The 56,298-nt window shown below is 62.9% G+C and carries 54 protein-coding genes and 1 tRNA gene (2 of these 55 only partly in view); 25 read left to right on the top strand and 30 right to left on the bottom strand.

Annotated features, from left to right (window positions below; genetic code table 11):
* On the bottom strand, positions 1–2,012 hold the 5' portion of the coding sequence (locus BM045_RS11710) for a membrane-bound PQQ-dependent dehydrogenase, glucose/quinate/shikimate family (RefSeq protein ID WP_244522972.1). The gene continues 397 nt to the left of window position 1, outside the view; 2,012 of the gene's 2,409 nt are visible here — the first part of the coding sequence; the start codon lies at positions 2,010–2,012; the stop codon falls past the left edge of the window.
* A gap of 513 nt (positions 2,013–2,525) precedes the next feature.
* Here BM045_RS11710 and typA point away from each other — a divergent pair.
* From typA to BM045_RS11735, 5 genes are all read left to right on the top strand, one after another.
* Entirely contained in the window at positions 2,526–4,340 is a 1,815-nt protein-coding gene (gene typA, locus BM045_RS11715; protein ID WP_092183485.1) for a translational GTPase TypA, read from the top strand.
* Positions 4,341–4,428: 88 nt separating this feature from the next.
* Positions 4,429–5,037 carry a DedA family protein gene (locus BM045_RS11720; RefSeq protein WP_092183487.1) on the top strand — a complete coding sequence of 203 codons (609 nt, stop codon included), beginning with the start codon at positions 4,429–4,431 and terminating at the stop codon, positions 5,035–5,037.
* Between the two features lie 361 nt (positions 5,038–5,398).
* Entirely contained in the window at positions 5,399–5,701 is a 303-nt protein-coding gene (locus tag BM045_RS11725; RefSeq protein WP_092183489.1) for a YggT family protein, read from the top strand.
* Positions 5,702–5,704: 3 nt separating this feature from the next.
* Positions 5,705–6,145 (top strand): GNAT family N-acetyltransferase, encoded by a 441-nt coding sequence (locus BM045_RS11730; protein ID WP_092183491.1) that lies wholly within the window; start codon positions 5,705–5,707, stop codon positions 6,143–6,145.
* 390 nt (positions 6,146–6,535) lie between these two features.
* A complete protein-coding gene (locus BM045_RS11735; protein ID WP_092183493.1) occupies positions 6,536–8,680 on the top strand; it encodes a sodium-translocating pyrophosphatase in 2,145 nt (714 codons plus the stop codon).
* 55 nt (positions 8,681–8,735) lie between these two features.
* Here BM045_RS11735 and BM045_RS11740 read toward each other — a convergent pair whose 3' ends face one another.
* Positions 8,736–9,080, bottom strand: a complete 345-nt coding sequence (locus BM045_RS11740; RefSeq protein ID WP_092183495.1) for a DUF6968 family protein — start codon at positions 9,078–9,080, stop codon at positions 8,736–8,738.
* A gap of 75 nt (positions 9,081–9,155) precedes the next feature.
* Complete coding sequence (locus tag BM045_RS11745; protein WP_092183497.1) at positions 9,156–9,605, bottom strand: MarR family winged helix-turn-helix transcriptional regulator; 450 nt, start codon at positions 9,603–9,605, stop codon at positions 9,156–9,158.
* Positions 9,606–9,678: 73 nt separating this feature from the next.
* Here BM045_RS11745 and BM045_RS11750 point away from each other — a divergent pair, with 73 nt between their 5' ends.
* Positions 9,679–10,215 carry a cytochrome b gene (locus BM045_RS11750; RefSeq protein ID WP_092183499.1) on the top strand — a complete coding sequence of 179 codons (537 nt, stop codon included), beginning with the start codon at positions 9,679–9,681 and terminating at the stop codon, positions 10,213–10,215.
* On the opposite strand, the gene BM045_RS11755 is transcribed toward BM045_RS11750, so the two are convergent.
* From BM045_RS11755 to ppa, 4 genes are all read right to left on the bottom strand, one after another.
* Positions 10,212–10,391, bottom strand: coding sequence for a hypothetical protein (locus BM045_RS11755; protein WP_092183501.1), 180 nt, complete (start codon positions 10,389–10,391; stop codon positions 10,212–10,214). The genes BM045_RS11750 and BM045_RS11755 overlap by 4 nt on opposite strands.
* 51 nt (positions 10,392–10,442) lie before the next feature.
* On the bottom strand, positions 10,443–11,045 hold the full coding sequence (locus tag BM045_RS11760) for a chloramphenicol phosphotransferase CPT family protein (protein ID WP_092183503.1): 603 nt from the start codon (positions 11,043–11,045) through the stop codon (positions 10,443–10,445).
* Positions 11,042–12,415, bottom strand: coding sequence for a serine hydrolase (locus BM045_RS11765; protein WP_092183505.1), 1,374 nt, complete (start codon positions 12,413–12,415; stop codon positions 11,042–11,044). Before BM045_RS11765 ends, BM045_RS11760 begins: the two co-directional genes overlap by 4 nt.
* Positions 12,416–12,484: 69 nt before the next feature.
* Positions 12,485–13,018, bottom strand: coding sequence for an inorganic diphosphatase (ppa, locus tag BM045_RS11770; RefSeq protein WP_092183507.1), 534 nt, complete (start codon positions 13,016–13,018; stop codon positions 12,485–12,487).
* A 106-nt stretch (positions 13,019–13,124) separates the two neighbouring features.
* Between ppa and BM045_RS11775 the strand changes: the two genes are divergently transcribed.
* Entirely contained in the window at positions 13,125–13,673 is a 549-nt protein-coding gene (locus BM045_RS11775) for a hypothetical protein (protein WP_092183509.1), read from the top strand.
* Here the strand turns inward: BM045_RS11775 and BM045_RS11780 are convergent.
* A complete protein-coding gene (locus BM045_RS11780) occupies positions 13,660–14,106 on the bottom strand; it encodes a tellurite resistance TerB family protein (protein WP_092183511.1) in 447 nt (148 codons plus the stop codon). The genes BM045_RS11775 and BM045_RS11780 overlap by 14 nt on opposite strands.
* Before the next feature lie 250 nt (positions 14,107–14,356).
* On the opposite strand from BM045_RS11780, the gene BM045_RS11785 reads away from it, so the two are divergent.
* From BM045_RS11785 to BM045_RS11795, 3 genes are read left to right on the top strand one after another with little or no spacing between them, the layout of a single operon-like run.
* Positions 14,357–15,157, top strand: a complete 801-nt coding sequence (locus tag BM045_RS11785; protein ID WP_092183513.1) for an ImuA family protein — start codon at positions 14,357–14,359, stop codon at positions 15,155–15,157.
* Entirely contained in the window at positions 15,048–16,712 is a 1,665-nt protein-coding gene (locus BM045_RS11790) for a Y-family DNA polymerase (RefSeq protein WP_139198778.1), read from the top strand. Before BM045_RS11785 ends, BM045_RS11790 begins: the two co-directional genes overlap by 110 nt.
* A complete protein-coding gene (locus BM045_RS11795) occupies positions 16,709–20,164 on the top strand; it encodes an error-prone DNA polymerase (protein ID WP_092183516.1) in 3,456 nt (1,151 codons plus the stop codon). The genes BM045_RS11790 and BM045_RS11795 overlap by 4 nt, the downstream gene beginning before the upstream one ends.
* Here BM045_RS11795 and BM045_RS11800 read toward each other — a convergent pair.
* A complete protein-coding gene (locus tag BM045_RS11800; RefSeq protein ID WP_092183518.1) occupies positions 20,161–20,451 on the bottom strand; it encodes a 4a-hydroxytetrahydrobiopterin dehydratase in 291 nt (96 codons plus the stop codon). The two genes, BM045_RS11795 and BM045_RS11800, sit on opposite strands and share 4 nt — an antisense overlap.
* Before the next feature lie 231 nt (positions 20,452–20,682).
* Here BM045_RS11800 and BM045_RS11805 point away from each other — a divergent pair, with 231 nt between their 5' ends.
* Complete coding sequence (locus BM045_RS11805) at positions 20,683–22,989, top strand: putative bifunctional diguanylate cyclase/phosphodiesterase (protein ID WP_139198779.1); 2,307 nt, start codon at positions 20,683–20,685, stop codon at positions 22,987–22,989.
* Between the two features lie 131 nt (positions 22,990–23,120).
* Positions 23,121–23,873 carry an N-acyl amino acid synthase FeeM domain-containing protein gene (locus BM045_RS11810; RefSeq protein ID WP_139198780.1) on the top strand — a complete coding sequence of 251 codons (753 nt, stop codon included), beginning with the start codon at positions 23,121–23,123 and terminating at the stop codon, positions 23,871–23,873.
* 4 nt (positions 23,874–23,877) lie between these two features.
* Here the strand turns inward: BM045_RS11810 and BM045_RS11815 are convergent.
* From BM045_RS11815 to hemC, 5 genes are all read right to left on the bottom strand, one after another.
* A tRNA-Thr gene (locus tag BM045_RS11815) sits at positions 23,878–23,953 on the bottom strand.
* Positions 23,954–23,966: 13 nt separating this feature from the next.
* Positions 23,967–25,334 (bottom strand): heme biosynthesis protein HemY, encoded by a 1,368-nt coding sequence (locus tag BM045_RS11820; RefSeq protein ID WP_092183524.1) that lies wholly within the window; start codon positions 25,332–25,334, stop codon positions 23,967–23,969.
* The gene (locus BM045_RS11825; RefSeq protein ID WP_092183526.1) at positions 25,331–26,575 is read right to left on the bottom strand and encodes a COG4223 family protein; all 1,245 of its coding nucleotides are present in this window, start codon (positions 26,573–26,575) and stop codon (positions 25,331–25,333) included. Before BM045_RS11825 ends, BM045_RS11820 begins: the two co-directional genes overlap by 4 nt.
* 27 nt (positions 26,576–26,602) lie before the next feature.
* A complete protein-coding gene (locus BM045_RS11830; protein ID WP_170848482.1) occupies positions 26,603–27,331 on the bottom strand; it encodes a uroporphyrinogen-III synthase in 729 nt (242 codons plus the stop codon).
* Positions 27,328–28,272, bottom strand: coding sequence for a hydroxymethylbilane synthase (gene hemC / locus BM045_RS11835; protein ID WP_092183530.1), 945 nt, complete (start codon positions 28,270–28,272; stop codon positions 27,328–27,330). Before hemC ends, BM045_RS11830 begins: the two co-directional genes overlap by 4 nt.
* 58 nt (positions 28,273–28,330) lie before the next feature.
* Here hemC and tsaD point away from each other — a divergent pair, with 58 nt between their 5' ends.
* Genes tsaD through BM045_RS11860 form a run of 5 tightly spaced genes read left to right on the top strand, consistent with a single transcriptional unit; the run spans position 28,331 to position 31,573 of the window.
* A complete protein-coding gene (tsaD, locus tag BM045_RS11840) occupies positions 28,331–29,410 on the top strand; it encodes a tRNA (adenosine(37)-N6)-threonylcarbamoyltransferase complex transferase subunit TsaD (protein ID WP_244522974.1) in 1,080 nt (359 codons plus the stop codon).
* Positions 29,400–30,386, top strand: a complete 987-nt coding sequence (locus BM045_RS11845; RefSeq protein WP_092183534.1) for an NAD(P)H-dependent glycerol-3-phosphate dehydrogenase — start codon at positions 29,400–29,402, stop codon at positions 30,384–30,386. The genes tsaD and BM045_RS11845 overlap by 11 nt, the downstream gene beginning before the upstream one ends.
* The gene (locus BM045_RS11850) at positions 30,387–30,680 is read left to right on the top strand and encodes a YciI family protein (RefSeq protein ID WP_092183536.1); all 294 of its coding nucleotides are present in this window, start codon (positions 30,387–30,389) and stop codon (positions 30,678–30,680) included.
* 5 nt (positions 30,681–30,685) lie between these two features.
* Entirely contained in the window at positions 30,686–31,120 is a 435-nt protein-coding gene (locus BM045_RS11855) for an EVE domain-containing protein (RefSeq protein WP_092183538.1), read from the top strand.
* A gap of 48 nt (positions 31,121–31,168) precedes the next feature.
* Complete coding sequence (locus BM045_RS11860; protein WP_244522975.1) at positions 31,169–31,573, top strand: DUF1761 domain-containing protein; 405 nt, start codon at positions 31,169–31,171, stop codon at positions 31,571–31,573.
* A gap of 4 nt (positions 31,574–31,577) precedes the next feature.
* On the opposite strand, the gene BM045_RS11865 is transcribed toward BM045_RS11860, so the two are convergent.
* From BM045_RS11865 to dapF, 4 genes are all read right to left on the bottom strand, one after another.
* Complete coding sequence (locus BM045_RS11865; RefSeq protein ID WP_092183540.1) at positions 31,578–32,249, bottom strand: septation protein A; 672 nt, start codon at positions 32,247–32,249, stop codon at positions 31,578–31,580.
* 95 nt (positions 32,250–32,344) lie between these two features.
* Positions 32,345–33,553: a signal recognition particle-docking protein FtsY gene (gene ftsY, locus BM045_RS11870; protein ID WP_092183542.1), complete on the bottom strand. Its 1,209-nt coding sequence runs from the start codon at positions 33,551–33,553 to the stop codon at positions 32,345–32,347.
* Between the two features lie 27 nt (positions 33,554–33,580).
* The gene (gene mtaB / locus BM045_RS11875) at positions 33,581–34,846 is read right to left on the bottom strand and encodes a tRNA (N(6)-L-threonylcarbamoyladenosine(37)-C(2))-methylthiotransferase MtaB (protein ID WP_092183544.1); all 1,266 of its coding nucleotides are present in this window, start codon (positions 34,844–34,846) and stop codon (positions 33,581–33,583) included.
* Positions 34,846–35,697 carry a diaminopimelate epimerase gene (gene dapF / locus BM045_RS11880; protein ID WP_092183545.1) on the bottom strand — a complete coding sequence of 284 codons (852 nt, stop codon included), beginning with the start codon at positions 35,695–35,697 and terminating at the stop codon, positions 34,846–34,848. The genes mtaB and dapF overlap by 1 nt, the downstream gene beginning before the upstream one ends.
* A 263-nt stretch (positions 35,698–35,960) precedes the next feature.
* Between dapF and BM045_RS11885 the strand changes: the two genes are divergently transcribed.
* Positions 35,961–37,121 (top strand): GNAT family N-acetyltransferase, encoded by a 1,161-nt coding sequence (locus tag BM045_RS11885; RefSeq protein WP_170848483.1) that lies wholly within the window; start codon positions 35,961–35,963, stop codon positions 37,119–37,121.
* Entirely contained in the window at positions 37,118–38,071 is a 954-nt protein-coding gene (locus BM045_RS11890; protein WP_092183549.1) for a cupin-like domain-containing protein, read from the top strand. The genes BM045_RS11885 and BM045_RS11890 overlap by 4 nt, the downstream gene beginning before the upstream one ends.
* 63 nt (positions 38,072–38,134) lie before the next feature.
* Here BM045_RS11890 and BM045_RS11895 read toward each other — a convergent pair whose 3' ends face one another.
* Positions 38,135–39,337: a GNAT family N-acetyltransferase gene (locus BM045_RS11895; protein ID WP_139198781.1), complete on the bottom strand. Its 1,203-nt coding sequence runs from the start codon at positions 39,335–39,337 to the stop codon at positions 38,135–38,137.
* A gap of 331 nt (positions 39,338–39,668) precedes the next feature.
* Between BM045_RS11895 and ffh the strand changes: the two genes are divergently transcribed.
* Both ffh and rpsP read left to right on the top strand, forming a co-directional pair.
* On the top strand, positions 39,669–41,258 hold the full coding sequence (gene ffh, locus BM045_RS11900) for a signal recognition particle protein (protein ID WP_092184164.1): 1,590 nt from the start codon (positions 39,669–39,671) through the stop codon (positions 41,256–41,258).
* Between the two features lie 28 nt (positions 41,259–41,286).
* Positions 41,287–41,691, top strand: a complete 405-nt coding sequence (rpsP, locus tag BM045_RS11905; RefSeq protein WP_092183552.1) for a 30S ribosomal protein S16 — start codon at positions 41,287–41,289, stop codon at positions 41,689–41,691.
* Between the two features lie 235 nt (positions 41,692–41,926).
* Here the strand turns inward: rpsP and leuB are convergent, their stop codons facing one another.
* The 7 genes from leuB to deoD form a co-directional block, all read right to left on the bottom strand.
* Positions 41,927–43,027 (bottom strand): 3-isopropylmalate dehydrogenase, encoded by a 1,101-nt coding sequence (gene leuB / locus BM045_RS11910; RefSeq protein WP_092183555.1) that lies wholly within the window; start codon positions 43,025–43,027, stop codon positions 41,927–41,929.
* Positions 43,028–43,102: 75 nt separating this feature from the next.
* Positions 43,103–43,753: a CPBP family glutamic-type intramembrane protease gene (locus BM045_RS11915; protein WP_092183557.1), complete on the bottom strand. Its 651-nt coding sequence runs from the start codon at positions 43,751–43,753 to the stop codon at positions 43,103–43,105.
* A 229-nt stretch (positions 43,754–43,982) separates the two neighbouring features.
* Positions 43,983–44,270, bottom strand: a complete 288-nt coding sequence (locus tag BM045_RS11920; RefSeq protein WP_092183559.1) for a hypothetical protein — start codon at positions 44,268–44,270, stop codon at positions 43,983–43,985.
* A 78-nt stretch (positions 44,271–44,348) separates the two neighbouring features.
* Positions 44,349–45,167, bottom strand: a complete 819-nt coding sequence (locus BM045_RS11925) for a COG3904 family protein (protein WP_244522976.1) — start codon at positions 45,165–45,167, stop codon at positions 44,349–44,351.
* Positions 45,164–46,501 carry a hypothetical protein gene (locus tag BM045_RS11930; RefSeq protein WP_092183561.1) on the bottom strand — a complete coding sequence of 446 codons (1,338 nt, stop codon included), beginning with the start codon at positions 46,499–46,501 and terminating at the stop codon, positions 45,164–45,166. Before BM045_RS11930 ends, BM045_RS11925 begins: the two co-directional genes overlap by 4 nt.
* Positions 46,502–46,727: 226 nt before the next feature.
* Entirely contained in the window at positions 46,728–47,351 is a 624-nt protein-coding gene (locus BM045_RS11935; RefSeq protein ID WP_092183563.1) for a hypothetical protein, read from the bottom strand.
* 4 nt (positions 47,352–47,355) lie between these two features.
* Entirely contained in the window at positions 47,356–48,066 is a 711-nt protein-coding gene (deoD, locus tag BM045_RS11940; RefSeq protein WP_092183564.1) for a purine-nucleoside phosphorylase, read from the bottom strand.
* Between the two features lie 132 nt (positions 48,067–48,198).
* Here deoD and argC point away from each other — a divergent pair, with 132 nt between their 5' ends.
* The 3 genes from argC (at position 48,199) to BM045_RS11955 (ending at position 50,266) form a co-directional block, all read left to right on the top strand.
* A complete protein-coding gene (gene argC / locus BM045_RS11945) occupies positions 48,199–49,149 on the top strand; it encodes an N-acetyl-gamma-glutamyl-phosphate reductase (RefSeq protein ID WP_092183566.1) in 951 nt (316 codons plus the stop codon).
* A 111-nt stretch (positions 49,150–49,260) separates the two neighbouring features.
* Entirely contained in the window at positions 49,261–49,866 is a 606-nt protein-coding gene (gene leuD, locus BM045_RS11950; protein ID WP_092183568.1) for a 3-isopropylmalate dehydratase small subunit, read from the top strand.
* 13 nt (positions 49,867–49,879) lie between these two features.
* Complete coding sequence (locus BM045_RS11955) at positions 49,880–50,266, top strand: RidA family protein (protein WP_092183570.1); 387 nt, start codon at positions 49,880–49,882, stop codon at positions 50,264–50,266.
* Position 50,267: 1 nt separating this feature from the next.
* Here the strand turns inward: BM045_RS11955 and BM045_RS11960 are convergent, their stop codons facing one another.
* The 4 genes from BM045_RS11960 to BM045_RS11975 form a co-directional block, all read right to left on the bottom strand.
* Positions 50,268–51,458 (bottom strand): GGDEF domain-containing protein, encoded by a 1,191-nt coding sequence (locus BM045_RS11960; RefSeq protein ID WP_092183572.1) that lies wholly within the window; start codon positions 51,456–51,458, stop codon positions 50,268–50,270.
* 156 nt (positions 51,459–51,614) lie between these two features.
* Positions 51,615–52,625, bottom strand: coding sequence for an LLM class flavin-dependent oxidoreductase (locus BM045_RS11965; protein WP_092183574.1), 1,011 nt, complete (start codon positions 52,623–52,625; stop codon positions 51,615–51,617).
* A gap of 54 nt (positions 52,626–52,679) precedes the next feature.
* Complete coding sequence (locus tag BM045_RS11970; protein ID WP_092183576.1) at positions 52,680–53,876, bottom strand: BaiN/RdsA family NAD(P)/FAD-dependent oxidoreductase; 1,197 nt, start codon at positions 53,874–53,876, stop codon at positions 52,680–52,682.
* Positions 53,877–53,912: 36 nt separating this feature from the next.
* On the bottom strand, positions 53,913–54,989 hold the full coding sequence (locus BM045_RS11975; RefSeq protein WP_170848484.1) for an outer membrane beta-barrel protein: 1,077 nt from the start codon (positions 54,987–54,989) through the stop codon (positions 53,913–53,915).
* Positions 54,990–55,394: 405 nt separating this feature from the next.
* Between BM045_RS11975 and BM045_RS11980 the strand changes: the two genes are divergently transcribed.
* Positions 55,395–56,298, top strand: the 5' portion of a protein-coding gene (locus BM045_RS11980; protein WP_092183580.1) for an aspartate-semialdehyde dehydrogenase. 140 nt of this gene lie beyond the right edge of the window; 904 of the gene's 1,044 nt are visible here — the first part of the coding sequence; its start codon is at positions 55,395–55,397; its stop codon lies off the right edge, out of view.

Below are 56,298 nucleotides of genomic sequence, written 5' to 3' on the forward strand. Positions count from 1 at the left end.
GGGACGCCGAGGACGGAGAAGAAATTGTCCTTGAGCGCGGCGAAGGGCGTGCCGGCCTGAGCCGACAGACCCGCATGCATGTCAGCGCCCGAGGAGGCCTGGCTGTCATAGTCTTCGCGCGGCACCAGCTGGAGATACTGGGCGATGCGCATGTCGTTGAGCACCAGCATGCCGGTCTCTTCGTTCAGCGCGGCGCTGCCCCAGTTGAAGCCACCGTAATAGCCGGGCCACTGGATCGAGCGCTCGGTGCCCGGTGGGGTGAAGTCACCCTCGTAGCGGAGCTTCTTGAACTCGATGCGGCAGAGCAGCTGGTCATAGAGGGTGGCGCCCCACATGCGGGCCTCGGTCAGCGGCTCGACGCCGATGGCGGGCATGCCCACGGAATAGGGCTGGGTCGGGGAGAGCGGAAGATCGCCTTCCTGCACGTCCTGCGGCACGGCACGCTCTTCGACATCGGCGATCGGCTCGCCGGTGCGACGGTCCAGCATGAAGATCTGGCCACGCTTGGTGATCTGGATCAGCGCCGGAATGGTGCCGCCCGAGCCATCTGGAACGTCATAGAGGGCCGGCTGGCTGGCGACGTCATAGTCCCAGACGTCGTGGTGCGTGGTCTGGAAGACCCAGCGCTCGGCGCCGGTTTCGATGTCCACGGCGACGACCGAGGCGCTGACGCGCAGCATGTCTTCGGTACGGTGGGCCGCCCAGAAATCCGGGGTGGCATTGCCGGTGGGCAGGTAGACGAGGCCCAGCGCATCATCATAGGCCGGGGTCGACCAGACGTTGGGCGTGCCGCGGGTATAGAGTTCGCCTTCGGCGGGCAGGCCGCCTTCTGGACGATCGGCATTCCAGGCCCAGAGTAGTTCGCCCGAGCGCGCGTCGAAGGCACGCACCACGCCGGAGGGTTCGCCGGTCGAGATATTGTCGAGCACGAAGCCGCCGACCACGACGCGATTGCGCGCGACGGTGGGAGCCGAGGTCAGGATGTAATTGGGCAGGGCATCATCGCCCATGCCGGCCTTGAGATCGACAATGCCGCCGGTGCCGAAATCGGCGCAGAGTTCGCCGGTTGTGGCATCGAGCTCGATCATGCGAGCGTCGCTGGTGGTCAGCACGATACGGCCGGTGCCGCAGATCGCCGGCGCCTCGGCAACAGCCGGGGTTACGGGTGCCACTGGAGCGGCGGGCGCTGTAGGAACGGTCGCGTCGGTTGCCGGCGTGGTGACCACGGCAGCGGCCGGTTCGACTTCGGGCGCTTCATATTCATAATAGCTCACGCCGCGGCAGCGGGCGAAAGCGGAGTTTTCGGTCTCGGAGTCGTAGACCCAGCGCGCGGTACCGGTATTGACGTCGATGGCGTGCACATTGCTTTCGGGCGTGCAGATATAGGCGGTGTCGTTGAGCAGGATCGGGGTGATCTGGTCTTCCTGACCGGCCCGACGCTCTTCGCCATACTGATAGGTCCAGGCGACTGCCAGGTCCTTGACGTTTTCGGTGTTGATCTGGTCGGCGGGCGAGAAGCGGGTGCCGGAGGGGGTCGCGCCATAGGCCGACCAATTGCCATTGCTGTCGGCAACGGCTTCGCCCGGCGTAGCGGTGATCTCATTGCGGATCACGCCCTGCGGCTGGAAGGCGGTGTAGCCGGCGCCAGCAAGAAGGAGGACTATGACGGCAGCCAGGCCAAAGGGCAGCGCCTTGCCGGCGCGCCACTGCGGGAACAGCGGCAGGCAGAGCGCAATGATCAGCGCGATGACCAGCGGGCCGCCAAGGCGCGGCACCAGCGGCCAGAAGGCAAAGCCGGATTCGACCAGCGCCCAGAGGACGGTGGCGACAAATAGCGCCGCAAACAGCCAGAAGCCGACGAGGCTGCGGCGGAAGGTGAACACACCCGAGGCAACCAGCACCAGGCCGGCGATGCCGTAATACCAGGAGCCGCCGAGAGTGATGAGCTGGCCGCCCAGCACGATGAGAGGGAGGCCGATAAGGGCCAGCACCACGCCCAGGATGCGAAGCACCCAGGCAGAGGGTCCCGTTGAACGGGGACCTGCGTCTGCAGACATATTAAGTTCCAGTCTTGGATTTAGCTCGAAGGGAGCAGACGCCTTGCGTCGCTACTGCTCTTCGAAAAAGCGCCGATGCCGAAGATACCGGCGTGGATTCAGAGAGTGATAGCGACACTCGCCGTCCAGTTGACGGGCTCGTTCTAAAGGGGGATGCGACAAAACGTACCCCTCAGTACGGCATGGGGGCATGTCGAAATGTGTCGGCTCTGTGGCGGAATGGGTCTGATGCCGACGGTTTGATCGCCGCCGGAGGTAACCATTTCGGCCGGCTTCCGAGTGTCGCAACCCCCCTCTGCGTCGCTCGCGCTTGTGAAAATGCGCTTTGTCCTGTATGGCAGCCCCAAATGCGCCAATCCCCGTTGTTTAGGGGTTTGGCGCTTGTTGTTTCCTGCATGGTTCAGCCGTTTGTTGCCGCCCCTTTTGCGGCCCGAGGTTTTGGGATCATGCCAAAGAGGCCTATCCCATATGTCATTGCGCAATATCGCCATCATCGCCCACGTTGACCACGGCAAGACCACGCTGATCGACGTCCTGCTCAAGCAGTCCGGTTCGTTCCGCGAAAACGAGCGCGTCGAAGAACGCGCCATGGATTCCAACGATATCGAGCGCGAGCGCGGCATCACCATTCTGGCCAAGGTCACTTCGCTCCTCTGGAACGATACCCGCATCAACATCGTCGACACCCCCGGCCACGCCGACTTCGGCGGCGAAGTCGAGCGCATCCTGTCGATGGTCGATGGCGTGGTGATCCTGGTCGACGCGGCCGAAGGCCCGATGCCCCAGACCAAGTTCGTGCTCGGCAAGGCGCTGGCCCAGGGTCTGCGTCCGATCGTGGCGATCAACAAGATCGACAAGTCCGACGAACGCCACATGGAAGTGCTCGAGGAAATCTTCGACCTGTTCATCGCGCTCGACGCTTCGCCCGAGCAGCTCGATTTCCCGGTGCTCTATGGTTCGGCCAAGCAGGGCTGGATGGCCATGGAGCCGGAAGGCCCCAAGGAAAACCTCGGGCCGCTGCTCGACAAGGTTGTGGAACATGTTCCCGAGCCCAAGGTCGAAGAAGGCGCCTTCCGCATGCTGGTCACCACCATCGAGCGCAACCCGTTCCTCGGTCGTATCCTGACCGGTCGCATCACCTCGGGCACCGTCAAGGCGAATGATCCGATCCACACGCTCAACCGTGAAGGCAAGGAAGTCGAAAAGGGCCGCATCTCCAAGGTCCTGGCTTTCCGTGGCCTCGAGCGCACTCCGGTCGATGTCGGCGAAGCCGGCGATATCGTCGCTATTGCCGGTCTCGTGACCTCCACCGTGGCTGATACGCTCTGCGCCACCTCGGTTACCAAGCCGATCGAATCCAAGCCGATCGATCCCCCGACCCTGTCGGTGACCTTCCGCATCAACGATGGCCCGCTGGCCGGTCGTGAAGGCGACAAGGTGCAGTCGCGCGTCATCCGTGAACGCCTGATGCGCGAAGCCGAAGGCAACGTGGCCATCAAGGTGACGCCCGGCGACGACAATGACAGCTATGACGTGGCTGGCCGCGGCGAATTGCAGCTGGCCGTGCTGATCGAAAACATGCGCCGTGAAGGCTTCGAGCTGACCATCGGTCGCCCGAAGGTCTTGATGCGCGACATTGACGGCGTCCGTCACGAGCCGATCGAAGAAGTCATCATCGACGTCGATGACGAGCACACCGGCACGGTCGTGCAGAAGCTGACCGAGCGCAAGGGCGAGCTGACCGACATGCGTCCGTCGGGCGTGGGCCGTACCCGCATCCAGCTGCTGGTCCCGACCCGCTCGCTTATCGGATACCAGCCGGAACTGCTATCGGACACCCGCGGCACCGCCATCTTCAACCGCCTGTTCCACTCCTTCGTGCCGTTCAAGGGCGACCTGCCCGGCCGCCGCACCGGTGTGCTGATATCCAACGGCACCGGCCAGTCCGTGGCCTTTGCGCTGTGGAACCTCGAAGATCGTGGCCCGATCATGATCGACTCCGGCGTCGACATCTATGAAGGCATGATCATCGGCGAGCACAGCCGCGAAAACGACCTTGAAGTGAACGCGCTCAAGGGCAAGCAGCTGACCAATATCCGCACCACGTCCAAGGACGAAGCGGTCCGCCTGACCACGCCCAAGAAGCTGACGCTGGAACAGTCGCTCGGCTACATCGCCGAAGACGAATATGTCGAGGTCACGCCCAAGTCGATCCGCCTTCGCAAGATCTGGCTCGATCCGAACGATCGCAAGCGCATGAGCCGCGCTTCCAAGTCGGCATAAGTTCAAAGGGCCCCACGGAAACGTCGGGGCCCTTACCTTTTATTGGGGTTTGATGGCCATCTTGCCGGCCAAACAAGGAGACTGCCGCATGACCGACTGGATCATCCAGACCATTTCCGAACTTGGATATCTGGGGATTTTCCTCGTCATGCTGGCCGAATCGATCTTCCCGCCCATTCCGTCCGAGCTGATTATTCCCTTTGCCGGCTTTGCCGCTGCCAATGGCGATCTCAACCTGTTCGGCGTGCTCGCCGCAGCCACGATCGGCGCGGTGGTCGGCATGCTGCCCTGGTATTATGCCGGCCGGCTATTTGGTCTCGAGCGCGTGCGCTATCTCGCCGACCGCTTCGGCCGCGTCATGGCCTTCAATGCCGACGAGATCGACATGGCCGTCGGCTGGTTCAAGCGCTTCGGCCCGATCATCGTGCTGTTCGGCCGGCTGATCCCGCTGATCCGTACGCTGATCTCCATCCCCGCCGGTCTCTCCCGCATGAGCCTGCCGGTGTTCCTCGCCGCCTCGACCACGGGCGCTCTGGTGTGGAACACATTCCTCACCATGGCCGGTTTTATCCTGCATGAGCACTACGAGCAGATCGAAGTCGTGCTCGACCCGCTGAGCTATATCGTGCTTGCTCTGGTGGTCGTGCTCTATCTCCTCAAGGTCGCCACCTGGAAGCCGAGCAAGGCGCAGGCCTGAGCCATTCGGGCATAGCCCTCATGGCCTTCTCGCCTCAAATCGCGCCACTGGCGCGATTTGCCCTGCGGGACGGGTCGAAGTCGCATTCTGCAACGGCCCTCGCAAATTGCGAGGCATCCCACCCCGCAAAACGCGAATATTCACAGCGCCTTAATCTCTGCCGCCCGGTTTCCGGCACCCCCTGACTTGGCACGCTTCGTGCAATGAAGTCCCCGTCCGGAGAGTGTTGTTTTGCGTACCGGACCCAAAGTCATTGGAGCCTCGTTCCGTGCGACCGGAGCGGGGCTCTCATGCTTTTGGGGGCGGGCCTTGCCGCAAGCCCTCCTATTGCATAGATAATCCCCGACACTGGAGACCCCCGATGCAAGCTGTGCTGGCCGTCATTCTCTATATTCTCGAGATCTACCGCTGGGTGCTGATCGCCATGATCATCATGAGCTGGCTGATCTCGTTCAATGTGATCAATACCCGCAATGGCTTCGTTGAAGGCCTGTGGCGCGTGCTCAACCAGCTCACCGAGCCGGTGCTGCGCCCGATCCGCCGCATCATGCCGAATTTTTCCGGCCTCGATATTTCCCCGATCATTGCCTTCATCCTGATCTTCTTCATCGACCAGGTGATCCGCATCTATCTCTTCCCGATGGCCATTCGGGCGGGGATCTAGCCCATGCCGCTCGCGTCCGGATTTGAAATCTCCACCGATCGCGAGCGGATCGATCTCGACTATGTGCATCATTACCTCAGCACGCTGAGCTATTGGGCGCAGGGCATTCCCCGCGATGTGGTGGCCCGTTCGATCGACAATTCCATCGCCTTTGGCCTCTATGGTCCGGATGGCAAGCAGGCCGGCTTTGCCCGCGTCATCACCGATAGGGCTACCTTTGCCTGGCTGGCCGATGTGTTCATCGACCCTGCCATGCAGGGCAAGGGTCTCGGCAAGGGCCTGATGGAAGCGATCTTCGGCCACTCCGAGTTGCAGGACCTGCGCCGCTTCATGCTGGTCACGCTCGATGCGCATAGCCTCTACCAGCAATATGGCTTCGGTCCGCCGCCTAATCCCGAACGTCTGATGGCCGTGGTGCGGACCGACCTTTACGGCAAGAGCTGAGGGTAAGGAAGAATACCCACACCTAGCCTCCCCCTGAAAAGGGGGAGGAATCCGGCTGGCGGTTGTCGTCGATAGTGCCCCAAACTCGATCTGTTCCTCCCCCTATCAGGGGGAGGCTAGGTGTGGGTATCCGACAAGGATTCTTCAAGCTGCTCCCGCCATTCGGCCATAGGCCTCATGGCCTTCTCGCCTCCAGTCGGGCCACTGGCGCGACTGGCCCTGCCGGGACGGCTCGAAGCGCGACAAAACATCGCAATAACCAATTGCTTACGCCCTCAATCCCGCTAATCTCGGCCCTTGGAAGGGGCTCGTAGGAGGCGTGTCTTTGCTGGTTGGAGGACCGGCGCTGCCACGGTTGAGTCCCTGGAGGAAAATCTAGAGGGACTTTCTATGACTTTGGCACTCTGGCTGATCGTCGTGTGTGGCGCTCTGTCCATCGTCTATGGGGTGATCACCACCCGGCAATTGCTCGCGGCTGACGCGGGTTCGGCCCGTATGCAGGAAATCTCGGCTGCCGTCCGGGAGGGCGCATCGGCCTATCTCAAGCGTCAATACACCACGATCGCTATCGTCGGCGTCATTATCCTGATCGCCGCCTATTTCCTGCTTGGCATCTATGCCGCCGTGGGCTTCCTGCTCGGCGCGGTGCTTTCCGGCGCGGCCGGCTTCATCGGCATGAATATTTCCGTCCGTGCCAATGTCCGCGTCGCCCAGGCGGCCATCGGCTCGCTCGGCCGCGGCCTCGATCTCGCCTTCAAGTCCGGGGCGGTCACCGGCATGCTGGTGGCGGGGCTAGGCCTCCTCGGCGTCACCCTCTATTTCATCATCCTCACCCAGGTGATGGGCTTTGCCTTCAATGACCGCGTGGTCATCGATGCCCTGGTGGCGCTGAGCTTTGGCGCCTCGCTGATTTCCATCTTCGCCCGTCTCGGCGGCGGTATCTTCACCAAGGGTGCCGATGTCGGCGGCGACATGGTGGGCAAGGTCGAAGCCGGCATTCCGGAAGACGATCCGCGCAACCCGGCGACCATTGCCGATAACGTCGGCGACAATGTCGGCGACTGCGCCGGCATGGCGGCCGACCTGTTCGAAACCTATGTGGTGACCATTGTTGCCACCATGGTGCTGGCCGCGATCATCCTGCCGGATGCCTTCAAGCTGGCTGGCATGGTGTTGCCGCTGGCCATCGGTGGCGCCTGCGTCGTGACGTCGATTATCGGCACCTATTTCGTCAAGCTGGGCGCCGACAACAATATCATGGGCGCGCTCTATAAGGGCATTATCGCCACCGGCGTGCTGTCGCTGGTGGTGCTGCTGCCCGTGCTCTGGTTTGTCTTCGGCGACCTCAACGTGGCAATCGAAGCCTCGGACAAGACCTTCACCCCATGGGCGCTGTTCTGGTGCGGCGTGGCGGGCCTGGTCATTACAGGGCTGATCATCGTCATCACCGAATATTATACCGGCACCAACCGGCGCCCGGTCAACTCCATCGCCGAAGCCTCGGTCACCGGCCATGGCACCAATGTCATCCAGGGTCTCGCCGTCTCGCTCGAATCCACCGCCCTGCCGGCCCTGGTGATCATCGCCGGCATTATCGTCACCTATAATCTGGCCGGCCTGTTCGGCATCGCCTTTGCCGTGGCGACCATGCTGGCGCTGGCCGGCATCGTCGTGGCGCTCGACGCTTTCGGCCCGGTCACCGACAATGCCGGCGGCATTGCCGAAATGGCCGGCCTCGACAAGGAAGTGCGCCACAATACCGATGCGCTGGATGCCGTGGGCAATACCACCAAGGCCGTCACGAAGGGCTATGCCATTGGCTCGGCGGGCCTGGGCGCGCTGGTGCTGTTCGCCGCCTATACGCAGGACCTGATCTATTTCTCGTCCCTGCCGGACGCTCCGGCGATCTTCCAGGGCGTGGGTCAGCTCACCTTCTCACTCGCTGACCCCTATGTCGTCGTCGGCCTGCTGTTCGGCGGGTTGCTGCCTTTCCTCTTCGGCGGCATGTCGATGACCGCCGTCGGCCGCGCCGCACAATCGGTGGTGGTGGAAGTGCGCCGCCAGTTCAAGGAACGGCCGGGCATCATGGCCGGCACCGAAAAGCCCGACTATGGCCGGGCCGTCGACATGCTGACCAAGGCGGCGATCAAGGAAATGATCGTGCCATCGCTCTTGCCGGTGCTGTCACCGATCCTGGTCTTCTTCCTGATCAACTGGATCGCCGGCCCCGCCGCAGGCTTCTCGGCGCTCGGCGCCATGCTGATGGGCGTCATCGTCACCGGTCTCTTCGTTGCCATCTCAATGACCGCCGGTGGCGGCGCCTGGGACAATGCCAAGAAAAGCTTCGAAGACGGCTTCACCGACAGCCACGGCGTCAAGCACTTCAAGGGATCCGATGCCCACAAGGCCTCGGTCACCGGCGACACCGTCGGCGACCCCTACAAGGACACCGCCGGCCCGGCGGTGAACCCGATGATCAAGATCACCAACATCGTGGCGCTGCTGCTGTTGGCTGTGTTGGCGCATCTGGGCTGACCAGACGTTTTCTGGACTGGAATGAAGAAGGCCCGGGGATGCTCCGGGCCTTTGCCTATTTATCCAATCCGAAGAATTCCTGATCATGCCCGATCAGCAGATCACGCGCACCTTTTGGCATTGGAAAACCATAGCCATTCCATGGCTTGACCCACCATAGATTGCGCTCGTGGTGATAGCGGCTCATATAAAGCTCGGTGACAATTTTTTCGATAGCGCCATGTAGCGCGGCAATCATGTCATTGCCGACGGAGTGGCTTTTCACCGTGCCTTCCGGCCAGTCTATCTCGTAGCGCGCATGCCAGACCGTGTCGTAGGGCTCGGCCAGATAAAGCCGGACCTCGACCGGGATTGGGCCCTTCTTGCTGTCTATCGTCAGAGTACGCGTGCCTGCAAGCATCAGGAGTCTCCAAGGTGATTGAAGGGTGGGATAGGGTCGCCTTTCATGCAAGCCGTATGGCTTGATCGTGCTTGCTTAGTCGCCGAGCTCGCCTTCATGCGCGTCCAGCACAGCGGTAACCTTGCCGAGGAGGGCAATATATTGCTGCCGTTCATCCAGTGTCAGTGGCTCGAGCGCCAGTTCATTGATGCTGGTGACCACCTGCTCCACCGCGGCGATCTGGCCGCGGGCGAGCGGCGTCAGCGCCACCAAGGCGCTGCGGCGGTCGGTCGGGTCGGGGGTGCGCAGGATCATGGCGTCGCGCTCCATGCGGTTGAGCGTTGCGGCCATGGTGGGCTGCTCCACCGCGGCGCGGCGGGCGAGTTCCTTCTGCGTCAGCTGGCTGCCGTCGGCCAAAGCGAACAGCACCGGCATATAGGCCGGAGCAATGCCCGAAGGCGCCAATTGCCGCTCCAGCTCGCGGGCAAACAGGCGGGCGGCCCAGTTGGTCATATAGCCGGCAGAACTCTCGCGGGTCAGAGGCATTGCATAGCTTGCTATGTAAGTAGATAGTATGCTATCTATATCGTGCGGATGTTGAGACCGCAAGGAGAATGCCATGTCGATCAAGAGCAGTCCCAGCCGCTATGGTAGCGTGGCCATCGCCATCCACTGGCTGACCGCCCTAGCGATTTTTGGCATGCTGTTCAGCGGTCTTGCCGCCAGCAATGCTGCCAATCCACAGACCCAGTTCACCCTGCTGCGCGGCCATGCGGTGATGGGCACGCTGATCGGCGCGCTGACCATCTTCCGCGTGGTCTGGTGGCAGGCCTTCGACAAGCGTCCCAAGGATCAGCCGGGCCTGTCGCGCCTGCAAAAGGGCGCTGCCCATGCCGTGCATTACGGGCTCTATGCCGTGATCCTCGTCATGGTGTCGAGCGGCTTTGCCACGGTGATCATGACCGGCGCCAACCTGCAATTGTTTGGCGCCGCGCCCCTGCCGCTACCCGATTTCACCCTGGCGCCGCCAATGACGGTGCATGGCATCCTGTCGCGCGTTTTGATCGCCATGTTGATCGGCCATATCGGGGCCGCGCTCTGGCATCAGTTCATCAGGCGCGATCGGCTGTTGGCGCGGATGGGGCTGGGGCGCTAACGCCGCCGCACGAACCAGACGAGCGCGGCCCCGATGATGGCGACGACAATGCCGATATAGAGCCACTGGCTCTGGCCGGACATGGCGCTGCCGGCCAGCAGATTGGCGCCCTGGAGTATCCACACCAGGCCGACGAGGAACAGCAGTACGCCGGCAATCGTCCCGAACAGTTTCATGATCCCATCCCCCAAAGCGCCAGCCTGCGCCCGGGCGGGACACAGGGCAAATCACGAAGTGGCAGCGAGGCGCGCAAGGGCGGTGGCCGGACGGAGCAAGGCTGCTGCTATGGCCGCGACGCAATCGTCCGGCGACATGCTGCCGGTATCGACCGTGAGGTCATAAATCCCCGGCATATGCACCGCATCCTGCCAGCGCTGCACCGGCGCGGGAATGCCGGGGCCATGCGCGTAAAACCCGTCCTGCGGATCGGCATTGCGCCGCGCCATGATGGTCTCGATCGGGCAGTGCACGCCGACTAAGAGCACATCGAGGCCCGCTAGCAGAAGGGCGCATTGCGGCAGGATGTGCAGCGGCTGCGAATAGGCATCGTGATGGCCGACATCGACCACCACGTCAAAACCCTCAAACGCATGGGCGGCAATGCTGGCGTAAAGCGCCCGATACAGCCGGACGACGTCGGGCTCAAGATCGGGCCGTTCGCCACCCGGCCGCAAGCCTATCCCCGGCTTCAGCGCATCGGGTAAACTGCGGTTCTGTACATCGACGCCCAGATTGACCCATGTGCCGGGGAGGGTTTTCTGCAGGACCTGTGCAATAGAGCTCTTGCCTGAGCGCGGGGCGCCATTGAGGATGACGACGCGACCGCTCATTTGCGCGTGCCCGAAATGTCCTGTCCGTTCTGGTGCAGGATCAGGCCCGTCGCCTTGCCGTCGGCGCCGGTTTCGAAGCTGATCTGGGCATCGACGACCTTGAGGAAGAAGATGGTCTCGCTTTCCGGGAAGGCGGGAAACCGATCCTGGCCACTGGCCTGGACATACAGCTGGCCGTTTTCGACGGTGACGGCGATCTGGAATTCGGGGCCGAGTTCATAGTCGCCGACATAATTGTCCAGCACGGCGGGATCGAGTTGGACCTCAGTGCGCGGCTGGGGCTGCGGGGTCAGCGGCGCCGTCGGGTCGATCAGGTGGAAGCCGATATCCTCGATGCCGGTGGCGCTGATGGCGTTGGCGAGCACGACCGCGGCGCGGCCGGTGTTTCGGTCATAACCGGCGAAGGCATTGAAGCCGCCGGTCATGCCATTGTGCCAGACGATCTGGCCGCCCGCGTGTTGCAGGATCATCCAGCCGAGGCCAATGCTCATGGCCGGCGATCCGGCCGGGCGTGTGCGCTCAAGCATCAGATCGAAGGCCGGCTTCAGTGGCGTTTCGGTCTGGCCACTGGCGGCAGCGATGAATTTAGCCATGTCTGTGGCTGTCGAGCGCCAGCCGCCGGCCGGAGCAAAGACGTCAAAATCCCAATGGCCGGCCGGCTGGCCCTGCGCATGGCCCGATGCAAATCGGGGCAACTTATCCTCGGGTACCACCAGCGTGGTATCTTCCATGCCCAGCGGATCGAGAATGCGTTGCTGCACCATTTGTTCATAGGACTGGCCGGCGACATGGCTGACTGCCAGCCCGATCAGCGTGGTGCCGATATTGGAATATTCGTGCTTCTCGCCCGGCGCGCGGGGCAGAGGAAAGGCGGCGAGGAAAGCGTTCAGCAGGTCGACGCTGTAGAATTGATAGGGATTGGCCGGATCGGCCAGTGCCAGCTCGGGCGGAATCGAGGGCAGGCCAGAGGTGTGGGTGGCGAGATCGAAGAGGGTGATCGGTTTGCCCTCGAATTCGGGGACCATCGTGCCCTCGGGCAAATAGTCGCTCACCGGCGCATCGAGGTCGATCTTGCCCTCGAGCACCAGCTGGGCCAGCAGCAGGTTGGTGAAAATCTTGGAGATCGAGCCGATCTCGAACAGCGTGTGTTCGTCGACCGAGGTCGGGCCACCCGCTGCAAGCACGCCATGGCTGGCAAAGCTGGGCACATCGTCTTCGACCACGGCCGTTGCGATACCGATACCCTGGCCGTCGCGGGTGATGCGGTCGGAGATGATCTGTGCGGGATCGGGCGTCACAACCGCCTCCTGCGCGAGACTGGGCGAAACGGCCAGCGCGGCAAAGGCCAGCGCAGCGAGAGTGAAACGCATTAGAGCTCCATGGGCTATGCCGGTCGATATGACCTCATGCACAGCCCATGGGGCAAGCTTGTGACGTGCCTACTTGGCCTTGTTGTGCATCTCGATCGACTCGAGGATCACCTTCTTGGCGTCCTCATAGCCGCCAACATGGGAAATCTTGGCCCATTTGCCGGGTTCGAGATCCTTATAGTGGGTGAAGAAGTGTTTCACGCGCTCGACCTGGATTTCCTGCATGTCGCCGATATCCAAGATGGAATCATACATCTTGGTCAGCTTGGAGACCGGCACGGCAAGGATCTTTTCGTCCTGGCCGCCATCGTCTTCCATGAACAGCACGCCGAAGGGGCGGCAGCGCACCACGGCGCCGGGCACCAGCGGGCGGGAGTTCATGACGATGACGTCGAGCGGATCGCCGTCGCCGCACAGCGTATGCGGCACAAAGCCGTAATTGCCCGGGTAGCGCATCGGCGTATAGAGGAAGCGATCGACGAACAGGGCGCCGCTGGCCTTGTCGATTTCATACTTGATCGGTTCGCCACCCATCGGCACTTCGATGATGACATTGAGGTCGTCGGGCGGATTCTTGCCGGTCGGGATGGCGTCGATGTTCATTTCAGCTCTCGTTCATCGGGGAGGCGACAAAGGTTGTGGGGTTGTGCCCATACTAGGCCGCAAAGGCAAGTCAGTTTGGCGCAAAGCCGCCTGCCAAGGAGCAAAGATGAAGCCGATCCTGACCGCCGTCCTCGCCACTCTGGCCTTGGCCACACCGGCCCATGCCGCCTTCAACAGCGCCTATACCGACCTCGATCTCGACCTTTGCCTCGTGCTCGATGCCGATGATTTCGGCGCAAGCTGGTCCTGCCCCGGCTACAAGGGCTATCCGCTCAAGGTCAATGAGGGGGACCTGCGCTTTTCGCTCGAATATGGCTTTAATGTCGATGCCAATGAGAGCGGCGGGCAGACCCTCTCGCCGTTCAATTATTTGGGCCCCAAGATGGAATGGCGCCTGTCCAACAAGCTCGGCCGCTGGATGCCGATTGCCACCATCGTGCGCTATCACACGGCCGATTCCGAAACCGGCGAGGACAAGGGGCAGGTTCTCGTGGTGACGCAATTGGTGGAGGGCAATACCTGCCATATCGCCTATGTCGATGCCCTGGCCAACAAGGATGCCAATGAACTGGCCCGCGCCGCTGCCGATAAATCCGGCGACTTTGACTGCGGCACGGACGAAGTGGAAACCATCGGCAAGTTTACGGCGTGGTAGGCTGAGCTTTACCCACTTGATTGCGCAGGATCGTGCGGTCGCGGCTGGAGACGCCGATCAGCTCGGCAATGCGCCAGACCATATTGTCTTCCAGCTCGTGGTTCTTCTTGTCGGCAAACACCACCATCCACATCATGCGGACGATCTCGATGCGATCGTCCATCTCGAGCTGGGTGATGGCGGCAGTGAACTTGTAGAAATCCACCGCCTCGGCATCGCGCAGCGCGGCTTCTTTCACCAATCTGTCCACGCTCTGCTCGTCGAGCCCATAATGATCCTGCAGCGCGCCCTTGATGGCCTCGCGCTCTGCATCCTTCATCTGCCCGTCAACGGCGGCCAGATGCACGAGAAGCGCGGCGACGGAGAGTTTGGGATCGTTCTTGTCGATGCCCGTCTCGGGACGATTGAACAGTTTGGTAATGGCCTCGAACACGGCGACAGCCTCCTTCGGGGAGCGGACAGGTCAGCGAAAGGGTTTGCGCGCCGGGAGGCAGGCCAAGGCAGAGTGAACAGTCCGGAGGATTTCCTCAATGGCCCAAACCCCGTCTCACGCGCTCTTGAGCGGGCTTGATGCTGAAGCGCCACAGTGGATGTGATTGAGGCGCACGGAAAATGACTCGACTCCGCAGAGATTCGGAGTCAAACATGTTCCTGTTTTGTTCACTCATGAAGAGGTTGGCGCGATGACCTCGCCCGATCGCCAACAGCGCATCGCCGCGCTGCGCGACACCATTGCCGACATCGAAAGAAAGCCGGCACTGGCGGAGGCGCGGGTGAGGGTCGAGGCGGAGTATGGGCGATTTCCCAAGTTTGCCGGTGGTCTCCTGCAGGAGATTTTCACTGATGATTGCCGCAATACCGGTGCAAGCCTTGGCTTTGCACTGGCGCAGATGCATGGCCTGCTGACGGCAAGCCGCATGGCGGTGGTCCATCTGCAACTGGCCGACGAGGCGCAGAAACTGGGCCTGCCCTATGGACCCGGTCTTGCTCATTTCGGCCTCGACCCCGGAGCAATGATCCTGGTGCGTCCAGCCACTATGGCTGAGCTGTTGTGGGCCGCTGAGGAGGCGATTGCCTGCCGGGCGGTGGCCGGGGTGGTGGCCGATATTGCGGGCCATCAGAAACTGCTCGATTTCACTGCCAGCCGGCGCCTCAGCCTGCGGGCCGCAGAGGCGGGCAGTTCGGTGTTCATGCTGCGCTACGGCATGCAGCGCCAATCCAGTGCGGCGCAGTTGCGATGGCATCTGCTGCCGACGCGCAGTGGACACAAGCAATTTGATGATCGAGCGCCTGGCCCGGCGCGCTGGCAGGTCCGGCTCGAACGCGGATCATTGATCAGACAGCATGCCGAATGGGTGCTGGGATGGACTGAACATGGATTTTCAACCTTCGCTCCTCGAACCGGCCAGCAGTCTCGTCCGGCAACGCCGTTTCCTCGTGCTGTCACTGGGCAATTGGCCGACCGATTATCTCAAGCGGGCTGATCCCACCCTGGCCGCCCCCTTGGCGCTCTACGAAAAGATCAAGGGCGGCCTCCGCATTGTGGCCTTGGATAGCGAAGCCAGCAAAGCGGGGATCACGCTGGGGCAAAGTCTGGTCAATGCGCGGGCCCTGGTACCAGCGCTGACCGCCCGGGAAATCAACCGGCCGCTGCTCGAAGCCGGCTTTGCCGATTTTGCGGATTGGCATTCCAATACCAGTCCGATGGTGGCGGTGCTGGACGATGTCAGCAGCTTTGGGGATCTGGTGCTTGATATCACCGGGGTGGACCATCTGTTCGGCGGCGAGCCTGCCATGCTGCACATGGCTCTGACCCGCTTGCGCCTGCTGGGCTATAGCGTGAACGGCGCCATTGCGCCGACCATCGGTGCAGCTTGGGCTGTCAGTCACTTTTTATCCAGCCGGGTGGTGGCAGCTGATGGCTTGATCGGATTGCTTGATGCCCTTCCTGTCTCTGCGCTCCGGCTCAACGAGCAGCAGGTCGCCACACTGGCCCAGATGGGCCTCAAGACCATCGGGCAATTGCGCCAGAGGCCACGCAAGCCGTTGCAGGCGCGGTTTGGGCTATCGCTGCTGACCCGGCTCGACCAGGCCTATGGGATCATCGAAGAGCGCATGACACCACGGCTTCCCGTGGCCGAGCATCATGTCGAGCGGCGTTTTGCTGACCCGATCGCGCTGATGGATGACGTGCTGGCCTGCGCGCATGACCTGGCCATCCAGCTGGCCTATCGGCTCGAAGCCGATGGCAAGGGCGCGCAGGCTTTCCATCTGTTTTTGTATCGGGTGGATCACAAGGTCATGTCGCTGTCGGTCAATTCGGCTCGACTGACTCGCGATCCGCATCATATCGCTCAGCTGTTCGCCCATCGCGCCGAGCGGCTGTCGGGGGAATATGACGCCGGATTCGGCATCGACATGATCCGGCTGGCCGCGAGTTCTCTTGACGCGCTGGATGCGAGCCAGCTGGGCGCTTTTTCCGCCGACGAGGGGACCGAGGATCTCGACCAGCTCAATGACCGCATGGCCAGCCGTCTCGGCACCATGGCCGTGCTGCGCACCCAGATGGTAGCCAGCAACATGCCGGAACGGGCGGCGCGGCTGGTTCCGACCCAGGCGGGCAAGCCGGACATGGCGTCGTCGCGTTCCTTCACCCGTCCCGTGCGCCTCCTGCCGGTGCCGGAATATGTCGCGATCAGCGCCGAAGTGCCTGATGGGCTGCCCGCCTTGATGATCTGGCGCCGCCAGCAATACCGGCTGGTCAAGGGAGCTGGTCCGGAGCGGCTGGAAACAGAGTGGTGGCGGTTTGCCGAGCGGCTGGAACTGGTTCCGCCACCTGAACCCAAGGAGCCAGAGCCCGGGAAAGAGCCGGATCCGCCGCCTTACATTCCTGATCTGCCCCTGCACGAGCCGGACGGAAAGGCCCGCGATTACTATCGCGTTGAGGACGAGGATGGTCGGCGCTTCTGGGTGTTCCGCCTTGGGTTCTATAGCGGGCCAACCATGCCGTCCTGGTATCTGCATGGATTTTTCCCATGAGCCAGGTCATCGCACTACCGCAGTCCCGGCCTGCTCGCCTGCCGAGCCTTTTCGTGCCCGACTATGTTGAGCTGGTCGCGACCAGCAATTTCTCTTTCCTGCGGGGCGCTTCGCATCCCGAGGAGCTGGTTTCGGCGGCCATCCATCTGGGCCACAGCGCCTTTGGCCTATGCGATCGCAACAGCTTTGCCGGCGTGGTGCGCGGCTATGTGGCGGCGCGCGACCATCAGGTCCGTCCTGCTCATTTCCGCTATCTCGTCGGCGTGCGGCTGTGCTTTGCCGATGGCACGCCCGATATCATCGCCTATCCAAGTGACCGGGTGGCCTATGGACGCTTGTGCAAGCTGCTGACGGTCGCCAACCAGCGCGGTGAAAAGGGCAAGCCGGTTCTGCATTTCGCCGATCTGTTCGGCTCGGGCAGTGCTTCACCCGCAGAACAGGGCCCGCCCGAAAACTACGCCGTGGGACAGCTCTTCATCCTGATGCCCGACGAGACGGATTGGGGCCTCACCGAGAAAACCCTCGACCGGCTCAGCCGTTCTGCTCCCGGTCGGGTCTGGGTGGCCGGTACGCCGCGCCTCGATGGCGAGGATAGGGCACGCCTCAATCGTGTTGCGGCTCTGTCGCGGCGCCATAAGGCGCAGATGATTGCCAGCAATGACGTGCTCTACCATGAGCCGAGCCGCCGCGTGATTGCCGATGTGGTGACCTGCATTCGCGAACACACGACGCTTGAAGATGCCGGCTGGCTGATGTCGGCCAATGCAGAACGGCATCTCAAGCTGCCGGCGGAAATGGCGCGCTTGTTTACCGAACATCCCGATGCCATCGCCCAGACAAAAGTGTTTGCCGAGCGGATCGGCTTTTCACTCAGCCAGCTCGAATATAATTACCCCGAGGAGACCATTGGCAATGGCGAGACGGCACAGCAGACGCTGGAACGCCTGACCTGGGTGGGGGCGGCAAGGCGTTTCCCAAGCGGCCTGCCAGCGGAAACCCGCGATCAAATTCTCGAAGAGTTCAAGCTGATCAATGACAAGGGCTATGCCGCCTATTTCCTGACCGTGCAGGATATCGTGCGCCATGCCCGTTATGACCTCGGCATCCTGTGCCAAGGGCGCGGTTCGGCGGCCAATTCGACGGTCTGCTATTGTCTCGAAATCACCGAGGTCGATCCGCGCAAGGCGACCCTGGTATTTGGCCGCTTCATCTCCACCGAGCGCGACGAGCCGCCCGATATCGACGTCGATTTCGAGCACGAGCGGCGCGAGGAGGTGATGCAATATGTCTACAAGAAATATGGTGGCAAGCGCACCGGCCTGACGGCGAATGTCATTTCCTACCGCTCCAAGAGCGCCATTCGCGAAACCGCGAAAGTGTTCGGCGTGTCCGATGATACGGTGGCCGCCTTCAATCAGCTGCATTGGGGCTGGGGATCAAAACTCGATCTGGCCAAGGTCAAAACCCTGGGGCTTAACCCGGACGATCCGGTGCTGGCGCAGATGTTCGAGGTGGTGAAGGTGCTGCGCAGCTTTCCGCGCCACCTCAGCCAGCATGTCGGCGGTTTCGTCATCACGCGCGATAGTCTCGAGAGCCTTGTGCCGATCAGCAAGTCAGCCATGGATAGCCGCACCATCATCGAGTGGAACAAGGACGACATCGACGCACTGAAAATCCTCAAGGTCGACGTGCTGGCGCTCGGCATGCTGACCTGCCTGCAGCGCGCCTTTGGCCTGATGGAAAAGCATTATGACCGCAAGGTCGAACTGGCCGAGCTGCAGAACGAGGAATATGACCACCCCGAAAGAGCAAAGCCCGTCTACGAGATGACACATCGGGCCGATACGATTGGGGTCTTCCAGATCGAGAGCCGGGCGCAGATGTCCATGCTGCCGCGGCTCAAGCCCAAGGTGTTCTACGATCTGGTCATCGAGGTCGCCATTGTCCGGCCCGGGCCGATCCAGGGCGGCATGGTGCATCCCTATCTGAAACGCCGCGAAAACAAGGAAATCTGGATCCCCGATCCTGATGATCCGCTGGACCAGGTGCTGAAGAAAACGCTCGGGATTCCGCTGTTCCAGGAACAGGCGATGCAGATGGCCATCAAGGGCGCCGGCTTTTCAGCCGGCGAGGCCGATCAGCTCCGCCGCGCCATGGCGGCCTGGAAGCGCACCGGCAAGATCGGTGTGTTCAAGGACAAGTTCATCGCCGGCATGCTGAACAATCCACGTGGCTACACCCGGGAATTTGCCGAGCGCTGCTTTTCGCAGATCGAAGGCTTTGCCGAATATGGTTTCCCTGAAAGCCATGCAGCTAGTTTCGCACTGCTCGTCTATGCTTCCTGCTGGCTCAAGTGTCATTATCCGGATGTCTTTGTCTGCGCTCTGCTCAACTCGCAGCCCATGGGTTTTTATGCGCCCAGCCAGCTGGTGCGCGACGCGACCGAGCATGGCGTCCAGACCCTGCCGGCCGATATCAATATCTCCGCCAAGGACTGCTCGCTGGAAGAGACACAGCATGACCTGCGTCAGCATATCTGGTCCCGGCATGCCGAAATGGCCGAGCATATCTATACCGAAAAGGCTGTCCGCCTTGGCCTGCGCATGGTCGAAGGATTGGCGCAAAAGGATATCGAGAAAATTATAGCGGAACGGGGTGAGGGCTATATCTCCGTCCGTGACCTCTGGCTGCGTACCGGCGTGCCGATTGCCAGTCTCGAAAAGCTCGCCCGGGCCGATGCCTTCAGTTCGCTGGGGCTGAACCGGCGGGAGGCCCTATGGGCGGTCAAGGGCTTGATCGGCACGCATGGTGCAGAAATGCTGCCGCTGTTTGCTACAGCCGGACCGTCGTTAAGCCATCCTGTCGAGGATGCGGCCAACCTGCCGCTGATGCAGCCCGGCGAGGAGGTGATACACGACTATGCGACGCTGTCGCTGTCGCTCAAGGGGCATCCGGTGGAATTTCTGCGTCCCATGCTCAATGCGCGCGGCACGACGCGAGCGCGCAACCTGGGTACGGTGGAATCTGGATTGCGTATCGAGGTGGCGGGGCTGGTGCTGGTCCGCCAGCGTCCTGGCACGGCCAGCGGGGTGATTTTCGTCACGCTCGAAGACGAGACCGGTGTTGCCAATCTGGTGGTCTGGCCAAAGCTGTTCGAGGATGACCTGATGCGCAAGACGCTGCTGTCGAGCCGCATGCTGGCGGCAAAGGGCCGGTTGCAGCGCGAAGGTCTCGTGACGCATTTGATCGTTGAGGACATGGAGGACCTGACGCCCGATTTGCTCAACCTGTCGCATGGCGCCGAGATTGGCGATGCGGTGGTTGCCCGGGCTGACGAGGGCAAGTCAGGGCCGCCCGAGCATTCCACTCGCGATCGCAATGCGGTGCGGGAGATAGAGATGGCGCGGAGACGCGCCTATGCCGCCCTCCCCGGTGGCCGCAATTTCCACTAGCCCAGCAGCTTGTCGATCGCCTTGGCTAAATCCACGTCCTTCTGGCTCAAGCCGCCGGCGTCATGGGTCGAAAGCGTGATGGTCACCGTGTCATAGCTGTTAGACCAGTCAGGGTGATGGTCGGCTGTCTGGGCTTCCAGCGCCACACGGGTCATGAAGCCGAAAGCTTCCGAGAAGCTTTTGAACTTGAAGACGCGGCTGATGGCGTCATCGGCGTCATCGTAAGTCCAGCCCTTTAGACCGCTTAGGCCTTCGTCGCGTTGGGTCTTGTTGAGTTTTTCGGCCATGGCTCACCTCTTGCGTGATATCCGGCAGCCAAGGCTGCCTGCGTTGCCGGATTAACGTGCCGAAGCGCGATTTGGTCGCAGTTTGCCTCGATCGTGCTAAATTCGTCGCCGGATTTTAAGTTCGTATTGACTCTCCCATTGGGAAATTTCCCCATACGATCTGGCGTTGCCGCGCTGGCAAGGCGTTCTTAAGGCCTCTGGGCTTTGATCGCGGTGAACAAGGGGAATTGAGTGTTTACCTCGGCCCGTAAGACAATGCCGGCTCTCGACTATGTGTCGATCATCCGTTCGGTCTATGGTGACCAGCGGGCGTTGCTGTTTGGGGCTTTCGCCAGCGCCGGCGTGGCGGTGATCACCGCGATCAAGGCCGAGGCGCCGGTGCTCTATGCCGTGGCCGCCGCTATCCTCCTCGTCGGGCTGATCCGTTTTGCCAATATGCAGGCTTTCTGGCGCGCCGGGATCGGTGACGAGGATGCCGCAGCAGCCGAGCATTGGGAACATCGTGCGCTGGTCGGTGGTGCGCTGGTCGCTTTCACCCATGGCATCTGGTGCCTCGTGGCCATCCTCGTGGTGCGCGATCCCTTTGCCGAACTGGCCAGCTGCACGCTGACCATCGCCTCCTCGGTGGGCATGGTGGCGCGCAATTTCGGTCTCGACCGGCTGCTCACCATCCAGATCATTTCGCTCTCGGTGCCGCTCTGGGTGGCGATGTTCTTCCGTGGCGATTTTTATCACCAGGCGCTGGCGGCCATGCTGGTGCTGCTGCTGATCAGCTTCCGCAAGCTGGCCGGCGATATTCGCGCGCTGCTGCTCTCGGCGGTACATGGGCGCCTCGAAGCGTCGCGACTGGCTGCCGAACTCGACATGGCGATGACGACCTTGGAGCATGGCCTCTGCATGCTCGACGGGCGCGGCACCATTTCCTTTGCCAATGAGCGCGCCGTGCGACTGCTATCGTTTCTGGGGCCGAATGCCCTGGTCGGGCGACCTGTCGGCGCAATCCTTGCCGATCTTTCCGACAGCAAGACCTCGCCGCAGTCGGCGATCGACCGGCTGTCCGACCTGATCCGCACCCGGTCCGCTGGCAAGGTGCTGCTTTGCCTGCCCGGCGAGCGCTATTTTGAAATCACCGTCAGTTCGCGCCGCGAGCGCTGCGTGCTGCTGTTCGAGGATATCAGCGAGCGCATCGCCGCCGAAGAGCGCATCACCTTCATGGCGCGGCACGATGCGCTGACCGAACTGCCCAACCGCACCTATTTCAGCGAGTTGGCCAGCGAGGACATGAATGCCCGGCTGCGGGCCGGCACGCCATCGCGTGTCGTCTCGCTCACCTTGGTCGATATCGACGACTTCAAGCATGTCAACGACACCTTCGGTCATATCGTCGGCGACGAGCTGCTGGTGCAGGTGGCGGGTCGGCTGCGCCAGGCGATGCCGACGGGGACCATGCTGGCCCGGCTGGGCGGCGATGAATTCGTCATCTATAGCGGCCATGCTGGCACGGATGCGCAGATCCAGCAGGATGCGGCCGCAATTCTCGCGGCCTTTGCCGATCCCTTCCTGCTCGACGGTCTGACGCTATCGGTCAGCGTCAGCCTGGGCCTGGCCACCAGTGCGGTGGCTTTCGAGGCGCTCGACGATCTGATGACCAAGGCGGACCTGGCGCTTTATTCCGCCAAGGGCGACGGCAAGGCGCGTAGCCAGCTGTTCCACGCCCAGATGGATATCGATTATCACTATCGCCAGCGGCTCAAGAGCGACCTGCATGATGCGGTCAGCGCCGGGGCCTTGACGTTGGCCTTCCAGCCGCTGGTCGATCTCAAGTCCCGCAAGGTGGTGACCTGCGAGGCTCTCGCGCGGTGGAACCACCCCGAGCTGGGCATGATCCCGCCCTCGACCTTCATTCCGCTGGCCGAGGAAATGGGGCTGATTTCCGATATCACCGCCTGGGTGCTGCAGCGGGCGACGCTGCAATGCAGCCTGTGGCCCGACAATGTCGCGGTGGCGGTCAATATTTCGGCGCGCGACTTCCGCGTCAGCGACCTGACGGCGCTGGTCGATGGGGCGCTGAACCAGTCTGGCCTTTCGCCGTCGCGGCTCGAGATCGAGGTCACCGAAAGTGCGGTGATCGAGGAGCGCGATATCGCCCAGCGCGTGCTCACCGCCTTCTCCAAGCGCGGCATTGCCATTGCGCTGGATGACTTCGGCACTGGCTATTCCTCGCTGAGCTATCTCAATAGCCTGCCCTTGACCAAGCTCAAGATCGACCGCTCCTTCGTGCTCGATATTGCCCAGAATGCGCGCTCGCTGCGCCTGCTGGCCAATGTGGCGCGGCTGGGTCGCGACCTCGATCTGACGGTGGTTGCAGAAGGCGTGGAAACCGAGGCCCAGCTCAACACCATGCTGGAACAAACCGAGGTGCAGCAGGTTCAGGGCTATTACTTCAGCCGCCCGGTGGCCGAGAGTGAAATCGGCAATCTGATCGGCCGGCTGAATGCCGACTTTCGTCCGGTAGAGACAAATCGCCGGATTGGTTAACGCAGTTAAACCACTCTAAACACCTGAAATTATTGATGTGCCCGGCGCAGACGTCGCGCGGGTCAGGATTTTTACGCGTGCGCTCATAGCTAACAGAACGTTAATGTTCCCGGGCTTAGGGGACGGTTGGCATGAGTATCGCGTCGCAGTCGCAATCGAGTTCGTCACGCTTTGCCACCACTTTGGTCGACCTGCTCGACCATGTGCGTTACCGCCGGGTGCCCGCCGAACAGCAGTTCGATCCAGTCTATCGGCTGCGCTACGAGGCCTATCGGCGCGAGGATTTCATCCCGATCAATTCGCAGCAGGTGACCCGCGACGAGTTCGACGATCTGGCCAATTGCTATTGCTTCGGCGTCTATATCGAGGACCGGCTGGTCAGCTCGTTGCGCTTCCATGTGGTGACGCCCGAGCAGTCACATTCACCCTGCATGTCAGTATGGCCGGATGTGTTGCAGCCCATGCTCGACCGCGGTCAGAGTTTCATCGATCCGGGCCGCTTTACCGCCGATTTCGAGGCCTCGCTGGCCTATCCGGCATTGCCCTATCTGACGCTGCGGCTGGCGGCCATGGCCTGCGAATATTTCCCGGTGCGCTATTGCATGTCGGCGGTGCGGCCCGAGCATACGGCCTTTTACAAGCGCATTTTCGGGGCGACGCCTTTGGGTGACGAGCGGACCTATGCCAATCTGGCTTTTCCGATGCAGCTCTATACGGCCGAAGTGCCGGCAATCCGCGACCGGGTGGCGGATCGCTACCCGTTCTTCATGTCGACGCCGGAAGAACGGGCGGCCTTGTTCGGCCGGGAGAACCCCAATGTCGTCGCCATCGCGCCCTCGGCGCGACAGGCGCAGAGGCTCGAATTGATGGCACGGGCTGGGTGAGAAGTGGTGCCGCTTAGGTGACTCGAACACCTGACCCCATCATTACGAATGATGTGCTCTACCAACTGAGCTAAAGCGGCAACGGGTGGCCTTTTACGTTGGGTTGCCTGCCGGTGCAAGAGGCAAGCGTGCTTCCGCTGGCAATTGCGGCAATGGGGATGGTTCGGACGCGCGTTGCGTCACGGTCATGGGCACTTTCCATTCGAAGGCATCGAGCCGCCCGGTGACCGGGGAAATCGGCTCCCATTCGTCGCTGACCAGGCCATCGGCCGTCCAAGCCGGATCGCGCGGCGCACGCACCGCGCGGCCCAGCCATTCGCGGGCCTTGCCCTGGTCGCCGCTCTGGCCTTCCTCGATCTCGGCCATCAGGCTGGCGACGCCCTGCGTGACATCGTTCTCGACGAACGGCGCCAGTGCCTTGCGGGCCAGCGGCCAGTCATAGGCTTCCACGGCAGCGCGGGCCAAGGCCATGCCAGCAGCGCGGTGCGGCGGCGGGCTTTCGATGATCTCGCCGAGACGCTTCAGCCGTTCCAGCGCCGAGGCGCCGGGCTGGGCGTGGCTATAGAGCGCGGCGACCTCGGGATGGCCGGTGGCGCGCCAGATGCGGCGCAGCAGGCTCATCGCCTTGCGCGTCTCGCCGCGATTGATGTGGATGCGGGACGCGATCAAAGCGGCGGGCACGAAGTCGGGCAGGAGTTTCAGCGCCGTCAGCGCATGGTCGAGCGCAGCCAGCGGAGCGCTGTTTTCGGCCTCGCGGGCGCGCGCAGTTTCGATCACTGCCTGGCGGCGGCGCTTGCGGGCGCGCTCCTCGCGGCTGGATGCCTGTTCGACATTGACCATGGCGACGGCTTCGGCCCATTGGCCGCGGCGGGTCAGGTCGTCAAAGACCGCATCGGCGGCCCAGCCGCTGGAGGGGGACAAGGCCAGTGCCTTGCGGGCAAAGGTTAGCGCCGCGTCGGGGCGATGCTGGGCGCGCGCCTGATCATAAAGCCCGGTCAGTGCCGCAACGGCGGTTTTCTCATTGGCGATCAGCGCGCGGTAATGCTCGCGGGCAGCAGGCATATCACCTAGCGCAAGGTCAGCGCGGGCTTCTAGCAGCTTCGCGGCAGCGTTGGCGGGCAGGCGGGCTTGCGCTTCGCGTGCCAGCGAACGGGCGCGAGCCGGATCGCCAGCCTGTAGCGCCACCACGGCGTCGGACAGGGCTTCGACGCCCTGTTCGCGACGGCGCTCCTTGTTGCGGCGGGCCATGTGGCGCGGCGTATTCAGGATGCGGCGGACAATGCCCCAGACAAAGATCACCACGATGGCGATCACGATGAAGATCAGCACCGCCGCGCCAAGCCTTGGCTGCATGCGATAATTGGCGACTTCCAGCGTCAGCGTACCGGGCAGGGAAATCATCCAGGCGGCGAGCGCCGTGATGATCAGGCTGCCGACGATCCAGGAGGCGAGGCGGATCATTGCAGGGCCTCGCCGGAAAGCGCCCTTGAGCGCAAGGTATCGAGGAAGCGGCCGGCCTCGGCCTGAGTGGCGATCAACGCTGGCACATCTTCGCCGGCCGTCACCATGGGTGCGGGCAGGGCGGTCAGCAGCGTCTCGGCACTGGCGAAGTCGCGGCGGGCGATGGCGCCTTCCAGCCGGCTCATCACCGCTTCGGGGCTATCGCCCTCGATCTCGCCGGTCGGGCGCAAAGCGATAGCCGAGCTGAACCAGTCGAGCGCGCCATCCTGCCATTGCGCATTGGGATCGGCCGGCTTGCCGGCCAGCATGGCGGGCAGCTCCTCGGCAAAGCGGCGGGCGATCACGTCTGGTCGCGGTAGGCCTGTCTCTGCCGCATTGGCGATAGCGGTAGGAATGGCCGCGCCCGGCGTTGCGGCGCGGAGGGCGGCCAGCTCGGTGGCATAGGGCCGGCCATTGGCAAAGGCGGTCTCGAAGCCCGAGAGAATCAGCGGCAGCTGCAGCACGGCCCCGATATCGCCGGGCTGGCTGGCGAGAGTGGCGGTGGTTTCGCTGACCGTGGTGTCCAGCGTGCGCAGGCCGGCTTCGGCCGTGCCGATGCGGGCGGCGATCTCATCGATCCGCGAGGTCAGTGCGGCCAGTTCGGTGCGGACAGCGTCCACGCCCGTGTCGGCGGGTGCATTGGCCAGCGAATCAACGCGCTCGGACAGGGTGGCGATTTCCGTTTCGATGGGAGCCAGATCCACGGGAGCGGTTTCCGCGGTCGTCGTCCCGGTCGACGCCGAGTCTTCCAGCGCGCCGATGCGCTGGTTGAGGGCGGCCAGTTCGGACTGGGTGGTCTGGGTCACCGTTTCCAGCTCGGGAATGGCGCTGGCGAAGCTGGCGATTCGTGGGTCGGCAGTGGGGGCCGGAGCAGGCGCCGAAGGCCAGAGGCCTGCCCAGGCGAGGCCATAAGCTGCGGCCAGGCCGAGCACGCCGCCGGCCACGGTGGCGGCAATGGGAAAGTTGGCGCTGGGCACAGGCGTGACGGGCGCAGGCTTTGGCTCGGCCAGTTTCGGCTTGTCGCTCGGCGCGGGCTTGCTGGCCGCCGGTGCTGGCTCGGCCTTGGCCGTGCTGCTGCTGCCGGTCTCGCGCGCCTTGAGATCGAGCACGGGCGGCTTGACCGCGCCAGATTTGGTCTCGGGCTTGCTGGCCTCAGGCTTGCCCGAAGCCGGCTTGGGATCGTTGCCTGTCGTGTCCGCCATCGCAGGGTGTCCTCTCGTTGGAGCCGATCATGGCCCAGTTTGCTCGCGCGCAACAGCCAAAGCCAGCGCCATCATCGCGTCTTCATCGGGCCGGTCGGCCAGGCTGATGCGGTTGAAATGCGCGCCCAGCAGCGGTTCGGCCACGGCCTCGCCCAGGCAGAGCATGGCAATCGCCTGCTTTTGCGCCCGGTCGAGCTTGGCTGTCAGGGTGGCAAAGATCTCGGCAGTGCGGCGCGAATAGGCCAGAACGGCGGTAATCTCGCCGCTCGCCAGGCTATCCAGAATCGACGCAGGTAAAGCCTCGACGGCGACCATTTCGTAGATCTTGGCCGTTGCAACCATGATGCCGAGCGGCGCCAAAGCCTTGGCCAAGTCTGCGCTCTGATGCTTGCCGGTGGGATAAAAGATCGGCCCGCCCATGCGCGAGATGGTCATGGCATTGACCAGATCCTGTACCGCGCCGGCGGCGCTGCTGACGCGGACAAAGCCGGCCGCGCTGGCATCGGCCGCCGTGCGATCGCCGACGGCAAATACCGGGAGATGGGCATAGGTGGCCACCACATCGCGCTCGACAAGGGTGCGCACGGCATTGGCGCTGGTGAGCACCATGGCGGTAAAACCATCGGGCGGAGGGAGGCTGACATCCACGGCCTGCCGGATCATGACGGGCGCGACAACGGCCGCAATATCGAGCGCCGTCAGACGCGATAGCGTAGATTGCGCATCCGGTTCGGGCCGCGTCACCAGCATGGTCATGCGTTGGCCGCCCATTGCGCCAGCCATTCGGTGCCAGCCTGGGCGATCAGTTCTTGGCCGACCTTTTGGCCGAGCGCCTGCGCATCGCTGCCGGTGGCAGCACTTTCAAAACTGGTCTTGCCGTCGAGGCTGAGGATCTGGCCCTTGAGGGTCAGCGTGCCGTTGCTGAGCGTGGTCAGCGCGCCGACCGGGGTGCGGCAGGAGCCGTCGAGCACGGCCAGCATAGCGCGTTCGGCGGTGATGGCGGTATGGGTTGGGACATGGTCGAGCGCTTCGACCAGCGCTGCCATGCGCGCGTCATCGCTGCGGACGGCAATGCCGATGGCGCCCTGTGCCGGCGCCGGCATGAAGATTTCTGGATCGAGCGGCGCCGTAGCGCGGTGGCCTTCGCCGAGGCGATTGAGTCCGGCCATGGCCAGCATGGTGCCGTCCGCCACGCCATCGAGCAGCTTTTGCAGCCGCGTTCCGACATTGCCGCGAAAGGGCACTATTTCGAGGTCCGGCCGCACCCGCAACACCTGGGCAGCACGGCGAATCGAAGAGGTGCCGAATTTGCTGCGCTCGGCCACATGGTCGAGGCTTTGCACCTTCACCGACATGAAGGCGTCGCGCACATCCTCGCGTTCGAGGAAGGCGGCGAGACGGATGCCGTTGGGCAGGCGGGTCGCTACGTCTTTGCTGGAATGCACGCCGATATCGACCCGGCCACTCAGCATGGCCTCGTCGATTTCCTTGGTGAACAGGCCCTTGCCGCCGATTTCGGTCAGGCTGGCATTGCTGGCCTGGCTGCGATCGCCACCGGTGGAAATCACCTCAATAGCGATGTCATCTTCGCTGACGCCGTGGGCCTCGCTGAGCAGGCGTCGCAACAGTCGCGCCTGGGCGAGGGCCAACGGGCTGCCGCGTGTTCCGATCCGGGCGAAAGGTTGTGGCGATTGCAAAGGCGGAATGTCCTATAGTAGTCACAGGCTAACCCTCAAAGGGAGTAACCAGTTCGTCGTGACCGGGCAAGCACCAGCCATCATCCTTGGCATAGAGACCAGCTGCGACGAAACCGCGGCAGCCATTGTTCTGCGCGATCAATCCGGCAGGGGCGTAATCCGTTCCAATGTGGTGCGCAGCCAGCTCAACGAGCATGCGGCCTTTGGCGGCGTGGTTCCCGAACTGGCCGCCCGCGCCCATGTGACCTATCTCGACCATATCATCGCCCAGGCCTGCCGTGAGGCGGGTATTGAGTTGAGCGATGTCGATGCCATTGCAGCTACGGCTGGCCCCGGCCTGATCGGCGGCGTGCTGGTTGGCCTGACCACGGCCAAGGCGCTAGCCGCAGCGCTCGACAAGCCGCTGATTGCCGTCAATCACCTCGAAGGCCATGCCCTCACGGCCCGGCTGACCGATGGCGTGCAATTTCCCTATCTGATGCTGCTGGTTTCCGGCGGGCATAGCCAGTTCGTCCTGGTGCGCGGCGTCGGCGACTATGAGCGCTGGGGCACCACCATTGACGATGCCCTGGGCGAAGCCTTCGACAAGGTGGCCAAGCTGCTCAGCCTCGGCCATCCCGGCGGGCCCGCGGTGGAACAGACCGCCAAGTCGGGCGATTCCAAGCGCTTCAAATTCCCGCGTCCGCTGCTGCGCGAGGCACGGCTGGATTTTTCCTTCTCCGGCCTCAAGACCGCCGTGCGGCTGCAGGCCGAGGCGCTGGCGCCGTTGAGCGATCAGGATGTCGCCGATATTGCAGCCAGCTTTCAGGCCGCGGTGGCCGAAATCGTCGCCGTGCGCTCGCGTCAGGCGCTGGAGAAGTTTGCCACGGAATTTCCGGGGCAGGAGATGCGGTTGGTGGTTGCCGGCGGCGTGGCCGCCAATCAGCAGATCGGCAATGCCCTGCGTACGGTCTGTGCCACCGCCGGTGCCACGCTTATCGTGCCGCCGATTGCGCTCTGCACCGACAACGGTGCCATGGTGGCCTGGGCTGGTGCGGAGCGCTTTGCCTTGGGGGCGCAGGATGGCCTCAGCTTTGTCGCCCGCCCACGCTGGCCGCTCGATCTCGATGACATGAAGGTCCAACCCGATGCGGCTTGAAACGGTTCTCGTCATCGGCGGTGGCGCGTGGGGCACGGCTTTGGCACAGGCCGCAGCCATGGCCGGGCGGCAGGTGTCGCTGGTAGCCCGTGATGCGACGCAGGTCGATGAGATCAATACGCAACATACAAACAGCCGATATCTTGCCAACCAAGTGCTGCATGCCAATGTCACCGCCACGACTGTCGCGTCCGACGCCGATATCATCATCCTCGCCGTCCCCGCCCAATCCAGCCGAACGGCGCTCGGCGCACTTGATCCTGCGCTGCTGGCCGGCAAGCCGGTTGTTCTCTCCGCCAAGGGCCTCGAAACCGGCACGCTGGATCGCCAGTCGGAAATTCTCACCGACATGGCGCCGGATGCCATTCCCTACGTCCTCTCCGGCCCGAGTTTCGCCGCCGACGTGGCCGCTGGCCGGCCAACCGCCGTGACGCTGGCCGGTGATGATGCCGAAGCAACCTCCGCTCTCGCCGCAGCCCTAGCCGGTCCGAGCTTTCGGCCCTATGCCGCCGATGATCGGATTGGCGTCGAAGTGGCTGGAGCCCTGAAGAATGTTTACGCACTGGCTTGCGGTGCCGTGGAAGGCGCCGAGCTCGGTGCCTCCGCCCGCTCCGCCCTCATCGCCCGGGCCTTCGCTGAAATGAGCCGCATGGTGTCGGCCATGGGCGGTTCCGCCTCGACGCTGACGGGGCTAGCCGGGCTGGGCGATCTGACGCTGACCTGCACCTCGGTGCAGTCGCGCAATTACCAGTTCGGTATGGCGCTGGGCCGCGGCGAAAGCGTCGAAGCGATTCTCGCGTCCGGCGCTAAGCTCGCTGAGGGCGTTGCGACCACACCCGTCGCCGATGCGCTGGCTAAAAGCCTTGATGTCGATGCGCCGCTGATTGCCGCTGTACAAGCCGTGTTGAGCGGCGAGGCCAATATTGCCAAAGTGGTGGCCGGGCTGATGTCCCGCCCCCTGAAACGTGAGGACTGAATGCTCTACGCCCTGATTGCCAAGGACGCGCCTGGCGCGCTGGACAAGCGCCTTGCCACCCGCCCGGTCCATCTGGAACATCTCGAAAGCGCAGGCCAGAAGCTGCGCCTGGCCGGGGCGCTGCTGGACGCGGATGGCAAGCCGGAAGGCTCCATCGTCGTCTATGAGGCCGAAACCATCGAAGAGGCGACAGCCTTCTTCAATGCCGATCCTTTCGTCAAGGAAGGCATTTTTGCCAGCACCGAGATCAAGCCCTGGCGCCTCGCCTATGACCACATGTCGCCGAAGGCCTGATCGATATGGCCTATTGGTTGATGAAGTCCGAGCCCGATGTGTTTTCCTTTGACGACCTGGTCGCCAAGAACAAGCGCGGGGTGATGGAAGAGTGGCATGGCGTACGCAACTACGCAGCGCGCAACAATATGAAGGCCATGGAGCTGGGCGACCAGGCCTTTTTCTACCACTCCAATGTCGGCAAGGAGATCGTCGGCATCATGAAAGTGGTGGGCCTGGCGCATCCCGATTCGACCGCCGAGCTCAATGCCAAGGGCGAAGTGGTCTGGGAATGCGTCGACATGGAAGCGGTCAAGCCGCTGCCCAAGCCGGTAACCCTGGCCACGGTCAAGGCAACGCCGGAACTGAGTGAACTTGAACTGGTGAAGCTGTCGCGGCTGTCGGTGTCGAAGGTTTCCGACACGGAATGGAAGCTCATCTGCCAGATGGGCGGACTTTAAACGCCGTGATATTGTCCCCGTGCGCTATCTGGCGCCGGGGGAAACATCATGATTTCGCATTTTGCCGTCAATTGGCTGGCCGTCATCCTGGCCACGCTTGCCGCCTTCGCCTTTGGTGCGGTCTGGTATATGGGGCTCTCAAAGCAGTGGCTCGCTGCCGTGGGCAAGACGCGCGAACAGCTCAACGTCGGCTACACGCCCTTCATCTGGTCAGTGCTGGTCGAGCTGGTGATGGCCTATTTCATCGCCACGCTGACGCCGGCCATCCTTGGCGAAATCACCGTCGCCAATGGGTTGATCGTCGCCGCCCATCTGTGGTTCGGCTTCGTGCTCACCTCGATGATCATGAACCATCGCTATGAAGGCATGAAGTGGTCGCTGACCCTGATCAATAGCTTGCACCTGCTTGGCGTGCTGCTGATCCAGGGCGCGGTGATCGGGGTGTTTGGCTAAGGCTTTAGCTCTCGACGACGATCGGCGGCACGTGCTTTGGCTCGGCCGCCGGCGCATATTTGTTGAGCAGGCTGACTTGGCTGATCGAGAAGATCACGGTCAGCGGCATGACGCCCCACACTTTGAAATTGATCCAGACATCAGACGAAAAATTGCGCCATAGCACTTCGTTGATCACGGCCAGCAGCACGAAGAACAGACCCCAGTTGAGGGTGAGCTTGCTCCAGCCCTCTTCGCGCAGCTTGTAGACATCGCCAAAGACATACTTCAGCAGCGACTGTTTGAAGATCAGGCCGCCCAGCAGGGTTGCGGCAAACAGGCCGTTGGTGATCGTCGGTTTGATCATGATGAAGGCGGGGTCGCGGAAATACAGCGTCAACCCGCCGAAGACCAGAACGACCACGCCGGTCACCAGCGGCATGATGGCGATCTTTTTGAGGATGAACCAGGTCAGCACCAGCGAGATCAGCATGGCGGCCATGAACACGGCCGTGGCGAAGACAATAGCCTGTCCGCCAAACCATCCGCTCAAGGTTGCACTGCCATCGAGAATGGCTTCGCCGCGCGCATTGGCGATGAAAAACGTGACCAGCGGACCCAACTCGAGCGCCATTTTGATGACCTGCGGACGCAATTCGTCCCAGTTGATCTCGGGCTCGGCGGTTTTCTCGGTCATGTGTCAGAACTCGTTAGGTGCGACGCGGGGACAATGTGAGGGCAATGATCCCCGCATGCAAGGCGGGATAGTCCCCAAGCATGGTCAGATTGCGGCTACTCGGTCCCCGCGATGGCCCGGGCAAACTCGGAGGCGGTAAACGGTTCGAGATCACCGACGCTTTCGCCGACGCCGATGAAATGCACCGGCAGGCCGAATTTCTTGGCGATGGCGACGAGAATGCCGCCGCGCGCCGTGCCGTCGAGCTTGGTCATGACGAGGCCCGTCACACCGGCGCGCTGGCCGAAGATTTCGACCTGCTTCAGCGCATTCTGGCCGGTTGTGGCATCGAGCGTCAGCAGCGTCGCATGCGGCGCACTGGGATCGACCTTCTTGATGACGCGGATGACCTTTTCCAGCTCGTTCATCAGCTCGTCGCGGTTCTGCAGCCGGCCGGCCGTGTCGATGATCAGGATGTCGCGACCTTCGGCACGCGCCTGGGTGACTGCATCGAAGGCCAGCCCCGAGGCATCGGCGCCGGCCGGACGCGAAATCACCGGCGCATTGGTGCGCTGGCCCCAGACCTGCAATTGCTCGATAGCGGCAGCGCGGAAGGTATCGCCGGCCGCCAGCATCACCGACTTGCCCTGGTCGGCAAATTGCTGCGCCAGCTTGCCAATGGTCGTGGTCTTGCCCGAGCCGTTGACGCCGATCATCAGGATGATGAAGGGCTTTTGGGCGTCGTCGATGACCAGTGGTCGCGCGACCGGGCCGAGCACTTTTTCGACCTCGGCTGTCAGCACGGCACGCACATCTTCGCCGCTCACATCGCGGTCGAAACGATCGCGGCGCAGGGTTTCGGTGATGGCCATGGCCGTTTCCATGCCGAGATCGGCCTGAATGAGAACGTCTTCCAACTCGTCCAGCGTCGCATTGTCCAGCTTGCGCTTGGTGAAAACCGAGGTGATCGAGCCGGTCAGCTGGTCGGACGAGCGTTTGAGGCCCGTGGTCAGCCGGGCAAACCAGCTCTGGCGCGGCGGCTCGATGGGGACGTCCACAATGGCCGGCGGATCGATCGCCACGACCATGGTCGGCTGTGGCTCCGGCTCCTCGATCGCCTCGACATAGTCGGGCGTGGTCTCGGGCGGGCCGGGCAAGGGGACGGTATCGGGCTCAGGCGCAGGCTGCGGCTCTGGCGTCGGCGCGACGGGTTCGGGTGCTGGGACCGGCGCTTCCGGCACAGCTTCAGGCGGCGCCGGCGGTTGCACGACGGGCGTCTCGCCGCCGAACAGGCGCTGGAAGAATCCCGGCTTCTTGTCATTCATATGTGGTGCCTTTGAAGAGTGCCCGGATCAGGCCGCCTGGCGCAGGGTTTCACCCAGCAGGCCCTGCCCTGCAGTGCCGGTAATGCGAACGGAAAGCAAGGCGCCCGCGGGCGCGCCGGGCATGGCGATGGGCAGGAAATGCTCGGTGCGGCCGAGTTCATTGTGTTCCACCAGCACGGTCTCCACCTTGCCGACGCGCGAGGCGCAGAGCCTGGCGAACTGGGCTTCGCCTGCCGCCCGCAGCTGCGCTGCCCGATGGCGCGCAATCCGGCCATCAACCTGCGGCATGCGCGCGGCCGGCGTGCCTTCGCGCTGCGAATAGGGGAAGACATGCAGATAGGTCAGGTCCGCCTCGCTGATGATATCAAGCGTATTGGCGAACATGGCGTCGGTCTCGGTCGGGAAGCCGGCGATGATATCGGCGCCAAACACCATGTCGGGGCGTAAGGCGCGCAGCTTGCCGACAATCTCCAGCGCATCGGCGCGGCTGTGCCGCCGCTTCATGCGCTTCAGGATCAGGTCATCGCCCGATTGCAGGCTGAGATGCAGATGCGGCATCAGTTTGCGGTCATTGGCAATAGCATCGTAAAGCGCTTCGTCGGCCTCGATGGAATCAATGGACGAGATGCGCAGCCGTGGCAGGTCGGGCACATGGCGCAGGATGGCCTGCACCAGCTTGCCCAGCGTCGGCATGCCGGGCAGGTCGGGGCCATAGGAGGTGATATCGACGCCGGTGAGCACCACTTCGCGATAGCCGTTGGCGACGAGCTTTTTGACCTGTTCCACCACCATGCCCATCGGCACCGAGCGCGACGGGCCGCGGCCGAAGGGGATGATGCAGAAGGTGCAGCGATGGTCGCAGCCATTCTGCACCTGCACGAACCCGCGAACGCGGCCGTCCATGCCTTCGATCAGATGGCCAGCGGTTTCCCGCACGCTCATGATGTCGTTGACCTGCACCTTGTCATTGAGGGGCAGGCCAAACACCATGGGTGCATAGCTTTTGGCGCGCAGCTTGTCGTCATTGCCGATCACCAGGTCGACCTCGGCCATGTCGCCAAAGCTGCGCGCTTCGGTCTGGGCCGCGCAGCCGGTGACGATGATGCGGGCATCCGGATTATCGCGGCGGGCCTTGCGCACGGCGCGCCTGGCCTGGCTCACCGCCTCGGCGGTCACCGCGCAGGTATTGATGATCACCGCATTGTCGAGCCCGGCCTTTTCAGCCTCGGCCTGCATCACCGTGGCTTCATAGGCATTGAGCCTGCAGCCAAAGCTCAGCGTTTCGACGGCCATCAGGCCGCCACCTCATTGCGCGCCCAGAGGCCGGACAGGGGATCGAGCGTGCCGGTCCATTCGAGCTCGGCGGCGCCGGTCAGCACCACATGGTCGTCATCGCGCCATTCGATGAACAGGTCACCACCGGGCACGGTAACGGTCGCGGCACGCGCCGTGCGGCGGGTGCGAGCGCCATTGACCAGCGCGGCGCAGGCGGCGGTGCCGCAGGCTTCGGTGAGGCCAGCACCGCGTTCCCAGGTGCGCAGGATGATCTTGTCCGGTGCCATGACCTGGGCGATGGAAATATTGGCGCGTTCGGGAAAGATCGGATGGTTTTCCAGCATCGGGCCAAAACGGTCCAGCGCATAGCTCCACACATCCTGGTTGACCCAGAAAGTGGCATGCGGATTGCCCATCGAGGCGACCGATGGCGAATGCAGAACCGGCGCATCGATCGGTCCGATCTGCAGTTCGATCTTGCGCGTATCGGCAAATTCCTCGGCCAGCGGAATCTCGTACCACGCGAGTTTGGGTGTGCCCATGTCGACGGTCACGAGCCCATCGTCGCGCTCTTCGCCAAACAGAATGCCAGCCACGGTTTCGAAGGTAAACTGCTGGCGGCCCTGCTCTTTGGTCAGCGCCTGTACCACGCAGCGCATGCCATTGCCGCAGGCCTGGGCGCGCGTGCCGTCGGAATTGATGATGTCCACATAGGCCACGGTGCCCGGGATCTTGGGATCATGGATGGCCATGATCTGATCGAACTTTGTGCCGGGCGTCCCATCGATGGCAATGGCGGCAGCCGCCGTCACGCGGTCGCCGCGGCCACGCATGTCGACGACGATGATCTGGTTGCCCAGCCCGTTCATCTTGAGAAAGGGGACAGCGCTCACTGCAAGGGTCCGCCATGGGTTTAATTGTTGGACCCTATATGGCGGATGCGCGCAGAAATTGCCAGTGGCGGGGTCTTGCGGCTTCGTAAACTGGGCTGGTTAGCGGCTGATAAAGATAAAAATCTTCATATATCGTAAGGGTTTCGCACTTCATGGCGCCTTAACCAGAGTGGCAGGCAATGGACCACCAAAGGTGCATTCGCGGCTATGGTCCAATCGCACGAGTGGGGACGCCGGCAATGAGCGAGACAGCGATGGAAAGCGCAAGAAAAGTGCAAGCTTTGACGCCGTTTGCTGCCATCTTGCCGCCTGTTTTGCCGCTTGACCAGGTCAGCCGCCCCGCCTGGGACGATCTGGTCGCCTCGTCCATCGAACCCAATGCCTTTTATGCGCCCAGTTACGCCCTGCCAGCTTTCGGTCTGAGCAAGACGCGTGCGCTGGTGGCCCATGCCGGTCAGATGCTGATCGGCCTGCTGCCGGTGGCTTCGGGCTGGTCGGTTCTCCGACTGCCGCTGCCGGTGCTTGTCGCGCACCAACCCTATAGCCCGCTGACCGTGCCGCTGCTGTCGGACGCTCATGCCGAAGCGGCTGCCGGCGCTTTGATCGACGCTGCTGCTGCGAGTGGCGCGCGGGTGCTGTCGCTACCGTTGATGATGCTGGAAGGCCCGGCCTATGCGGCGCTGAGCGCGGCCATGGCCCAGCGCGGTATCGTGCCCACAATTCATAACCGCTACCAGCGTGCGGCGCAGGATGCGACGCAGGGTGCCGAGACCTATCTGCGCAATGGCTTGGGCTCGAAGCGACTCAAGGATTTCCGCCGGCTGCGCAATCGCCTCGATGAGGAAGGTGCGGTCAGTTTCACCGTTCATACCGATCGCGCCGATGTCGTGGCGGCGCTGGATCGGTTCCTGGTGCTCGAAGCCCTCGGCTGGAAGGGCGCCGGCGGGACCGGGCTCGGCCAGAGCGATAACGATGCGTGTTTCGTGCGCGCAGCAGCTACGGCCGGTGCTTTCGAGATTGCCGAGCTGATGCTGGATGAGCGCCTGATCGCCTCTGGCATCATCATGCGGCAGGGCGATCGCGCGTTCTTTTTCAAGATTGCCTATGACGAGACCCTGTCCCGTTACTCCCCGGGCGTGCAGCTCACGCTCGAACTGACGCGGCTGTTTGCCGCCGATCCGACCCTCAAGCTGGTCGATTCCACTGCCGATGCCGGCCACCCCATGATCGATCATGTGTGGCGCGAGCGGCTGGCGCTGGGCGACTTGCTGATTCCCACCCATCCCAACGACCCCATCGCCGCCGCCATCATCAAACTGATGGCTTTCCGACGCGGCCTGCGCAGCCGGCTCAAGACTTTGTGGCTCCGCATCAAGACCTTCAAGGAGAACCGGACATGACCGAACCACTGCTGACCGCCGATGATTCCGCCTTCAAGTCGCTGTTTCCCAACAAGCCGTTCCGCATCCGCCATAGCCTGGCCGGCGATCCGCGCCTGACTCTGCCGGCCATCCTTGAGCTGGTGAAGGCTTTGCCGCGCGATCGCATCGAATATAATTCGGGCAAGGCTGCGGTCAGCCAGGACCCGTCTTCCACCCCGCTGGTCGATCTCGACCCGGAAGACGTCATCACCCAGATCGAGACCGCCGGCGCCTGGATGGTGCTGAAGCGCGTCGAGCATCACCCGGTCTATAAGGAATTGCTGGAAGAGGCGCTGGCCTCGGTGGCGATCGCCCAGGGCTACAAGAGCGCCAAGGATGCGCGCTTCACCGATATCCAGGGCTTCATGTTCGTCTCGTCGCCCAATTCGACGACGCCCTTCCATCTCGACAGCGAAGACAATTTCTTCGTGCAGATCCATGGCGACAAGCAGTTCGCCATCTATGACAATAGTGATCGGTCCATCGCCTCCGAGGACCAGATCGAGCATGCGATCACCAAGCATCGTAACCTCAAGTTCGACGATGCCCATGCCGCGCTCGGCACGATCAACGAGCTGCAGCCGGGCGAGGGCGTGTTCGTGCCCTATATCTGGCCGCACTGGGTCAAGACCAAGTCCACCTATTCGATCTCGCTGGCCATCACCTGGAAGACCCCGGAAGTGAAGCGCCGTAACGATCTCTATGTGGCCAATTCCATGCTGCGCGACCGTGGCTTCCCGCAGAAGGCGCCCGGCGTCAGCCCCGGCTGGGACGGCGCCAAGGTGGCCGCCGTGCAGACGCTAGCGCTTCTGGCTGCACCGCTGCGCAAGAGCGAGGGCCTGCGCAAGGTGATCCGCTCGATCGTGCTCGGCAAGGATGCCAATTATTACTATCGCGACAAGGCCAAGCCCAAGCAGATCGGCATGTAAGCCGGCTGCAGGCCACGACACAGGCGGCTCGGGAAACCGGGCCGCTTTTTGTTGGAAAATTGCCTAGCGCCGGCGCAGGTTGAAGACGTAGCGGCGGGTCGCTTTGGCGGCATTCCAGAAAGCGGGCGTCTGCTTGATCAGGCGCTTCAGCGCACCGCGCTGCTTGGTGATGCCGGCAGCGATATGGCCCTTGAGGGTCAGCGGAATGAGGCTGTCGAACACCGGCTGCGGGTCGGTCCACTCCACCTTGTAGTCGAAATCGCCCAGGCCCATGTCGAAGGTCTCGATGCCGGCCTCGAGCAATTGATCCATCAGCTCGGCGACCAGAATGCCGCTCAGGCTATAGCGCGCGGCCGGGCCGGCCGAGGTCGAATTGATATATTGCGAATAGTGATTGCCCGCGGTGGCGCCCCAGGAGGTGGCGACGATCTCGTCGCCGGCCAGCAGCGCATGGACGCACAGCGCCGGACGCGTTTCGCCGAAGCTGGCAATGCTCAGCGCGCGGAAGAAATGGGTGAAGGGCGCTTTGGCGAAGATATTGTCGACGCCCATAGCATCGAAGCGCGCGCCGCGCTGTTCGATAAAGGTCGCCTGCACAAGGTCTAGCGTGGCTGCATCATCGACCCGCACCAGCCGGACCGGACCGAACTGCTCTTCCAGCCGCCGCCGGCCGCGATTGATATTGCTGCGGCGCTTGGTGGTCAGGCGATGTTCGACATAGGGCACCGGCGTGCCGCCAATGGCGGTGGCATAAAGGTTGGAGGGACCGGGCGAATGGGGCAGGGCCAGCACCGGATTGGCCACGCCCTGCCAGACCCGGGGCTGGCTCAAAAAGCTGATCAGATCGATGCCACCGGCGGCGCGCGCCAGCTGGTCGAAAATGCAGCGCAGATCGGCTGGTGTCGGCTGGAACTGCGGGGCAGAGAGGATCCAGTCGCTGTTGGATTGATGGCCGCCCAGCATGCGGGCCCGCACCACGCCATAGCGATGTTCGACTAGCAGCGGCAGCACGGCGACAGGGCGATCCATATCGCTGACCACGGCCACGGCCACGCGTCCAGCCGGCTCGGCACCGGCGGCGAGCAGCGCCGCCACCCAGTCGTAGCGCTGATAGGGCGTCAGCACCCCATGGGTTTCAAGGCTGCGCCACGCCGCTTCAGCAGCGGCCATCGTGTCATGCACCACAATATCCAGGCGCGCGTCGAGACGCACGCCCTCGATGGGCGGGTTGGCAGGAGCGGCCTGTATGGCGGTGATCTGCGTCATCGTCAGGTCGGACTTTGCAATCGCTTGGAACAATTGCCTGCACAGTAGGGGCCAATTACCACTATTTCCTTAGTAGACGCATCAGATGTTTAGCGTCTGTACCGACGTGCCCTCCCGGCGTAGCCAGCTTTCCTTGACTCCTCGGCCCATTTCCCCTAAACGCACCCCGTTCATCAGGCTTTGCTCCTGACCAGCCGACCGGGGCCCCGCAAGGGTACCACGATCCCGGAGGCCACCATCCGCCAGCGCGTTGCGCCCGCGGGTGTGCTTGGCGTTTGGACTGATGGATCTTATCTCTCTCGGATCACCCGAAGAGACAAAGGACCAAAATATGTTCGAGAGCCTTTCCGACCGGCTTGGCAAAATCTTCGAAGGTCTCCGCGGACGCGGCGCGCTTAATGCCGCCGACGTCGATGCAGCGATGCGCGAAATCCGCCGCGCGCTGATCGAGGCCGACGTTTCGCTCGAAGTGGTCAAGGCTTTCGTCGAACAGGTGCGCGAGCGTGCCGTCGGCGCCGAAGTCACCCGCTCGGTCACTCCCGGCCAGCAGGTCGTCAAGATCGTCAATGACGAGCTGGTCGCCGTGCTGGGCACGACGGCGTCGCCGATCGATCTCAATGCGGTCGCGCCGGTGACGCTGCTGATGGTGGGTCTGCAGGGTTCGGGCAAGACCACGACCACGGCCAAGATCGCCAAGCGCCTGACCGACCGCCAGAAGAAAAAGGTCCTTCTCGCTTCGCTCGATACCCGTCGCCCCGCTGCCATGGAGCAGCTGCGCGTGTTGGGCGAGCAGGTCGGCGTCGATACCCTGCCGATCGTTGCCGGTGAAAACCCGGTGCAGATCGCCCGCCGCGCCGAGCGCGAAGGCCGTCTCGGCGGCTATGACGTTCTCATTCTCGATACGGCCGGCCGCACCCACATCGACGAAGAGCTGATGGCCGAAACGGCCGAGATCAAGTCGATCGCCAATCCGCATGAAATCCTGCTGGTTGTCGATGCGCTGACCGGCCAGGACGCGATCAATGTTGCGCGCTCGTTTGACAGCCGCCTCGATATCACCGGCATCGTGCTCACCCGCGTCGATGGCGATGGCCGTGGCGGCGCAGCGCTCTCCATGCGCGCGGCCACCGGCAAGCCGATCAAGCTGATCGGCGTCGGCGAAAAAATGGATGCGCTGGAGGATTTCCATCCCAGCCGCATCGCTGACCGCATTCTTGGCATGGGCGACATTGTTTCGCTGGTGGAAAAGGCCGCCGAGCACGTTTCTGCCGAAGATGCGCAGAAGATGGCCAAGAAGCTCAAGAAGGGCTCCTTCGACCTCGACGACCTGCGCAACCAGCTGATCCAGATGAAGAAGATGGGCGGCATGGGTGGCCTGATGGGCATGATGCCCGGCATGGGCCAGATCAAGAAGGCCATGGCCAATTCCAATGTCGACGAGAAGGTGTTCGATCGCCAGATCGCCATCATCAATTCGATGACCAAAAAAGAGCGTGCTGAACCCGACCTGCTCAATGCCAGCCGCCGCAAGCGTATCGCTGCCGGCGCGGGCGTCGAAGTGTCGGAAATCAACAAGCTCGCCAAGCAGCACCGCCAGATGGCGGATATGATGAAAAAGGTCAGTAAGGGCGGCATGGGTGCCCTGGGTGGCATGTTCGGCGGCAAGATGGGCGGAATGCTCGGCGGCATGCCCGACATGAGCAAGATGGACCCGGCGCAGCTTGAACAGATGGCGCGCCAGGCCGGTATTGACCCTTCCGCTCTCAAGGGCCTGCCCTCGGCAAGCCTGCCCGCTCCCAAGGCGCTGCCGTCCGATGTCGGCGCGCTGCTCAAGAATTCCGGCGGCCCATTGCTGCCCGGTCTCGGCGCCTCTGGCGCTCCCCGTTTCCCCGGCCTTCCCGGCCTGGGCAAGAAGAAATAGTCGTTCAACCAAACTCTAGGATATCAAAATGGCCCTGAAACTCCGTCTCGCCCGTGGTGGCACCAAGAAGCGTCCTTTCTACCATATCGTCGTTGCCGATGCCCGTTCGCCGCGCGATGGCCGCTTCATCGAAAAGCTGGGCACCTTCAACCCGCTGCTGGCCAAGGACGCTGAAAACCGCGTCGTGCTGAACACCGACCGTGCCAAGCACTGGCTCGACGTCGGCGCCCAGCCGACCGACCGCGTGCTGCGTTTCCTCGACGTTGCCGGTCTCGTGAAGCGCGATGCGCGCAACAACCCGGAAAAGGCAATTCCCGGCGAGAAGGCCACGGCCCGTGCCGATGAGCGCGCTGCCAAGATCGCTGCCGCCGAAGAAGCCAAGAACGCCCCCAAGGAAGAAGCTCCGGCCGCTGAAGAAGCTGCTGCCGAGTAAGCTTTCGGGTAGTCCGAATGTGAAAAGCCCCGGTGGTGACACCGGGGCTTTTTGTATTTTTGGCCACTGATCCTGCCACCATCTCCCTGTCATCCCGGCGCAGGCCGTGATCCATCTCGAGATTTTGCTGCGGCCGCAAGGTGGTTCAATTGATCGCCCTAGCGGCGGCGGTCCCATCTCAGGATGGGCCCCGGCTCAAGGCCGGGGTGACACCGTGGGTGTGGAGGCTGTGGCGTCAGGCCTTGAGCTTGCCCAAAATCGCGGCGCCCATTTCTTCCGTGCCAACCGTCTTGCGATTGTCCTGCGCGATATCGCCCGTGCGCAAACCATCGGACAACACCGCCGAAATCGCATTCTCGATCTTGGTCGCCAGTTCGATCATGCCGAAGCTATAGCGCAGCGCCATGGCGACCGAGGCGATCATGGCGATCGGATTGGCAATGCCCTGGCCGGCGATATCGGGGGCCGAGCCATGCACGGGCTCGTAGAAGGCCTTGCGCTTGCCGGTGACCGGATCGGGCGCGCCGAGCGAGGCCGATGGCAGCATGCCGAGCGAGCCGGTCAGCATGGCGGCGACGTCGGAGAGGATGTCGCCGAACAGGTTATCGGTGACCATGACGTCGAACTGCTTGGGGTTACGGACAAGCTGCATGGCGGCGTTGTCGGCCAGGATATGGTGCAGTTCGACATCGGGATAATCCTTGCCGATGCCTTTCACCACTTCGTCCCACAGCACGCCGGACTTCATGACATTCTTCTTGTCGGCCGAATGCACCTTGTTGTTGCGGGTGCGGGCGAGGTCGAAGGCGACGCGGGCGATGCGGTCGATTTCATAGGTCTCGTAGACCTGTGTATCGATGGCGCGCTTCTGGCCATTTTCGAGATCGGTGATGGTCTTGGGCTCGCCGAAATAGACGCCGCCGGTCAGCTCGCGCACGATGAGGATATCGAGGCCTTCGACCAGCTCGCGCTTCAGCGACGACGCATCGGCCAAGGCTGGATAGCAGATGGCGGGGCGCAGGTTGGCGAAGACGGCCATTTCCTTGCGCAGGCGCAGCAGCGCTGCTTCGGGGCGATGCTCATAGGGGACATTGTCCCACTTGGGACCGCCCACGGCGCCAAAGATCACCGCGTCGGCGGCCTTGGCTTTTTCGGTGTCCTCGTCGGTGATGGCGACCTGGTGCTTGTCGTAGGCCGAACCGCCGGCCAGACCGGTATCGGTCGAGAAATCGGTCAGCTGCTCGGCATTGGTCCAGGCGATCAGCTTTTCGACCTCGACCATGATTTCGGTGCCGATGCCGTCGCCGGGCAACAGGAATAGGGAATGGGGGGCCACGGTGGTCTCCTCGCCGTACTGGTGGTTACGCCTTTGCCGCACATAGCGGGATTTTGGCCTGAGACGCAAGCCAGACTATGGATGCGGCGTGACGAATCCATTGGCATTGAACAGCACCCAGAAGCTGAGGATATTGGTCAGCACATGGGCGATGGAGCTGTAAAATACCGAGCCGGTGCGCCAGGCGATCCAGCTCCACAGCAGGCCGGGCAGGGCGACGCCGGCCAGCAGCATGGGCCAGCCGCCGGGGAAGTTGAGGTTCTGGCTAAGGGCGAAGGGCAGGCAGGAGGCCGTGCCGAGCAGATAGGCGAGGGCAAAGCCGAGGCTGGGTCGATTGTGGAAGGCGGTCAGGAAACCGCCCCGCCAGGAGGCCTCCATCAGCGGGCCATTGAAGACGGCAACAGCCGCGGCCAGCATGGCGCCATGGGTGGTCAGCAGGGCCGTGTAGGGCACCAGCGCGGCGAGAAAGACCATACCGACCTGCACTAGCAGGAGAATTGGCACGAACCAGTCCCGCCAGGCCAGCCGCTCGGAGAATGTCTGGCCGCCATCCCTGTTCCAAACGTGGATGGCGATGACGGGAATACAGAAGGCGATCCAGTGGAAGGCCAGCGACAGCAGGAAGCCGGATGGCCCGTTGATCGCGGTGAGCCTAGGCACCAGCACCACCAAAGCGCCAATCAGCGCCAGCGCATGCAGGACAAGGGCTATCTGGGAACGGGTCATGCGGGCTCGGGGATCGACGGTTCACGCCTATTGATCCAGAAGCCTGCCGTTGTGCAAGAGAGCTTGCACAAACGCGCTGTCATCCCGGCCTCGAGCCGGGATCCATCTCGAGATCGTGCAGCAGCCGCGAGGTGGTCATACGATCGACCTTGCGGCTGTGCGTTCATCTCAGGATGGGCCCCGGCTCAAGGCAGGGGTGACACCGCGTTTGGGGTCGGCTTGGAGCGAACTAGTTCGTCGTCCGCTCGACGATCTCGAAGTCATCGGCTGTCATATCGACCATCAGCGCCAGTTGCTGGCGGTCGAGTTCGGCCAGCCAAGCCGTCCAGGAGCAGGGGCTCATGCCATCGTCCTGGCTTTCGTGGCTGGGCTTTTCGCGTTTCTGGAAGCTGAGGCGCAGCTGCGAGCGTTCCTCCCCGAAACGGTTGCGCACCCGGGCGATGGCCGGGATTCCGTGCCGGTCCGATACCCAGTTCTGGATATCGCGATGGCGTGTCAAAGTATGCATCTGGGTCATTTTGGCCTCCCCGCCAATTGTTGTGTTTCTAACCACTCGCAATGATCCCGGTCCTCCACCGGTTGCATCACGAGGGTGTCAATTTTCCACGAACTCCGTGACAAGCTTGAGACGCGTCATCTCCTCCGGGTTGAAATAATACAGCCGCTCCGGCGGCGTTTCGAGCGCATGCAGCCACAGTGCCGGATCGACCCCGGTCTTGGTCAGGTGGCTGATGATTTCGCCGGTCGTACTCTGGGCGCCACTCATGGCGGAGCCGGCCACGCGCAAAGCGTTCTGCGCATCGCCCGACAGGGCCGCCGCATAGATTTGGTGTACGCCGATAGCGGCGTCCCTGCTGGCCAGGCGGCTGGCGCCAGAAGCAAAAATGATCGGGCAGGACGAGGCACAGAGCGAGCCGGCAGCGACCTTGGTGGCAAGGCCCTTTTCATGGATCAGACTGCCGATGGCCAGCGCATCCATAACCGATCCTCCGGGCGAATCGAGAAGCACAGTCTGGACGTATTCGCCACGCGCTTCAATCTCGGCGGCAAACCGCTCGGCCGAACCGACATCGATCGAGCCCGTCAGACGCAGTTCTCCACCGCTGCCCAGAGCAATTTCCAGTGGTTGTTCCAGCAGTTGCGGGCTGGTCGTTACATTTGGATTGGCGCCGTCACCCGGACCATCCGGATTGAACGGCGGCAGGATGGGTTGGGCCGGCACGGCCAGCGCCGCGCCCTCGTTTTCCGTCAGCTCGCGGAAGTCGACATAGAGCACAGAGGCGGTGCCGGCCAGCAAGGCAAAGAAGGCGACGCGCAGGATATTGCCGTCCTCGAGGTTGGCAACGGCCTGGACCCAGCGCCTGTAGAACGGGCCGTCTTCGGTTGCCGCGCGGGCATTGGCGTCGGTCTTCATGCCGGGCGCGGCCCATCGGTGCGCTTGCGCTGCGCCGCATCGATGGGCGTCACAGTGGCATCGTCAGGGGCAACCTCTGCCACCACCGGCGTATCGATCGGCTCCGGCTCCACCACGCGCGGTTTCCCCGTCGAGACATCGATCCCCGCTGCTTCCATCTGCCGGAACAGCGCCATGGCGCGCAGCATTTCGGCGGCGGTGATGTTTTCCGCCTCTTCGAGGCTTTCCGAATCCTTGCGCATGGCGTCGTTGACGATCATCAAAACGAGCACCAGCACCACCGGCAGGAGGTCGATGGAAATGGCGCCGGCCCAGCTCGGGATGAAATCCTGCCAATAGCGCAACACCGCCTCGGCGCTGGAGAGCGGTACATAGCGGCGCTGGGCCACCGGTTCGGTGGCGAGGATTTCGTCGGCCGCGGTCGATAACGCGGTGGATTGGGCGGCGACCGAGGTGCGGACGGTTTCCATCACCTGGTTTTGCCGATTGGCGAGGTCGCCGACCTGGCCGTCAGCCACCGGGGCGATGAAGCCGGCACTGAGGTCAGCCGAGGCTCGCTTCACCGAAGCGGCAACCCCTGTCTGCTGTAGAGCGGCAATCAGGGCCGAAAGCTGCACGGCTTCGCTCTGGAAGCTGTCGGCACGCGGCTCGACAGCGCCGGGAGTCGAGACCAGTTCGCGCATGGTGGCAAGACGGGCCGAGCCCTGTTCGAACTGCGAGGCAACTTCGTCGCGACTATCGGTAATCGTGGCGGCCAGCTGGTTCATCTGCGTGCCCATCTGGGTCAGCAATTGCACCACGCTGCCCGAGCCGGTGGTGCCGGTCAGAGCGCCGGATTCCCGCTCGTCATTGGCGAGGCCGGTGAAGCGTTCCGCCGCGCGCTGCACGTCGGGAAGCAGGCTTTGCGCGGCCAGGGCATTGGCATGGGCCTGGTCGAGATCCTCGGCATAGCCCTGCAGCGTCACCGCCATATGCTGTTCGGTGGCGGCCGAACCGGCGAGCGCTGCCGCATTGAGCCAACTCGACATGGCCATGATCATCGCGCAGCCAATGGCCATGGTGACGAAGAGCCCCACGCGCTGCACGCCGGAGGTCACCAGCGGCACGAAGCGCAGCATGAAGCTCCAGAAGGCATAGATGGCGACCGACACGGCCGCCGAATAGATGATGGCGGCAAAGAAGACGAAGGTTGCCGAGCCATCGAGAATGCCGCGCACCCCGAGATAGGTGTAGACGCCCGAGGCCAGGGCCAGCACGGCCAGGGCAAAGCGGGTCATCGTCTCGACGCCCTTGACGGTCTCGTTGAGGCGGTAGGCGTTGGGTTTCAGCTGCATTTATGGCGGGCCCCGGTGTTAGCCGGAGACTAGCATGGCGAAATCGGCAGAATAGCGGCGGATCGAATGACGGCTGCGTGAAAGCCGGGGGGCTGTCAGTCGTCCTTCCCTCCCCCTTGTGGGGAGGGATCGAGGGTGGGGGTGGTTTGGCCCGGATAGCGGGGCCCATACCCCCACCCGACCCCTTCGGGGCCACCCTCCCCACAAGGGGGAAGGAGAAGAAAGGCTACCCGTTCATCTTCGCCAGCAGCTTTTCCACCCGCTTGCGCTTGCTCTCCTGCACGATATCGCCCAGTCGCTGCGTCAGCACTGCGAGGAATCCCGGCTTCTGCTCCGGAGTGATCACCGGCGCCATGTCTTCGGCATAGGTGGGAAACTGGTTGGGTGCGGCATGGGCCAGTCGCTCGACCAGCAGCGGCACGGCCTTGTCGCCATAGCCGGCGCGGGCCAGCTTGATCAGGATGGAATTGCAATGATCCTTGGCGATGACCGAGCCGCGGTCGGCGGCTTCGATAATGGCGGGCAGTTCTGCGACCAACGTTGCCGCCCGCTGCTCGGCCACGGCATCCAGCGCGGTCATGGCGCCCCACACCTGGCGGTTGTTCTTGCTCTTCAGCGCTTCGATAAACACCGGGCATTGCCCGCCGACCAGCGCCGGATCGCGAGCGCCCACCTCATAGAGGACTTTCAGCGCATCATTGGCCTGCCGGGCCGGTCCGGAGCGCACCGCTGCGGCCAGTTCCGCGATAGCACCGGCGTCCTTACCCGCCACGATCTCTTCCGCCAGCGCCACATTGGGCGCCTCGTCGCGGCGGTCTAGCGCGCTGGATAATCTCTCGAGCACCGACATGGCATCAGACCTCTACCGCCACATCCAGTGCCAGTTCGACCATGTCTCGCAGCGAGGTCTGGCGCTGTTCGGCGTCGATTTCGTCCTTGGTGATCAGGCAATCGGTCATGGTGCAGATGGTGAGGGCCTTGACCCCAAAGCGCGCCGCCAAAGTATAGAGCGCCGCCGCTTCCATCTCAACGCCGAGCACACCGTGCTCAGGCAGCGCGTCATAACCCGCCATGCCATTGGCATGGTAGAAAATATCCGAGCTCAGCATATTGCCGGCATGATAGCGCATGCCCGCCGCCTCGGCTTTTTCGGCCGCCGAACGCAGCAGGCCGAAGTCGGCTATGGGGGCAAAGTTGAAGGCGCCGAAGCGGCCCTTGACGATGGAGCTGTCGGTTGAGGCGCCCTGCGCCAGGATCAGGTCCCGGACCTTCACCTTGGCATTGAGCCCGCCACAGGTGCCGACGCGGATCAGCGTCTTGGCACCATAGACATTGATCAGCTCATGCACATAGATGGCCAGAGATGGCTGGCCCATGCCCGAGGCCTGTACCGACACCGGCTTGCCCTTCCAAGTGCCTGTATAGCCCAGGCAATTACGCACCGAGTTGACCAGTTTGGCATCGTCGAAAAACGTCTCGGCAATCCACTTGGCGCGCAGGGGATCGCCCGGCAGCAGCACGGCCTCGGCATAGTCACCCGGCTTGGCGTGGTTATGAGGGGTCATGAGGCGCGATCCTTTGTGCGAGTGGCCCAAGCATTGCCATTGTGAGGCCTGCACTGCAACCATGCGGCGGCTGACGTCTTGACCTCGACACATGCGGGGTCCATTTACGCTGCCGCAATCGGAGATATGCCAATGGTCGCCAAGATTTTCATCGACGGGGAAGCCGGAACCACGGGTCTGCAGATCCGCGAGCGCCTGGCCGGCCGGCGCGACCTCGAAGTGCTGTCGATTGCCCAGGACAAGCGCAAGGATCAGGATGAGCGCAAGCGCCTGCTCAATGAAGCCGATGTCGCCATCCTCTGCTTGCCCGACGATGCAGCGAAGGAAAGCGTCAGCCTGATCGACAATGGCACGACCCGGGTGATCGACGCCTCGACGGCCTATCGTGTCGATCCCGATTGGGCCTATGGCTTTGCCGAAATGGACAAGAACCAGTCGGACGTGATCGCCAAGGCGCGTTTCGTTTCCAATCCCGGCTGCTATCCGCAGGGCCCGATCGCGACGCTGCGTCCGCTGATCGAAGCGGGTCTCTTGCCCGACAGTTTTCCGATCAGCGTCAATGCCATTTCCGGCTATTCCGGCGGCGGCAAGCAGATGATCGCCGAATATGAGGCGGCTGGCGACGAGGCCAGCGAATACATGCCCTATGGCCTGACCTTCCAGCACAAGCATGTGCCGGAGATGACCAAATATACCAAGCTTTCGGGCGCACCGCTGTTCGTCCCGTCGGTCGGTGACTATGCCCAGGGCATGGTGACCTTCGTGCCGCTGCAGCTCGGCCAATTGGCCAAGGTCCCGAGCGGCAAGGATATCCACGCCGCCATTGCCGATCATTTCGCCGGTATCAAGGACAGTTTCGTCCAGGTCGCGCCCTATGCTGACCTTGCCAAGACGCCCGAGCTCGATCCCGAGATCTACAACAATACCAACACCATGAAGCTGCATGTCTTCGCCAATGACGCGCGGGCGCAGGTGCTGCTGGTGGCGGTCTATGACAATCTCGGCAAGGGCGCCTCGGGTGCTGCGGTGCAGAACCTCAACCTGATGCTGGGCGTGAGTGCGAAGGAAAGTCTCGCAGCCTGACAAGTGTGGCGATGGCGTAACCATGAGTACGCCATCGAACGCTTTCGCCGTCTCCCGACTTGACCGGAACCTCGCTTTGCGCAAAGACCCTTGGCAAAGCGAGGATTTCTCATGGACAAGTTCACCAGTCTGACCGGTGTCGCGGCGCCCCTGCCGATCATCAATATCGACACCGACATGATCATCCCCAAGCAGTATCTCAAGACCATCAAGCGGACGGGTCTGGGCACGGCGCTGTTCAGCGAAATGCGCTATAACGAAGACGGCACCGAGAACCCAGAATTCGTGCTCAACAAGCCCGGCTATCGCGGCGCCACCATCATCGTGGCCGGCGACAATTTCGGCTGCGGCTCGTCGCGCGAACACGCGCCTTGGGCACTGCTCGATTTCGGCATCCGTTGCGTCATCTCGACCAGCTTTGCCGATATTTTCTACAATAACTGCTTCAAGAACGGCATCCTGCCGCTGGTGGTGACGCCCGAGCAGCTCAAATTGCTGCTCGACGATGCCGAGCGCGGCTCCAATGCGACGCTGACGGTGGACCTCGAAGCGCAGACCGTGCAGGGCCCCGATGGCGGCACGATCCATTTCGATATCGACCCGACCCGCAAGCAGATCCTGCTCGAAGGCCTCGACGATATCGCCGGCACGCTGAAGTCCGACCCGTCGATCACCTCATTCGAAAACAAGATGGCATCCGACCGCCCCTGGCTCTGAAGGTTTCACAAACATGCAGCGTGTATCGACAGGTTCGCCGTTTGAAGCGACCTTTGGCTATTCCCGTGCCGTGCGGCATGAGGACACCGTCTATGTCTCCGGCACCACCGGCTATGACTATGCCACCATGACCATGCCCGACGATGTCGGCCAGCAGGCAGCCAATGCCCTCGCCACGATCGACAAGGCGCTCAAGGAAGCCGGCTCGTCGATCCAGGACACCGTGCGCGTGGTCTATTATGTCGGCGACCGCAATGACGTCGATGCGGTGGTCAAGGCCGTCGGCCCGGTGTTCAAGGATATCCGCCCGGCCGCCTCCATGCTGATCGTCCAGATGATCGAAGCCGGCATGAAGATCGAGATCGAAGTCACCGCCCGCATCGGCGCCGCCAACTCCTGATCTAGCCTGCCGCGAATAAGCCCTGCCCGCGCACGGCAGGGCTTTTCTCTGCCTTGGTCGGTGCCGCGCAGACGCGGTTGCGCCCGCTCCTTTTCGCCTCATAAAGCGCGATATCGGCGCGGCGCAGCAGGTCGGTGAGCGTTTCACCCGCCTCCATGCCGGCAATGCCGAAACTGGCGCTAACTGGCCGGCCGCCGATGCTCTCGAGGGCGAGGCTGGCAAAGCTCCGGCGGACCTGCTCGGCATAGTCCTGCCCGCCTTGCGCATCGGCATGCGGTAGCAGGGCAATGAATTCCTCGCCGCCGACCCGGCCCAGAATGGTCCTGGCTTTTGCGTGTTGCGCCAGAAGGTCGGCGAAGGCAACGATCACGCCATCGCCGGCGGCATGGCCAAAACTGTCATTGACGGATTTGAAGTGATCGAGATCTGCAACGACCACGGCACAGGGCGTGGCGCCTCCGATCAGATGCTCCGCGCGGGCTTCAAAGCCACGGCGGTTGAGCAGGCCCGATAGCGTGTCGGTTTCCGAGCGCGCAGTCATTTCTGCCAGCACGTCGCGCAGGATGATCAGCAGCAGCAGGATGCCGGTGGCGATCAGCAACATGCTGCCGACGCTCTGCGAAATGGCGGCATAGGTGGTGCCGATATAGTTCTGCGCCGTGGTGCCGCTGCCCATGTTCACGGCCAGGATCGGCTTGATCAGAAATTGCACGGCGCTCAGCGCAAACAGCGACACCAGGGCATTGTCCAGCGCCTTGCGGCGCGGAAAGCGCAGGATGGTGATCACCCCCAGCACATGCACGATGAAGTAGGGCGATTGATACAGCACGTGGCGCAGCGCAGAGTCGCGCGGCAGGTCGAGAATGAGGATATTGAGGAGCAGCGTGCCCAGCACAAAGGCGATCACGGTGCGCCATGGTGGACTGAGGCGATAATGGCGTGCAAGGGCGATGACGCCCATGGCCGCGCCATATTGCAGGCTGAGCGGCACGGCGACTTCGATCAACCTGGCATCGGCCTGCGTGGGCAGGAGGATTTCAAGCAGCGGGTTGAACATGCCAAAGGCATAGCCGGCGGCCAGCCAGCGGGCGCTGGTATTGCTGCGCGCGTAAAGGCTCGCGACGCCAAAAGCGGTGGCGAAGGTAAAGGCGACAAACAGGCTGATGGCCAAAACAAAGGTGGCGGCGCTCATAAGCCTTCCAAAACCGGCAATGGCTCTTGATAGCGCCCCCTGCCAAATGCCGGGTTAACGGCCCATCCGGCCTCCAGTGGCCCATAAAAAGAAGATTTGTTTATTGCCAACAGCTTGGCTGCAAACACCCGGGACCGCATTAAGGCTCTGTTCAGCCTAATGGCGCGGTTTCACGCCGAAGGCCTCGGCGAGCAGGCCATAGCTGCGCCGGCGCAGTGCGTAGCTGTGGATGGTTGTGGTGACCATCACCTCGTCCACCTCGCTGGACGCGGCTTTTTCCAGAATGGTGTCGCGGACTGTCTCCGGCGAGCCGACGATCCACAGGGTGCCCTGATGGTCGATCACCGACTGCTGCTGCGGCGTCAGCACCACCTTGTGCGCCTCCTCAGGGCTGAGCAGCCGGCGCTGTTCGCCGGTCATGAACAGGGCCCATTGCACGGCCTGCGAATGAGACAGGTATTTGGCCTCCTCATCGGTCGGGGCGCAGACCACCGAAACGCACATCATGGTTTTCGGCTTGGGGAAGGCTTCCGTTGCCATGAAGGCATAGCGATAGGCTTCAAAGGCCGGGGCAGGGGGCGTGTGGCTGAAATGGGCGGCAAAGGCATAGCCGATGCCCAATTGCCCGGCCGCCGAAGCGCTGGCGCCAGACGAGCCGAGCAGCCACATCGGCGGCAGGCGGATGCCGCCGGGCGAAACCGGGACGCGCGAATAGGCATGCTCGGGCGGAAAGCTGTCCTCGTCAAAGGCCATCAGCTCGGCCAGATAGGCCGAAAACTCCTCGCCGCCGCCCGAGCGCAGCGCCCGCATGGCATAGCCGTCGCCACCCGGCGCGCGGCCCAACCCGAGATCGATACGGCCGGGAAACAGGCCTTCCAATGTGCGGTAGGCTTCGGCAATGCGCAAAGGCGCGTGGTTGAGCAGCATGACGCCACCCGAGCCGACGCGGATATTCTTGGTATGGGCTGCGGCGCTGCCGATCAGGATTTCCGGCACGGATGAGGCAATGGACGGCATGCCATGGTGCTCGGCATACCACAGCCGCGTATAGCCCAGCCGGTCGGCCTCCTGCGCCAGAAGGATCGTCTCCTGCATGGCCTCTGCCGTGGAGGTGCCTTCGGCAATGGGGGCGAGATCCTGCAGCGACAGGGCGAAAGGGGCGGCCATGGCGATAGTCCTATTGGTGGTTTCCGGCGTTCTATCGGCAAATTGCGATGAAAGCTAGGCCGCCTGACCCGCTGCCCAACCTGAGGCCCAGGCCCATTGGAAATTATAGCCGCCGAGCCAGCCGGTGACGTCGACCACCTCGCCGACGAAAAACAGGCCTGGCACATTGCGCGCGCCCAGCGTCTTGGCATCGAGATCGCGGGTATCGACGCCGCCCAGCGTCACTTCCGCCGTGCGGTAGCCTTCCGAGCCGACCGGCTTCAGCGTCCAGGCCTTGAGCTTCTGCTCGACCAGCGCCAGCTTCTTGTCGGAGAAATCGCCGACCATGCCGGTCATGTCGAGTTCTTCGCCGAGCAGATGCGCCAGCTTCTTGGGCAAGACGCTGCCCAGCACGGTCTGCACCTGCACTTTAGGGGTCGCCTTGCGCGCAGCGCGCAGCACCTCGCCGGCATCCTGATGCGGCAGCAGGTCCACGGCGATGGCATCGCCTTCGCGCCAATAGGAGGAAATCTGCAGGATCGACGGGCCTGAGAGACCGCGGTGGGTGAACAGCAGCGCTTCCTCGAACGACGTCTTGCCGTGGCTGACGATCGCGTCGGCGGCAATGCCCGAAAGCTCCTTGAGCTTGTCCAGCGCGCCGGTTTCGAAGGTCAGCGGTACCAGCGCGGGGCGGGTATCGGTCAGCCGCAGGCCAAACTGCGTTGCCAGCTGATAGCCGAGGCCGGTGGCGCCCATCTTGGGAATCGACTTGCCACCGGTGGCAACGATCAGGCTGTCGCAGGTGATCGAAGAGGTGGTGAGCTGGACGGCAAAGCCATCGCCACTCTCGTCGCGTTCGACCTTTTCGACGCCGGTTTCAAGCACCATGGTCACGCCGGCCTTGCGCATTTCGCCCAGCAGCATGGTGTTGATCTGCGTCGCCGGGCCGTCGCAGAACAATTGGCCGAGCGTCTTTTCGTGGAAGGTAATGCCATGATCCCTGACCATGGCGATGAACATATCGGGCGTGTAGCGGCTCAGCGCCGACAGAGCAAAGCGCGAGTTCTGGCTGAGGAACCGGTCGCGGCCCTTCTCGATCGTGGCATTCACATTGGTGAAATTGCAGCGCCCGCCACCGGAAATGCGGATCTTTTCGCCGGCATATTTGGCGTGATCGACCAAGAGCACCGAGCGGCCGCGCCGGCCGGCTTCGATACCGGCCATCATGCCCGCCGCACCGGCACCGAGGATCACGACATCATAATGGGGCATGGTTCAATCCGCTTCCGCCTTGGGGAAGCGAGGGTCTTAGTCGAAGTGCCACACCGTGCCAATGGTGACCTTGGAGGTGCTTGGCCCTGAGACCCCGGTCAGGCCCGGCGCATTGTCGAGCCGGCCGAGCAACAGCGCTTCGCCGCGGAGGCTGGCATTGCCCCAGAGCGCATATTCGACGCCGCCGCCAAAGGCATAGGCCGCGGCTGCTTCCGCCCGACCGAGACCAGCCGCGGCATAGACCTGCACGCCCGGGGTGGGCACGACGCCGAGACGGGCCAGTGCGAGTAGGTCGATGCCCGCATCGCCGGAGGTGTCGTAATTGACGCCGGCCTGCACTTCGACACCAGCGCGGAAAGTATCGTTGAGCGCGTGAGAATAACCGGCAAAGCCGCCCATTTCGAAGCGGCTCAGGTGCCAGCCATAGCCGTAGTCATTGAGGAAATTGAACTGCGGATCGGTAAAGCCGCCGATGTTGAGACCGGCATAAAGGCCAGAGAAATCAGTGACCGGACCGGAATTGAACGTGGTAGCCGATGGTGAACCATCGAGCTGCCAGATGGCGCCGGAAGTGATGCGCATGGCCGAGACGGCTGGGACGTTATTGCCATTGGGGACCGGACCGAGCTGGCCGATGCCGGCAGCCTCGAGCCGCAGGCCCATACTCTGGGTGACCATGACTTCGGCGCCGATGCCGGCCTCGAAAGCCCAGCTGTCGCCCATGCGGCCGGCGCCGCCCAGAACATAGATCAGGCTATTGTCGCCGGCGGCAAAGCCGAGGCGGGCCAGCGCCATCAGGCGCAGATAGGCCGAGGATGCATCGGTGGCCACGGTAGCCTGCAATTCGCCGCCGGCCACGACGCCGGGCGCCACGGGCTGGTTCCAGCCGACCACGCCGCCAAATTCGGGGCGGATGTCGGCACCGGTAGTGTTGAAATTATTCTTGCGGGCCGAGATCGGACCGGCCAGCACGCCGGCGTAGAGGCCGTCAAAGGCGCTGGGGGCGGTGAAATCACTCGCAATGGTCGGGCTGAAATATAGTGCATTATCCTGCGCTACGGCGCTGCCGCCCGCCAGCAGTGCCAAACTCAAAGCCATCAGTGCAGACCGCATCGACCATTCCCCGAAATCTGCAGCCATCTCAGGGCCACAGATGCTAATGCCGCAACAACATACTGCGTTAAGGCCCTCTTAACACGCCTTCTGTTGCAAAGCCGCACCAATCTCGTGTCCGCCTTTTGTCCCATGACGAGCCGATTGACTAATTCCTATTTGGGAGTATGACTTCGCCTGCTTTTCCAACCAAGCAGTCAATGATGGCCAGCGCTTTCGACATTGCGGATCTCGCAACCACCCGGGTTTTGCCCGGTGGCGTCGCTGCCCTCATGACCAAAACCACCAAAACCGCCTGACGCTTTTCCCCGGGTCGCCTCCCGACGGGGAGAGGCTCAAAGCCAAGGACCGCAATGTTCACATTGCGCGGGGCGGAAACTGGTAAGGGACTGGAGTTCCAAAAAAATGGGTTATCGCGTCGCAGTCGTCGGTGCCACGGGCAATGTGGGCCGTGAAGTTCTCAATATCCTGGCAGAGCGCAAGTTCCCCGCCGATGAAGTGATCGCTCTGGCGTCGTCCAAGTCGATCGGCCGGGAAATTTCCTATGGCGACAAGATCCTCAAGGCCAAGAACCTCGACGATTTCGACTTCAAGGGCGTCGATTTCGCCATCATGTCGGCCGGTGGCTCGATCTCCAAGGACTGGGCGCCCAAGATCGCCAATTCCGGCTGCATCGTCATCGATAATTCCAGCTACTGGCGCTATCACTCGGACGTTCCCTTGGTCGTGCCCGAAGTCAATGGCCATATCCTCGACCGCTGGCTGGCCGATCCCAAGCGCGGCAATATCATTGCCAATCCGAACTGCTCGACGGCCCAGCTGGTCGTGGCGCTGAAGCCCCTGCATGACGCGGCCAAGATCAAGCGCGTCGTCGTCTCGACCTATCAGTCGGTCAGCGGCGCCGGCAAGGAAGGCGTCGACGAGCTGTGGAACCAGACCAAGGGCATTTTCGTCAATGACAGCCCGGGGCAGGGCAACAAGTTCCCCAAGCAGATCGCCTTCAACGTCATCCCGCATATCGATGTGTTCATGGAAGACGGCTACACCAAGGAAGAGTGGAAGGTGCTGGCCGAAACCAAGAAGATCCTCGATCCCAAGATCAAGGTGACCTGCACCGCCGTGCGCGTGCCGGTGTTCGTCGGCCATTCGGAATCGGTCAATATCGAGTTCGAAAACCCGATCTCGGCCGACGAGGCCCGCGATATCCTGCGCGATGCGCCGGGCATTTCGGTGCTCGACAAGCGCGAGCCCGGTGGCTACGCGACCCCGGTCGAAACCGTCGGCGAATACGACACCTTCGTGTCGCGCA

Origin of the sequence: Devosia sp. YR412, assembly GCF_900110945.1 — a bacterium.
In the GTDB taxonomy this organism is placed as follows: domain Bacteria; phylum Pseudomonadota; class Alphaproteobacteria; order Rhizobiales; family Devosiaceae; genus Devosia.

Excerpts from the sequence above, each read along its gene's own strand:
- typA (WP_092183485.1), top strand. The coding sequence starts at position 2,526 with ATGTCATTGCGCAATATCGCCATCATCGCCCACGTTGACCACGGCAAG.
- BM045_RS11720 (WP_092183487.1), top strand. The coding sequence starts at position 4,429 with ATGACCGACTGGATCATCCAGACCATTTCCGAACTTGGATATCTGGGG.
- BM045_RS11725 (WP_092183489.1), top strand. The coding sequence starts at position 5,399 with ATGCAAGCTGTGCTGGCCGTCATTCTCTATATTCTCGAGATCTACCGC.
- BM045_RS11730 (WP_092183491.1), top strand. The coding sequence starts at position 5,705 with ATGCCGCTCGCGTCCGGATTTGAAATCTCCACCGATCGCGAGCGGATC.
- BM045_RS11735 (WP_092183493.1), top strand. The coding sequence starts at position 6,536 with ATGACTTTGGCACTCTGGCTGATCGTCGTGTGTGGCGCTCTGTCCATC.
- BM045_RS11740 (WP_092183495.1), bottom strand. The coding sequence starts at position 9,080 with ATGCTTGCAGGCACGCGTACTCTGACGATAGACAGCAAGAAGGGCCCA.
- BM045_RS11745 (WP_092183497.1), bottom strand. The coding sequence starts at position 9,605 with ATGCCTCTGACCCGCGAGAGTTCTGCCGGCTATATGACCAACTGGGCC.
- BM045_RS11750 (WP_092183499.1), top strand. The coding sequence starts at position 9,679 with ATGTCGATCAAGAGCAGTCCCAGCCGCTATGGTAGCGTGGCCATCGCC.
- BM045_RS11755 (WP_092183501.1), bottom strand. The coding sequence starts at position 10,391 with ATGAAACTGTTCGGGACGATTGCCGGCGTACTGCTGTTCCTCGTCGGC.
- BM045_RS11760 (WP_092183503.1), bottom strand. The coding sequence starts at position 11,045 with ATGAGCGGTCGCGTCGTCATCCTCAATGGCGCCCCGCGCTCAGGCAAG.
- BM045_RS11765 (WP_092183505.1), bottom strand. The coding sequence starts at position 12,415 with ATGCGTTTCACTCTCGCTGCGCTGGCCTTTGCCGCGCTGGCCGTTTCG.
- ppa (WP_092183507.1), bottom strand. The coding sequence starts at position 13,018 with ATGAACATCGACGCCATCCCGACCGGCAAGAATCCGCCCGACGACCTC.
- BM045_RS11775 (WP_092183509.1), top strand. The coding sequence starts at position 13,125 with ATGAAGCCGATCCTGACCGCCGTCCTCGCCACTCTGGCCTTGGCCACA.
- BM045_RS11785 (WP_092183513.1), top strand. The coding sequence starts at position 14,357 with ATGACCTCGCCCGATCGCCAACAGCGCATCGCCGCGCTGCGCGACACC.
- BM045_RS11790 (WP_139198778.1), top strand. The coding sequence starts at position 15,048 with ATGGATTTTCAACCTTCGCTCCTCGAACCGGCCAGCAGTCTCGTCCGG.
- BM045_RS11795 (WP_092183516.1), top strand. The coding sequence starts at position 16,709 with ATGAGCCAGGTCATCGCACTACCGCAGTCCCGGCCTGCTCGCCTGCCG.
- BM045_RS11800 (WP_092183518.1), bottom strand. The coding sequence starts at position 20,451 with ATGGCCGAAAAACTCAACAAGACCCAACGCGACGAAGGCCTAAGCGGT.
- BM045_RS11810 (WP_139198780.1), top strand. The coding sequence starts at position 23,121 with ATGAGTATCGCGTCGCAGTCGCAATCGAGTTCGTCACGCTTTGCCACC.
- BM045_RS11820 (WP_092183524.1), bottom strand. The coding sequence starts at position 25,334 with ATGATCCGCCTCGCCTCCTGGATCGTCGGCAGCCTGATCATCACGGCG.
- BM045_RS11825 (WP_092183526.1), bottom strand. The coding sequence starts at position 26,575 with ATGGCGGACACGACAGGCAACGATCCCAAGCCGGCTTCGGGCAAGCCT.
- BM045_RS11830 (WP_170848482.1), bottom strand. The coding sequence starts at position 27,331 with ATGACCATGCTGGTGACGCGGCCCGAACCGGATGCGCAATCTACGCTA.
- BM045_RS11845 (WP_092183534.1), top strand. The coding sequence starts at position 29,400 with ATGCGGCTTGAAACGGTTCTCGTCATCGGCGGTGGCGCGTGGGGCACG.
- BM045_RS11850 (WP_092183536.1), top strand. The coding sequence starts at position 30,387 with ATGCTCTACGCCCTGATTGCCAAGGACGCGCCTGGCGCGCTGGACAAG.
- BM045_RS11855 (WP_092183538.1), top strand. The coding sequence starts at position 30,686 with ATGGCCTATTGGTTGATGAAGTCCGAGCCCGATGTGTTTTCCTTTGAC.
- BM045_RS11860 (WP_244522975.1), top strand. The coding sequence starts at position 31,169 with ATGATTTCGCATTTTGCCGTCAATTGGCTGGCCGTCATCCTGGCCACG.
- BM045_RS11865 (WP_092183540.1), bottom strand. The coding sequence starts at position 32,249 with ATGACCGAGAAAACCGCCGAGCCCGAGATCAACTGGGACGAATTGCGT.
- ftsY (WP_092183542.1), bottom strand. The coding sequence starts at position 33,553 with ATGAATGACAAGAAGCCGGGATTCTTCCAGCGCCTGTTCGGCGGCGAG.
- mtaB (WP_092183544.1), bottom strand. The coding sequence starts at position 34,846 with ATGGCCGTCGAAACGCTGAGCTTTGGCTGCAGGCTCAATGCCTATGAA.
- dapF (WP_092183545.1), bottom strand. The coding sequence starts at position 35,697 with ATGAACGGGCTGGGCAACCAGATCATCGTCGTCGACATGCGTGGCCGC.
- BM045_RS11885 (WP_170848483.1), top strand. The coding sequence starts at position 35,961 with ATGAGCGAGACAGCGATGGAAAGCGCAAGAAAAGTGCAAGCTTTGACG.
- BM045_RS11890 (WP_092183549.1), top strand. The coding sequence starts at position 37,118 with ATGACCGAACCACTGCTGACCGCCGATGATTCCGCCTTCAAGTCGCTG.
- BM045_RS11895 (WP_139198781.1), bottom strand. The coding sequence starts at position 39,337 with ATGACGCAGATCACCGCCATACAGGCCGCTCCTGCCAACCCGCCCATC.
- ffh (WP_092184164.1), top strand. The coding sequence starts at position 39,669 with ATGTTCGAGAGCCTTTCCGACCGGCTTGGCAAAATCTTCGAAGGTCTC.
- rpsP (WP_092183552.1), top strand. The coding sequence starts at position 41,287 with ATGGCCCTGAAACTCCGTCTCGCCCGTGGTGGCACCAAGAAGCGTCCT.
- BM045_RS11915 (WP_092183557.1), bottom strand. The coding sequence starts at position 43,753 with ATGACCCGTTCCCAGATAGCCCTTGTCCTGCATGCGCTGGCGCTGATT.
- BM045_RS11920 (WP_092183559.1), bottom strand. The coding sequence starts at position 44,270 with ATGACCCAGATGCATACTTTGACACGCCATCGCGATATCCAGAACTGG.
- BM045_RS11925 (WP_244522976.1), bottom strand. The coding sequence starts at position 45,167 with ATGAAGACCGACGCCAATGCCCGCGCGGCAACCGAAGACGGCCCGTTC.
- BM045_RS11930 (WP_092183561.1), bottom strand. The coding sequence starts at position 46,501 with ATGCAGCTGAAACCCAACGCCTACCGCCTCAACGAGACCGTCAAGGGC.
- BM045_RS11935 (WP_092183563.1), bottom strand. The coding sequence starts at position 47,351 with ATGTCGGTGCTCGAGAGATTATCCAGCGCGCTAGACCGCCGCGACGAG.
- deoD (WP_092183564.1), bottom strand. The coding sequence starts at position 48,066 with ATGACCCCTCATAACCACGCCAAGCCGGGTGACTATGCCGAGGCCGTG.
- argC (WP_092183566.1), top strand. The coding sequence starts at position 48,199 with ATGGTCGCCAAGATTTTCATCGACGGGGAAGCCGGAACCACGGGTCTG.
- leuD (WP_092183568.1), top strand. The coding sequence starts at position 49,261 with ATGGACAAGTTCACCAGTCTGACCGGTGTCGCGGCGCCCCTGCCGATC.
- BM045_RS11955 (WP_092183570.1), top strand. The coding sequence starts at position 49,880 with ATGCAGCGTGTATCGACAGGTTCGCCGTTTGAAGCGACCTTTGGCTAT.
- BM045_RS11960 (WP_092183572.1), bottom strand. The coding sequence starts at position 51,458 with ATGAGCGCCGCCACCTTTGTTTTGGCCATCAGCCTGTTTGTCGCCTTT.
- BM045_RS11965 (WP_092183574.1), bottom strand. The coding sequence starts at position 52,625 with ATGGCCGCCCCTTTCGCCCTGTCGCTGCAGGATCTCGCCCCCATTGCC.
- BM045_RS11970 (WP_092183576.1), bottom strand. The coding sequence starts at position 53,876 with ATGCCCCATTATGATGTCGTGATCCTCGGTGCCGGTGCGGCGGGCATG.
- BM045_RS11975 (WP_170848484.1), bottom strand. The coding sequence starts at position 54,989 with ATGCGGTCTGCACTGATGGCTTTGAGTTTGGCACTGCTGGCGGGCGGC.